The following is a 57,671-nucleotide window of genomic DNA, read 5'->3' on the forward strand; positions in this document are numbered from 1 at the left end:
AATGAGCTTTCCCTTTCCTTCTTCTCTTACTTTTTTCTTTCTTTCTCTCTTTCATCCATCAGCGTTGTATATATTACCACATCTCTCTCCACTTTGTCAATTTCTTTTTTATGAACTTATTTGAAAATTATTGTGAATTCATCAAAGAAAAAGAATAGTATACATTGAATATCGAATATCCTAAATAGGCTATGGAAGGTAAATAAAACCATTTGTTTTGGCCTATTTCAGTTTGTCCGAACAATTGTATTCCTACCCAGTTTAAAGAATATTTTATTATTATATAAGTTATAGCAATAGTCATAAAGATTGAAAAGAAAAAAGAGATAGCGCCTATTAACGAGTATCTGTGAAGTCTAGCTTTTTCTATGGCATATATTTCAAACAGTATTCCTAAGACCAACATTAATATAGATAGAAAAAATATTTGTCTGGTTTCTAACGGAAAATTGGGGTTAAGAAGATCATTAATAATAGGTTTTACAGTGTTCATTATTACTACGAGTAATATAAATATTACAGAAATAACTATATTAAATGTACCATATAGCATTTCAGCGAGTGTAAAAGGAGATTTTTTTTCTTTTTTTTATATTTTTTTGGCGTTAGATTTTGATTAGTCCTTTTATAATAATCTTCAATGTTTACTTTCATTGTTCTCTCCTTTTGTAGAAATATTACATTCCTATTATCTAGGGTGCGCCCCAAACTTTTATAGTTCAATTTTTATTTCATTAATTTGGTCAACTATTTTAGCAGTCTTTTTTATAAATTGATCATAAATAGATTTGAAGTCTATATCAAGGATACGATCTGCAGGTGTTTTGAATACGGCTAATGCTGGTGCTTTAACTTTCATTTCTGGAAGTTTGTATGAATTTTCCAAAAAATTGTATCCTCGAAGCACTTTTTCTTTTAATATTCGACCTATTTCAATATATATAGATACTTCTGAACTACTTATATGATCGGGAACTTTAAATAAAACATGAATGTCCTTCAAATATGGAAAATAAAATATGTCATCATCCCATTGCTTGTAATGTTCTATTATGAATTTCAATTTTTCATCTGTTATGCTCTGATAGAGAGAAATGTATTCTTCGCCTTTTAATTTTTCAGAGAATATGAGCTTTTTTATAAGCCTTTCATTTCCCCATACCCTGTATGATGTAATTTTAAAAGGTGATTGTACTATTCCAAATGCCGTGTCGGGTTGTATTATTTTATTGTATTGCTTAGATAGTTCTGTGTATTTTTTTAGTAATATATCAGGATCATTGTAATACGTAGGATATAAAACACTCATAACTTTTCCTGGTTTATCAGGTCCCAGAGTTTCAAAAACTCTTCCTTCTTCATCTATAAAAATACAGTAGACTGGAAATTTGTCTTCACCATCGTAAACAGCGCCAAAGAAAAAATGTTGAAATTCATCGGCTAAAAAGCTTTTGTATTTATTTAAGTAACTTATGGCAAATTCAATTAATTTTTCCAAATTATTTCTCTCCCAAACTTTCTTTTATTCTTTTAGCGATTTTTTCACTTTTAACGACTTTCGATATCTCTTCAATTGATGCTTCCAGTAATTTTTGAATCCCTCCAAAATGTTTTATTAATTCTTTTTTCCTTTTTGGACCTATACCGTAAATATCATCCAACTTTGTTTTTTCAAATCGTTTACTTCTGAGACTTCTGTTAAAGCCTATAGCAAACCTATGGGTTTCATCTCTTACGTATATAAGCAGCCTCAACACCGGATGATCTAGTGGTAAGTGAAGATCTGGTATGTCACCTGGAAAAACTATCCTTTCATCTTCTTTGGCGATACCTACAACATCGACATCTTTCAAAGAATAACCAATTTCTTTTAGTGCTTCTACAGCTGAATTTACCTGTCCTTTTCCTCCATCAATAAATAAAAGATCAGGTAATTCATGCTTTTGATATCTTCTTTTTATAACTGTTCTGATGCTTTCAAAGTCATCTGGCGCTTTTATATCATCTAATCGATACTTTCTGTATCCTTCTTTTTTGGGCTTGCCGTTTTCAAAACGTACTAAAGAGGCAACGGTATATAACCCTTGAAGATGAGATATATCTATACCTTCAATAATTTTTGGTTCTTTTTTCAAAGAAAGTATCTCTTTTGCTTGTTTTAAAGCAAAGCTTAAGTCTTTTTGCCTTTTTATTTCTTCTTGCAAATTTGTATAAGCCATTTCATATATTTTAGAACTTTTACCTATCTTTTCGATTCTTTTTAAGCCTTTTTCTTTCAGAAAATCCAAAATTTCTGGAGAAATTTCTTCATTGTATAATGTCGATATCAAAGAAGGCGGTTCATTCTTTCTAACAATATAGTATTGATACAAGAAATCTTCCAACGTCCCTTCCATCGTGAAGGAAAGTTTTGAAATCAAGTATCCCTTTCTTACTATTAAAACTAAATAAACTGGAGGTTCATACATTATTATATCTAAATTTTTTCCGTTTTTGTATTCAACCGCTACTTCTTCAAATAAATTTTCTAATTTGAACAATGTGTCACGCATTTGAGCGGCTTTTTCATAATTTTTTATTTTGGCATAATCTTTCATGACTTTTTGAAGATAGTTTTTCACTTCTTCAATATCTCCTGATAAAACTTTTTTAACCTTTTCCACTGATTCTTGATATACCGTTTCGTCTACATCCTTGTAACATGGACCATAGCATCTTCCTAAATGGTAAAGGAAACATGGTTTGCTTTTCCTGCTTAAATCTCTGTCACAACTTCTGATTTTATATACGCTTTGGAGTACTTCGATAACGTCTTTTACAAATTTAACATCAGAGTATGGACCATAGAATTTACCTTTTTCTTCTTTTTTTGTACGAATGTATTTTATCTTGGGGAATTGTTCATCCGTTACTAAAATATATGGATACACTCGTGTATCTTTTAACATTATATTGTATTTTGGCTTATGAATATAGATGAGGTTGGCTTCTAAGATAAATGCTTGATTTTCATTTGAAGTTATTATGTAGTCTAAATTTGTGGCTTTTTCTAGCATTTCATAAGTTTTTTCATTTCCTATGTAGTTTTTCTTGTTAAAATAGGAAGAAACTCTGTTTTTTAAGTTTTTTTGCCTTGCCTATATATATAGGATCACCTTTATTGTTTTTAAAAATATATACTCCTGGTTTTTTAGGGATGTTGTTTAAAATTGATCTGTCAATCATAGGTTGTCTCGCCTCCATTCGTTAAGGGGTAAACCCCTTAAGATCCCCAAGATCTTTGTTTGTTTTTAAAAAGTCTTTTTGCACAAAGCTGCAAAAGGGCTTCGCCCCTTAAAAACCCCATGAATCTTTGTTTCATTATCTTGTTTTAGCGCCCCTTCACCCCGCTCCCCACCCTTCTAAGGAAGAGAAATCATCGCTCAGCCCCGCATCCCACCCATTTTTCACATCTTTTGTCGTCACAATATTTCTTGCCAATATAGCGATCCACTATTTTCCCCACGGGATTATTCTCCCCGACTAAATACGATGCATAGTGTAAATGTAAACATTTTATTTTAGAGAAATCCTCAATTCCACCTATTCCCGTTTCTTTTAGTTTCTTGATCATATTTTCAGGTAGGGAATTGATTTTTTCTCCTAATAGCTTCATTCTTTTTTCAATTTCTACTTCGTGGGCGCGGATCATTTGTTGTTTTAATCCTGGATCATTTTGTATCATCTTTTCAATTTCCGCTATTTTTTGCTGTGCTTCCAATTTTGAAACTTCTTCCACTAAATAAGGACAGGTTAACCAGTAAAGAGTGGGAAAAGGCTTTCCATCTTTTAAAGGAAAGCTCTTTATTACTTGAGGATAGCCATATATGCATCTTTTTCCTATAGTTAATACATTACTAACGCACCGTCCCAATTGTTTTTCAATTATTTCTAAATCTTCTTTTGAAACAGCAAAGCTATCCAAGAACCATCCTCCATTCTTTCTTTCAATACTAAATTTACATCCTTTGCTTGTTCAATAACCAATTTCTCCTTACTTTCAATTATACCAGAAAGGATGACAAATCCTTTATTTTTAAGTATTTTATCAAATTTAGGATCTTTCATTAACTGTATCAGTACTTCAGCCACAATATTAGAAACTAATATATCGAATCTTTCATGTTCTCCAACAGCGCTTAACAAATCGGATTCTTTTATCTCAATATCGACATTGTTTAAAATAGCAGTTTCTTTTGCTTTTTCTGTAGCCAAATCATCGTTATCTAAAGCCAAAACGCGATTAGCCCCAATCTTTTTAGCCAAAGCGGACAATATTCCGCTACCTGTTCCAACATCAACAACATCTTTGCCTGCGCAACCAACCTTTCTTAAAAGTTCGGCTGCCAGTTTAGTGGTTGAATGTAAACCTGTTCCAAATGCACTTCCTGGTATTATATTCAATACTATTCCCGGTTTTTCTATTTTTTTATTGGAAAAAGGATTGATCCAAACTCCATCTATAAGTTCAAAAACATCTATTGTTTTTTTCCATTCTTCTAACCATTTTGATTCTTCGGTGATTTGTTTAGAAAGCAATCTTAAACCATACATAGAAAGCAAATCCAAAATATCTTTGATTTGCTCTTCCTTCTTGACATACAACTTCAGAAAAGTCTTTGAACTTTCTACATCTTCTTCAAAGTAAAAGGAATTAAACCCATATTTTATGAACTGATCTATTATCTTTTCTTCCTCGCTGGCTTTCAATTCATAAACAAACTCATAATATTTATCCATCTTATTTTTTCTCCATCATTTTATTAATTTGAGGAATTCTCGTGAGTAATAAAAGCATTATAAAGGCGTTCAAAAAGAATGAGACCACATAGCCACCGATTCGTGGAGGCATAAGAACCGCATATGAAACATCAAAAGCTTGATGAATAAAGAATGGTGTTAAGGTTATTCCTACCGCTTCACCTAAACCACAGGAAATGGCTAGTGACCAATAATTGATTCTTCTTTTAAAAAAATACCTAAAAACTATACCTGGAATCAAACCGTGTAAGGCCGAGGTCAACGTGAATTGGGGAAGGAACGCCCCCATTGGATTTATCCAAAAACCAATCAAATCAGATAAACCTCCAACGATAAAACCATCCAGGGGCCCAAAAATAAAGGCGGAAAGAAACATAGGAATCGTTCCAAACCCAAATCTAATAACTTCCACATTGCCTATGGGAATTCTAATCGCTAATAACCTTGACAAAAGTATGGATAGAACTATAAACAAAGAATTCATGACTAACCTATAGGTGGCATTCTTTTGGTCCATAAATTCACTCCTTACTTTAATGGATAATTAGCATATTTTTTGCAAAGAACCTTAATACATCTTTTATTTCTTGGCTCCAAAGAAACCAATTATGGTCGCCTGGTTTTATGAAAAGAGTTGAAGATATGCCATTGATTCTTAATTCATGGTGCAGTTCAGAAGCACCTAAATATAGGTAAAAGTAATCTTCACTTCCACAAGAAAGATAAACTGGAAGCTCTAAGCCGCTTTGTTTTACGTGTTCTATATAATTAAAAATATTCTCTTTCTCCCAAAACTTTGGGTCAAAAGGCCAGCCAAATGCGTCATGATAGTAATCTTCTCTTACATGAATTTCATTGCCATATAAATCGACTTCTTTCTCTGGGGGAACTTCTCTGGTTATTCCCCCACTTAAACTAGCAACAGACAAAAATAACTCTGGATACTTAAATGCCAACCTTAAGGCACCGTATCCTCCCATAGATAAACCGGCTATGAATCTTGAAGAACGTTCGTTATAAACCTTGTACTGCGTTTCTATATGTTGAAGAAGGTCCTCTATCAAAGCGGTTTCATAGTTAACACCAGTTGGAGAATTAACGTACCAACTGTTCTTAGCATCAGGCATCACGGCAACAAAAGGTGGAATTTCATTGTTAGTTATCATTAAATCCAAACTTTGATCTACTCGACCTTTTCTTAGCCAACTCGTTTCGTTCCCTCCATGTCCATGCAGAAGATAAATAGTCGGATATTTCCTGGTTTCAATGTCGTATTTAGGTGGAAGATAAATAGAATATTTCACATCACTTTTCAGTGCTCGGCTATAAAACGATAAAGATTCATATACTTTTCCATGTATCAAATGTGAACACCCCTTTTTTCTATCTATTAGGCCGTCAGTAAAGATTGTTTACAACCTCACCATACAATGGACCTGGTGTAATTTTATTGACCTTTACTTTCAAAAATTCACCGTTCAACTCTTCATTGCTTTCGAAGATTATTAATTTATTGTTCATTGTTCTTCCCATATAAGTACCATTTTTCCCAGCCTTTCCTTCTTGAATTATAACAACTTCTTGTTCGAGATACTTTTCATTCTCTTCAAGGTTTATTCTTTTTTGTAACTCCATGAGATACTGCAATCTTTTATTTTTGATATGTTTAGGGACATCGTCATTTTGATATTTATAAGCTATGGTCCCTTCTCTTGGGGAATATTCTGCAATATTTATCCTTTCAAATCTACATCTCTTAATTAGATCTACCGTTTCTTCGAAGTCCTCGTCTGTCTCTGAGGGGAAGCCTGTTATAAAATCACTGGAAATTGTAACATTAACTACTTCTTTTTTGATCTTATTCACAAGTTCAATGAACTCTTCTTTTGTATATTTCCTATTCATTGCCTTGAGAATCTTGTTGCTTCCTGATTGAGCTGGAAGATGAAAATAATTTGCCGCTTTTTCTTCGTTGGCAACAGTTTGTATCAAAGAATCGGTTATATCCGATGGATATGAGGTTAAAAACCAAATTCGTTTTATGGAATCAAATTCAGCTGCCTTTTGTATGAGAAGGTCCAATTTAGATTTTTTATCTCCAAAGTCCTTACCGTAGGAATCAACATTTTGACCTAAAAAGGTTATTTCTTTGTAGCCCTTTTTTGCATAGCTTTCAACTTCTCTTATTATATCTTCCATAGGTCTACTTTTTTCAAAACCTCTGGTATATGGAACTATACAGTACGAGCAATATTTGTTGCATCCGTATATGATAGTAATCCAAGCATGATGTTTACTTATTGGCATCTTTGGAATATCGTAATTGACATCATTCAATTTGTCGCTAAAATCAGCAAATCTTTTTCCATTTAAAGCACGCTTTACCAAATTTCCTATGTCTACCACATTTCTAGTGCCAAAGACAAAATCTATATTTTTAAATCTTTCAAGCAGATTCTCCCTTTCTTTTTCTGCAGAGCAACCACCTACACCTAAGATTAAATTCTTATTTTCATCTTTTAGTTTACCGTAACCGCCTATGGCACCATACATTTTATTTTCTGCTTTTTCTCTAACAGCACAACTATTTATCAATATTATGTCGGCTTCTTTTGGATTTTCAGTCCATTCGAAGCCCTCTTCTTTCAAAAGACCTGCCATTATTTCACTTTCATTAATATTCATTTGACAACCAAATGTCCGTATGTAAAATTTCAAAATTATCACCTCTTATAAAAAAACCGGGAGCTATCCCCCGGTGTATTATGTAGAACCAAAAATTAAAATTTTTCGTCTTCGTCTTCTATTTCTGAAGGTATAAATTCTTCTTCCACTTCTTCTACTTCTTCAGCATAACTGGCGTATTTCTCTTCAGCTTCTAATTTTTCGTCCACTTCATCAATTACTTCGTCTTTTTCTTCTTCTTCTTCTTCTACTTCGCTACTTTCTTCGAGAGTTTCAATTCTACCTTCTTTTCCTTCAATAATCGCATCAGCCATTTTTGAGACAATGAGCATTATAGTTCTGATAGCGTCATCGTTTGCTGGAATAACGTAATCAATAACATCCGGATCACAATTGGTATCCACTGTTGCTATTATAGGTATATTAAGCAAATTAGCTTCTTTCACAGCGATTTCTTCTTTTTTAGGATCAATAATAAAAAGAATATCTGGAATTTTTTTCATTCCACGTAACCCACCCAAGTTTTTTTCTAATTTTTCTAAATTTCTGCGTATGGTTGCTTGCTCTTTTTTGGGTAGTTTCGAAAACTCTTCGCTTTCAACATATTCTGTTAGTTGTTCCAACTTATCAATTCTAGATTTTATCGTTTTGAAGTTTGTTAACAAACCACCAAGCCATCTGTTGTTTACAAAAAACTCTCCACATCTGCGGGCTTCATCGGCAACAATCTGCTGTGCCTGTTTCTTAGTCCCAACGAACAATACTCTTTTCTTCTCCATGACCGAATTTTTTAGGAAGTCATAGGCTTCGTCAATACTTTTCAAAGTTTTTTGTAAATCAATAATGTGAATACCTTTTCTTGCAGTAAAAATATAAGGCTGCATCTTGGGATTCCATCTTCTCGTCCTATGACCAAAGTGAGCTCCTGCTTCAAGTAACTGTTTCATACTTACCACTGACACAAAAATACACCTCCGTAGTTGTTTGATTTGGTTTTCTAACCTCCACCTTCCTTTTTTTCACCGACCCTTTTATGGGCACCGGGGTGAAAAACGAAAGATGTGAGTATTATTTTATAGTACCATTCTATTTTGCTCTCCCCAAAGCCCTTCTAAATCGTAAAATTCTCTACTCTCTTCGGAGAATATATGAACTATAAAAATACCCGCGTCGATTATCATCCAATCGGTACTTTTACCTTTATCGTAAAAAGTTATGGGTATATCTTCATCTTTTAAATACCTAACTACTTGGTCTCTTAAAGCTACTCTATGTGGTTCTGAATTTCCCGTAACAATAACAAAGTAATCAACCATCAATTCAGAATTTTCCATGTCAAGTACAACAATATTTTCTCCATCTTTTTCTTCTAACAATTCCACTATTTCCTTAACGGAATTCAAAACATCAGTTTTTAACAAAAATTTACCACCTCCACTAAAATTTTTTTACTTTTAGCATTTCTAAATTTATTAGCGCCCTTCCCCCGCTCCCCACCCATAAGGAAGAAAAATCAATGTTTTGCCCCGCTGCCCGCCCCACAATTGGCCAAATTATTCTACGGTGACACTTTTTGCTAAATTTCTTGGTTTATCTGGGTCTAAGCCTTTTTGTACCGCTGTGTAATAAGCAAAAAGTTGAGTAATAGGTGCAACTACCAACGGTATTAAAGGTTCCGAAACAGTAGGCACATCGATGTAATCATCACATATTTTTTTTGTTTGCTCATCATCTTTCGGGGTTAAAGCTATAACCTTTGCGCCCCGAGCTTTTACTTCCATAATGTTGGAAATCATCTTCTCTCTCAGCTTCCCAGACGGAACTATTGCAAATACTGGAAAATTCCCATCCAACAGTGCTATTGGACCATGTTTTAATTCTCCCGCTTGATAGGCAATGGCATTGATATAACTGATCTCTTTTAATTTCAAAGCGCCTTCCAAAGCTGCAGGAAAACCAAAAACCCTACCTATGTACATCATATCTTTGAAGTTTTTATACTTCTTTACCAATTCCATCATGTGACCGTTTGTTTCATTCAAGATCATTTTAAATATTTCTGGCATTTTTTCGATGGTTCTCATAATTTCATCCAACTCTTCGTTTTTGTAACCTTTCCAAAGGATGAGTTGGGCAGTTAAGGTGTAAAGCAAAGCTATTTGTGCGGTATAAGTTTTCGTTGCGGCAACCCCTATCTCTGGACCAGTGTTGAGATAAAGGACTGCGTCGGATTCTCTCGGAATAGTTGAACCAACTACGTTACTTATAGCTAATACATATGCACCCTTTTTCTTTGCTAATCTGACACCTTCTAACGTATCTATAGTCTCCCCAGATTGAGAGATAGCCAACACCAAAGTATTACCATCTATTGCCGGATTCATGTATCTGAACTCTGATGCAACCTCAATGTCAAAATCAATATCTGAATATCTATTCATGAAGTATTTTGCAGCTAAACCAGCATGATAACTCGTACCGCATGCAACCACATATACTTTTTTCATTTGGTTCTTAACAAAACCTTCTAAAGATCGTACTTCTTTTATCTGTGGTTTCCCATCTTTTAATCGACCAACTAGAACGGATTCTAAAGCTATCGGTTGCTCAAAGATTTCTTTCAACATGAAATGCGGATATCCTGATTTTTCTGCCAGCGACTCATCCCAGGTTATAAGTATTGGTTTTCTCTCAAGTGGGACACCATCTAAGTTAAATAAAGAATACCCTTTAGGAGTTAAAATAGCTACCTCTCCATCATTCAAAAAATTCATCTCTTTTGAATACTTCAGTAAAGGAGTAACATCTGAAGCTAACATGCTAATACTATTATTACTTGCAATCACTAGAGGACTGCCTTTTCTTGCCGCAACTATTTGATCGGGTTTGTCTTTATGAACAACAGCAATGGCATACGCACCTTCGAGTTCTTCTAAAGCTTTTAAAACAGATTCAAAAAGATCTCCATTGTACTTATCTTCTATCAAATGAGCGATAACTTCTGAATCCGTTTCTGATTTAAAGATATGGCCCTTAACTTCAAGCTCTGTTCTCAACTCTTGAAAGTTCTCTATGATACCGTTATGTACAACAGCTATTTCTTCTTTACAATCCAAATGTGGATGAGAATTTTGCTCTGAAACAACACCATGTGTCGCCCATCTTGTGTGGGCGATTCCAGAATAAAAACTTTCTTCCAATAAACCTTCATTTAATAGTAATTTTTCAATCTCGCTAATCCTTCCTGGCATTTTCAGGTATTTTATAGAATGATTCATATTGTAAGCCAAACCTGCTGAATCGTAGCCTCGATACTCAAGCTTTTTCAACCCAGAAATAAGATCTTCAACTTTAACTTTTCTATCGGAAACAAACCCTACTATCCCACACAATTCTTAAACCCCCTTTTAAATCTCAATCTTTTCGATCAAGTCAAATTTAGCTGCACGGTAAGCCACGTACAATGCATTAGCTATGGCTTCAGCGTCTGAAGCCCCATGCGCCTTAACTAAAACACCGTTAACCCCCAAAAAGAATGTTCCTCCATAACTTCTATAATCAATTTTATTGACTAAAGACTTCAACGAACCTCGTAGAAACAAGGCTCCTAATTTTGTGAATAACCCACCTTTTTTAATCGTTTCTTTCAATTCATGAAGGATGAAATAAGCTGTACCTTCCATAGTTTTTAAAACGTTGTTACCGGTGAATCCGTCTGTAACTATTATATCACACGTATCGTCGAACAGTTCGCGTGCTTCTACATAGCCAACATAATTAAACTTCTTTTCTTCCTTTAACAAATTAGAGGCGTCCCTAACTATTGAATTTCCTTTTTCGTCTTCAGAACCGATATTTAAAATCCCTACTCTCGGATTTTCAAGATTCAAAAATTTAGCATAAGCTATTCCTTCCCTTGCAAAATCATAAAAATGTTCAGCCTTTACTTCAGCGTTTGCTCCTGCATCCACCAAAATTTTTGGTTTATTGGACTTAGAAGGCAGGGCTAAAACTAAGGCAGGCCTTTTTATGCCAGGAAGTCTACCGGCAACAAAAGTACCGCTTGAAAGCAATGCACCGGTGTTGCCCGCACTCACAAAAGCATTCAATTCGTTATTTTTCAACATTTCGCAACCTACGTACATGGAAGATTCCTTCAATTTCAAAACTTCTGTTGGTTTTGTTTCGTTACTAACCAAGTTTTTAGCAGGTATAATTTTTAAATTCGATATTTTATCTAAATCTTCCTTTGAAATTTCATTTCCCACTATAACCAATTCTTCAGGAGAAAGGAACTTATTCTTTATAGCAAAAAGTGCGCCCTCAACAACAGAACTGGGCGCATTATCACCGCCGTATAGATCGATACCTATTTTTACACTATCCATCGGCTCATTCACCTATTTCTAAGATTTGTTTGTCACCATAGTATCCACAATTTAAACAAACACGGTGTGGCAATTTTGGCTCTCCGCACTTCGGACATTTTACAACATTGATCTTGTATGCAGAGTAAAATTTCGCTCTTCTAGAATGTGTTTGACCTCTTGAAGCTTTTTGTTTTGGCGTTGCCATCTATGTTTCCCCCTTTGGTATTTTGTATTAATTTAATTTTTCATTATCCAACAACTTTTTTAGCATTACAAAACGTGGGTCAATATCTTCTGTTTCACAAGAATGCTCTGGATTTTCGTTCAAATCAATTCCACAGATAGGACATAGCCCTTTGCAATCTTCTTTACACAGTGGAACTTCTGGTACTGATAATATTATAGTCTCTATTACTCGATTTGTCAAATCTATTGATTGCCCATCATAGTAAACAAGATTGTCTAAAGTTTTTAAACGTTCAGTTTTCGATAAATATTTCTCAAAACTTCGACTTAAATATACAGCTTCAAAAGTTTCATCGATCCAATACTCGATGGGTTTCAAACATCTCGAACAATGAAGCTGGACCATAGTTTCTATTTTACCGTTTACTATTACCCGACTTTCTCCTTTCTCTAAAGAAACATTTACACCTATTGGGGCAAGTATCTTCGCCTTTTCAGAAGGTAGTTCAATTTCTTTCCAGTTTCTAATGATGATCTCTCTTTCTAGTAACTTTTCAAAAGATTCTAATTCAATTATAAGGTTTTTATTTTTCAATTCTTCGTTAAACATTATTCTCACCTCAGCCGTTTTATTTTACTTCAAAAACGTTTATCAAATACAAAATAATTGTTAATTTTTCAATAATAAAAAGAGAGGCAGGAATTAACCTACCTCTCGAGCATTTGCTGCACTATGCAAATAAGGGGCGCATAATTGTCTTTAAACTGCGGGGGAAACTGTGAAAACAAAATTACCAACCTTATCATTATATTCTCCATTTTTTAAAAGCAATTCTCTCATCTCAGGATTGCTAGCGAGCACCTGTTGAAAATTGAATCCTACTTGAACGGTTTTTTCAATAACTCCATACGATGAATCGTTACTATCAACAGAATAATTAAAGCTACTATTCAACAATTCAAACAATGCTTGGTTCTGTTCGTTAAAACTACTTCCTTCTGCATCAAATTCAACCATGAGTTCAAAAGTGGTATTTGCTACGATTTTTACCTTTATTTCTTCACTTTTGTTTTCAGGAGATGACAAATCCAATTCATAATCTAAACTTTCTTTATCAACAGAGTCAATTGCAGCATAACTAGAAACACTAATATAGACAGGGATATTAACACCATCAGAAGTTTGAGAAAAAGAAATAACACTGATATTTAAAACCAACAACATTATTATTGTTATAAAAATAATCTTTTTCATTACATTCACCACCTCTAATAAAAGTCTAATAAAATTATACTAAATAAAAATAAAAATGTCAAGTCTTTTATTATTTTTTTATGTACGATTAAAAGCGAATTATAATCATTTTTATTGAATTTTTATTGAAATAGTTAAAATTATTTATAAAAAATAATGTATAATTTAAAAAGAAAACTATTAGGAAGTGATTAAAATGAAGAAAATGATTGTCTTTATAACTTTCTTATTCTTAACTGTGAGCATATTTTCAGCAAATAATTATTTCGAATTTAAATTGGATTTAGACAATTACAACTATCAGCAAACTCAAATTTTTCTTAACCTGTCCAACGTTTATCGGGTAGAATTACAACTAGATAGTAATTACCAATTCTTTCATAGTTATTTTAACCTTTCAAGTTGGGGAAGCGGAAGTACTTATACATTACAACTAGGGTTTAATATCCAACCATTATGGCAAAACAATAACCAAAAAATTCTGGCTATGTTTCAGAATGGACTTTTATCTTCTTCAGGGACAAAAATAGGAGAAGTTTTGCTTTTAGACTCTACTGGGGAACAGTTAGATTTTATTGATGTTTATTTCGTAGTTGACAACTTTTTTGTCGACTATAACGTTTCAAACGATATAGTCTTTGAATTCACCCCACCTTATCCAGGTAGTGGGAAGTGGTATGATCAAAAATCCTCTAATGTATCCCTCAAGTCTAACTTGCCTCCCCTTCATGTTTACGTTGGTGTAGAGTTATTAGATGGGTTTGATTTTCTATCTGAAGGTAGCTATTTGCAATTTTTAGGTTCTCCAAATACGTATTTAAATAATCCTAATGTAGAGTTCGACATAACAGTTGGCTCTAATTTAGGTAACCTATTCAAAAATTATGGAAGTTTATTACAAGAAAAATTTGTCCAGGCTGGCTTCCCTGAAGAGGGACTTCACGTGGGGGATGTTGTAGTTTCTATCCCTATGGAGGGTGGGTATTTTAGTTATTTGGCTGTTCCTATTTACTTTAAGGTGCCTGAACCTGTTATAAACTTCATCGTCGGAGGAGAAGGCACAATTCAACTAACTTTTGACCTTGCCAATCCTCAGAATAATGTTATTTCTTCAGTTCCTGTACACATTGAATCAACTTTGCCAAATTACGATATTTATCTTTCAATGGATATTTTTGACAGTTACAGCTTTTTAGAGGATTATATTATATTACAAAATGACGAATTAATATCCGTAGATAGCAGTAATACCGATTTTGATATTGAAATAAAGGCAGATTTTGCTGATTTGTGGAATGACAAACGTGAGCAAATACTATCCCTTTTTGAAAATGAGGTGCTCACGGTCAATGAAATTATCCATATAGGTGATGTTTACATTACTCTTTCGTCCTCTTGATACCTTCCTGAATCTTTTTCTTATTTTTTATTTTCTTCTTACTGTTTTTCTTCAAAATTCTTATTGAAATTTTATTGAAATTAATTGCTATCTTATTAGCCCGAGTATAATTAAAACAGAATTAGTTTTATAAAAAATGAAGTCAGGGCGTGAGGGTAAATGATTCAAAAATTAAAATATACATTAATTTTTTCTTTCATAATTATCATTTCATCAACCTCATTTGCTATAAGCAAAGAGACCACTGTCCCTATATATTTAGCCGTACCTGAATACTTGAAAATTACCAACCTTAGCGATTCACGTTTAGACTTGTATGCTACAGTTGCCAATTGGGGCGACATAGTAGAAGACAGTTTAACTTTTAATGTTGAATCTAACATAAATTATAATTTAACAGCTAATTTTACGGTACTTAGCTCGCTACCTGGGTGGCAGCAATATTTGATACTAGGTTCTTATGATTTGCTACTGTCAGGCACTGGAGGAACTCCTGGAATCCACAATTATATTTTAACTTTTCAGCTGGATGTAGGCCTGTTGGAAGGACTTATATACACCTTTATGGAAGGTCAAATTGGGAATATTCAAATAACAGTTTCTAGCAACTGAAGTTGTAACATAAATTTTGATTGGATTTTTATTAAAAATTATTGTTGTTTTATTATAGTAAGTATAATTAAATTAGAAAAGTAAAATAAAGATAATTCAAATAAAACGAAAATTTTAAAAGGGGTGGAAAATTATGAAAAAAGTTTTAAGTTTGGCAGTTTTGATGATGGTGATGTTGATTTCAGTTTCAGGTTTGGCACAAGTTTCTGATACTGTTAACGTTCCAGTTTTTTTGAATGTTCCAGCATTTGTGAGATTGTCAGTAGATACTACAAGTCCTGATTCCCAGTTCGATTTAGTATTTGATCCAGCAAATCCTGCAAATCCTACAGATACTGTAAAGCTCTTAGCAGAGGCAAATGTTAATTATAGTGTTTCTTCTAGTATAGCTGAAGTGACTGGTTATGCTTCATGGGCTAGTTTATTACAAATTTCCATAGACACCAACGCAGCTGGTTTTGGAGGAGCAGGAAATGTGGTCTTCGATGTTACTGCAACACTTGACGTTCTAGGTAACTTAAATCTAGGTGCACTTCCTACAAATACAAAAATCGCTGATGTAACCTTTACCATAGCCTCAATTTAAGAGTTTTTAAAGAACATTTATTAATAATATCCCATATTTTTCAATTACCCCTTTTTGCAATTAGAGCACTTAAAAAGGGGTAATTTTATTAATATACACGTGCACTTTATTTTAGTGAATATAATTATTAAAGATTTTATAAATTTTAATTGTGCTATAATAGACACAAAAAAGGGGATAGGTAATAATCATGAAGAAATTTTATATTCTATCTATTGTTTTTTTACTTTTTACAACTTTTTCTTTCACTCAGATAACAGTTTCGCCTTTGTCCGTTGAAAAAGACGTCAGGGCAGGGGAAGAATTCATTGCCACTATAAACGTCATTGGAGGCAACACTACACAAAACGTCAATATAGAGCTTTACCTACTGAGTCAGGACTTTGATGGAAATTTTGATTATGTAGAAGCAACTCCAGATAACTTTCTCTATTCAAATTGGATCGAATTTCCAAACTCCATTACCGTTTCCCCTCGATCGACGACACCAGTTGAAGTCGGCGTCAATATCCCCTCAAACGCTCCTTTTGGAACTTACAATTTTATCCTTATGATTACCCCCGAAGTTGAAACTACTGGAACGATAGGAATAATTATTAGATACGCTATAAGAATCACAGTTCATGTACAAGGAACTGTCATAACAAGGGTGGAAGTTGAAGATGTGAAGGTCGTTCCAGATGAAGAAGGCAAACCAGTAATCGAAGCTACCATCTCTAATGGCTCAAGTTATGACCTAGTAATTTCTGCTGAAGCCATTTTGAGAGATAAAACTGGTATGATGATAGAAAGATTGCCCTTAAAATCTTCTTACATGGAAAAAAACAATATAACCACCCAAAGAGTATTAAAAGGGAACAAAGTTGTATTTTCAGGTAAACCCACCTACCTGTTAGCTCCTGGAGATTACAAGGTAAACCTCTTTGTTAACTACTCCAACAGGCAAAGAGTGTTTACATACGATATAAACGTTCCTGAAGAAGGTTTTAATTTCACTCCTCCAACGGAACTTGCGCTTATATTAGACAATACAGAGTTCAGTCATGAGCTTTACGCTGGTGCTGTTAAAACCTTTGTTATAAATCTACAAAATATGTCTAATCAAAACGTCACGGTACAAGTTGGTGGAGAAGAATATTCGAGTTTACATAAAGATAGATCCTTGCTATCATGGATCACTTTGAGGTCTCCGTCATCTTTTACAGTTAATGCTCAACGAACTTCAAGAGTTATACTTTCAATAAACGTACCAAAAGAAGTCGAAAATGGTGCTTACTACGGCAAAATCGTTCTAAATGCCTACGATGAATCGGGAGAATTTTTATCTCAGAAAAAAGTCAACGTTGAAACGATTATAGGCGAAGTAAATTATGATGTTGAGTTAGTGAGCTCAAACTATGAAAAAATAGAAGGTAGCAGAATTTTTAGTGCCTTGATCAAAAATACTGGGGAGAGATACATAATCCCTAAAGGAAGTTTGAGTATTTTAGACAATGATGGTGTGAGCATAGGTGTTTACGATCTTCTTCCATCTAATCAAGAGTGGTTAGTTCCTAGCCAAGAAACGATGTTGATTGGCGAAGTACCCATTTTAGAAGGGGAAGGTTATAAATACATCCTCACTATTTATGACAACGAACAGAGGTTAAAAGTCTTCGAGGGGGAGTTAATGTGATAAAAAAAATATTAAAAAGATCAATTTCTTTTGTTATTTTATCACTTATGTGTTTATTAGCCTTTTCTCAAGAAGTTACTGCACCAAAAGTGACTGCAACTTTCTATAACACCGATTTGATAGAAGCTCTGAATGAAATATCTCTTCAAACAGGGGTTACAATTTTAACCGATCAATACGTGAGTGGCTTGGTCACAGCAGACTTTGTAGAAGTGGATTTAGAAAAGGCGTTGAATATACTTCTACTTCCCGGTGGCTACTCTTACAAAAAAATTGATGAAAATGTTTACTTTGTGGGATTAGCTGATCCTCAAAGTCATAATTTTTTGAACTTAGCTGAAATGCAAGTGTTTTCTTTGAATTATATTTCGGTGGACAAATTTTTAAATTTGATTCCCGAAAATCTACACCAATACATAAAAACTAACGAAGAAACTAACCAAATAGTCGTGTATGCTCCACAAAATACAATAGATTATATAAAAGATCTGGTTGACAAGTTGGATAAGAGTGAACCATATATTGAATTAACCGTTTATATCGTTGAAACAAATGAAAGGTACTCTGATTTGATAAAGGGCAACGTGTTCAACATAAACCAAGAAGGTATAATTAACAGTTTTTCTTTTACGAGTCCCTCAATTGGATTTTCTGTACAAGATCTTTTTGAAGCTGAAATAGAGATGTACGAAAAGAACGAAACCGCAAATTTAGTTACTAAACAGGTTGTCAAAGTTTTACCAGGTGAGCCAGCGTTATTAAGTTTGAAGAATCTAGAGAGTATCGTTTTTACTACCTACAGAAACGAATTCAGAAATATTGAAAGTGGAATAGAAATAGAAATGACCCCAACTATGATGAATCAAATACTTCAAATTTCTTTTAAGACAAAAACAACAAACTTAATGGAAGTTACAAAAGATAGCTATTTACTTTCAGAATCGGAGTTGGAGACTAAAGTGAATTTAAACCCCAACGAAATTTTGCTAATTGCTGATTTAGATTTGAGTCAACTTTATTCAAAAAATGGGGGAACAACGTTGTTGAAAGATCTTCCTTTTCTTAGATTTTTATTCGGTGATAACCAAAACACTGATGAGAGCAAACGGATGATGATTTTTTTAACTGCTACCCCAACCTTAGAAGGGGTTGATCAAAAATGAAAAAGTATATCTATCTTTTAATGCTCTTCGTTTTGATGTTTCAAATTTTTGCGTTTTCACAAAGCTCTCAAATGTATAATTACTCAATTTACTCTGTTTTGAAGAATGATAGCAGAAGTGAAACTCTTTTGGGTAATGTGGCTGTTATTCAAGGTTACACTTTTAATTTTGTTTCGAAAGGCAATATTGATGCTACTTTCGGAATCACTCCTCTCAATGACTTGGGAGATAAGGTTAGAACAAAAATTATTATAGACAGTGTAAATATGCACTTTGAAAATACTATCGACCTCTCAAAAAACAAGAAAAACTATGTTACCTCGATTTATTATTTAGAAGGGGAAGAGGAAAAGACTTTGGATATCTATCTCCAAGTTAACAACGTTGAAAAGTTAGAGATCACAGATCAAGAAGAAACTTCAAAAAATAATAAAATTATCTTTAAAACTTATTACAACCAATTTTCTTATTATGAAGATGAGTTCATTACCGAAACAGAAGTGGAATTAAATGATTTAGTTTTCTTTGGCATGAGTAACTTACTTGATTACAAAAATGGGGGATATTACTTAGGAGTTATTTTTAATGGAATGAAAGTTGGTGCTAACTATCAAAACGATACCTTTTATCTGTTTTTGAACGACAAAACCTATATTGACTCGTTTGAATTCGATGGAATTTTTGTACCTTACACATTTTCCAATAACAGCCTTGATTTCAAAGGTGATTTTGCATTCACAGTTACCGAAAACTTCCCTACGTTTAAAATCGTCGATTTAAAGGATACACTTACTAATGAAGAACAAGGTTTTTATTTAGGAGAGAAAATAGGACGGGCTTTGAATTTTGAAGATCTTGGATTTTATCTTGGAAGAGAGCTCAAAAAATTGACTGAAAATATGAACAACAACTTTTTTGTTGGCTTAGATTTGAGTTATTTAGAAAATCAGTATGACTTCTCCTTAACAGGAGGCATTTCGAATCAGATATCAAATTTTAAATTTGAGACCTTAGGTGGTTATAACTTTGTTTCTAACACATTTTCTTTTTCTTTAACCTCCTTCTATGAATTTTAGTAGATATTGATCGCTTTAAAAACATTAATATTTTTTGGTTTATTATCGAAAGTGCTAAAATATTAATGGATTGATTATTAAAGGAGCATACCTTATGTTAAATATTTATATGTTAGGGGATTTTCAAATTTTTCTTGATGACAATCCAATAGAAAATTTAAAGTCAAGAAAAGCTAGAGAAATTCTAAAATATCTTATTCTCAACAGAGGCCAAAAGGTTTCCGTTTTTGATTTGTACGATCTCTTTTGGCCCGGTTTCGACGATGAAAGTGCCAGACAAAATTTAAATACCACACTCTATTATATTAGAAAAAATTTAGGACTTAGTAGCGATGAATTAACTCTACAAGAGGATTTTTGCACGTTTTCAAAATCAAAAGACATATATATAGATTTTGAAGAATTTTTAGCCTTAAGCGATGAAGGGTTTAAAGAGAAAGAAATCAATAGACGTTTGTTTTTATTCTCAAAGGCGGTTAGTTTATACAAAGGTGAGTTATTACAAGAAAACGTTCACGAAGAATGGGTAAGAGAAAAAAGGGAATATTTAAAACGTATATACGTTGATATGTTAATTGAAATGGGCAATATTCACCAAAAAATGAATAACCCAATAGATGCGCATTATTATTTTCAAAAAGCTTTTTATTATTCACAAAGAGAAGATAGTTGGTTAAGATTGATTAAATTCTACACAGAAAACAATGAACTTGAAAAAGCTAGAGGTTTATTCAACGAATACAAAGATATTTTTGGTCATGCAAAAGAATTTCCATTCTCTCCACCCAGCGCGAATAATGGAGAATTAACAGCATTTTACGAAAAAAATGGTAACCTTTTGTCGTCAGAATTATTTGATATAGTTCTTGAACTTGAGAAAATTAAAAGAGATAAAGATCACCTATTAGTGGAGATTAAAATGCATTCTTCTTTTGACGACAAATTAATTAATGAAATAAAAAAGATCGTCAGGCAAGAAGATTTAATAAGTTATAATTCTCAAGATATATATATTTTATTTCGAGGAATTAAAAACCTTTCTGATAGTAGAGAGATTGTTGTTAAAAAGATCAATAATCTTTTAAATGAAAAAGGTTTCACATATTCTATAGTTAAAGTAGAATAAGGATGATAAGGGGTGAATGAAATTAACGAGAACTACGAAAAACTTACAGGGGTAGAGAAAGACTTCATACTGTCTCAACTTCAAAAAAAGTTAGAAGAATCAAAAAACGAAACCTTCGAATTTAACGAAGAGAACTTTCCTTCTTACATTCTAGATGACTTGAACGACCTCATACTTATTATGGATTGTTTTAGAAAAATTGTTTTTGTCAACAAAAAGATAAATAATTTCGGTTTTTCAAAAAAAGATTTTATCGGTAAAGATGTCATAACTTTTTTTGAGGTTCACGTTAAGAAACAGATCGAATATTTCTTTAGAAGGCAAAATCAGAACAAGTTGTTGATTTTTAAATCATACTTTCCCAACGGAAATGGAGAAAAAATACCTATTGAATTCAAATTAGAAACCTTTCATATAAACGATGAAAACCTTTACATATTAATTGGAAAGGATTTAAGCGAAAGTGAAAAATACAAAAAAGAGATTGAAATCATTCAAAAAAACCAAGAAATTATTCTAAAAGCTTTAGAAGTTTCTCAAATAGGAATTTGGGAATGGGATGTAAACTGTGGTAAATTCAGTTATGACGAAAGATACAAAGAAATCTTAGGAACCAATACAGACCCTTTTGAAGGCAAATGGAGCAAATTTGAAGAGTCGATCAATAAGGAAGATACTGAAACATTAATAAAAAATATAAGAGAACATTTTTTAACCAAAGCAAGTAAATTTGAAGGAACGTACCGCATAAAAGATGTGAACAATAATGATAAATGGTTTCTTTCAAGGGGTAAAGTTTTAGAACGAAACAAGTTTGGGCTGCCTTTGAATATGGTTGGAGCTTATTTAGAAATAACTGAAAACAAGAAGAAAGTCGACGAAATGAAGAAAGAGAAAGATTTTATTGAAAAAGTCGTTGAAAACATGGGACAAGGTCTGGTTTTATTAGATTTTGATTTAGAGGTTAAATATGCTAATAAATCATTCTACAAAATGGTTGAGTTTGATGACGGAATTTTAGATTTGAAAAAAGTTTTAGATCAAAGGGATTGGGAAAGTTTTAATGAAAATATGAAAAATTTAAAAAGAAGCACCAATAATGCAATTTCTTTCGAATCTAACTTAGTTACGAAAAGCGGTGACAAAGTCCCAGTTTTAATAACGGGTGTAACGTATGAAGAAGTTGATGTGAGTAGAATTATCTTGGTCATAACAGACATTACTGAAAAGAAAAAACTTGAAGAAATACTTAAAAAATACGCAACTTTCGATGATTTAACTGGTTCTTACAACAGAAGAGCGGGTTTTTATGCTTTAGAAAAATATTTTCAACTTGCCAAAAGAAGACAAGAGCCTTTGTCTGTTGTTTTTATTGATATTGACAATCTTAAATACATAAACGACAATTACGGCCACGATGCAGGAGATTACATTCTAAGAAAGGTAACTGATGTTTTAAAAAATACCTTAAGAGAATCAGATTTGATAATACGAGTAGGTGGGGACGAATTCGTTTTAGGCCTTCCAAATGCGGAAGAAATCGATGTTCACAAAATTTTTCAAAGAATTTTAAGGCAACTCAAAGAGGTAAAAGTGGATGGTAATGTGAGGATTAATTTAAGTTACGGTGTTTCGGAATATAAAGATTTTCAAAAGGATATAAACCTTGAATCATTAATAAAAGAAGCTGATAATAAGATGTATGAGATGAAAAAAGCTAAGAAATGAAATGTTTCCTTGACAGGTGAGAATATCAATGCTATAATATTTCAGGGTTGAATAAGAAACAAAAATCACGGAGAGGTGGCCGAGTGGCCGAAGGCGCTTGCCTGCTAAGCAAGTGTAGAGGTGACTCTACCGAGGGTTCGAATCCCTCCCTCTCCGCCATTTTTTATCAATTATTGTTATAAAGTGCCTGTAGCTCAATTGGATAGAGCGTTGGACTGCGGATCCGGAGGTTGCCGGTTCAAATCCGGCCAGGCACGCCAAATTATGCAAAATAAAATCGGTCTTCTTTTAGACCGATTTTTTACTTAAGCTTTTTGAACTTTTCCTGATTTTAAACATTTCGTACAAACATACATTCTTCTTACTGTACCTTCGTCTGTTACTACTCTTATCTTTTGAAGATTGGGCTTCCATACCCTTCTTGTTGTTACTTTTGATTTAGCAACGGTGTTTCCTGTTGCAGGACTTTTTCCGCAAATTTCACATTTTCTAGCCATCTATATTCCTCCTTAGCCTATACTCTTTTTTCATCTTCAGGAATTTTGAAACTTAATAAGTTACACTTTTTAAAGCTCACAACAAAGATTACCCTTCAACTATAACTTTTTTGTGAAAGTGGGCGAATTTTTCCTCTGAAAAATTTTAGTTCGTTTCTCTGTAAATAAAGTACAAATCCATCTCGTTGTCGCCAGAAACGTAAACTGGAAATTCTATTATGACACCTTTAGAATTCACTTTTACAATCTTACCAGTAAATACGGACGGAGGTGTTACAATTATATTATAACCATATTTTTCAAGATTAGTACCAATGGATCCAGAAACCATGTTACCTAGTTCCCCTATTGCACTAATCGCCATATCATTAATTTCATCTATTTTCATAATACCATCCATCATGTTGTTGACTATATCCTTCGCGACATTCTCGGAAAAAGAATAAAGAATGTTCCCTTCAAGTTCACCGGTAAAACCAATATTAGTAATCACATCATAGTGTTTTTCAATTTCTTTAACGACATATGGCTTTTGCAATTGTATATCCATCTTTGTGATTATCTTAAAGGTGTTTTTGAGGGAGGCGAGTACTGAGTTTATAATATTAACGTCTATTTGAGAACACCTCCAGTTCTAAGACCATTTTGTTCCTTCAGGGGTATCTTTTATTTCTATGCCAATTTTGCTTAAGTTATCCCGTATATAGTCTGAAAGATTGTATAACTTTTCTTCTCTAAGAGCAGATCTTACGTTTAGAATGATTTCCATTAGTTGATTTAATTCTACATTGTTCTTCTGTATTTGTTCGTTAGTTTCAAAAACCCCCAGGACACTCCCGTAAATATTTCTTATTATATAATAATTATTTTTTATTGTTTCTTCATCACGTGAATTTAACGCTTTGTTTAAATCTCTTGATAATTCGAAAATTCTTGCCACAACTGATGGTGTATCAAAATCATTCGAAAGGCTACTAATGAGATACTCCTCTTGCTCTTTAAAATAATTCATTTTCTGAGGATAAGGGACTTTCCCGTTAAAGAAAGTTTCAGCCTCATTCAAAGATTCTTTAACTCTATTAACTGATACCTCTTGGTTACGAAGCAATTCTTCACTTACATCTATAGGTATACGATAGTGCTTGCTGAGTATAAAAATTTTTAAGACATCCGAATCAAACTTTTTCAAAAGGTCTCTTAAATACCAGACGTTCCCCAAAGATTTTGACATCTTATCTTGTGCCATACGAATCATTCCGTTGTGCATCCAGTATTTTGCAAAATCCTTACCACTTTTTGCTATAGCTTGGGCTCTTTCGTTCTCGTGATGAGGAAAGATGAGATCGTTACCTCCCGCATGAATATCGAAGGTTTCGCCTAATATTTCAGACGACATAACAGAACATTCTATGTGCCACCCTGGGCGACCTTTTCCCCATGGACTTTCCCAAAATGGTTCCCCTTCTTTTGAAGCCTTCCATAGGGCAAAGTCCAAAGGATTTTTTTTGTATTCGGAGACTTCTACCCTAACCCCTACTTTCATATCTTCAATCTTTCTGTGGGATAACTCTCCATATCTTGAAAATTTTCCCACTTCAAAGTAAACATCTCCATTTTCAGCCTTATAAGCATAGCCTTTTTCTTCAAGTTCCTTTATGTAAGAAATAATTTCATCAACATAGTTGGTAGTTTTTGGGTGGAAATTAAAAGCCCTAGCTTTAAGAGCCGTCATATCTCTCCAGTATTCAATTATATATCTTTTCCCTACCTCTTCGAAAGGTAAGTTCTCTTTTTTTGCTTGTTCGATGATCTTATCGTCTATATCAGTGAAGTTCTGTACTAATGTAACTTTGTAACCAATATATTCCAAAAAACGTCTAAAGGCATCGAATATTATAATAGGTCTTGCATTGCCAATGTGTAACAAGTTGTAGACTGTTGGTCCACAAAGATAAATCTTTATTTCGCCTTCTTTCACCGGTACTAAATCAACTACTTGTCCACTTAAAGTATCGTATATTTTAATTGTAGGAAATCTTTTCAAATCTCGATCACCCTTTGAAGTCTTTCCAAAACAGTATTCCTACCTAATAAAAATATCGTATTTATCAAATCGGGTCCATGAAATGAATCCGTTAAAATTTTTCTTAAAGACATGTAAAATGGTTTCTTTTGAGGATTGGCTTCGTTCATAGCATTCTTTAAATTCTCTGTTATAGTTTGTGTATCCCATCTGTCATCTTCATTGAAATACTTATAAATCAAGTTGATAGCTTCTTTTACTCCTCTTTTATCAAAGTATTCTTTAAATTCAGGATCGTTTGTATCTGGATAAACATCTTTTAAAAAAACTTCCATTTTTTCAGGTATTTCGCTCAATATTTCAACAGAAGAAAGAATAGTTTCTAAAGCTTTAATAACCCATTTTTTGTTTACTTCATATTGTTCTTTGCTTAGAAGTTTTGATCCAGTCACAAAAGGTTCTGCAAGTTGATAGATTTCTTCCAAAGGCTTATTTCTTAGATACTGCCCATTCATCCATTTTAATTTTTTCTCATCGAATATTGCAGGGCTTGAATTGACTCTATCCAAAGTAAAATTATCAATTATTTCAGAGAGAGGCAATATTTCCTTACCCTCAGGATGAGACCAACCAAGCAGTGCCAGATAATTGTCAACAGCTTCAGGCAAATATCCTTGAACCATAAACTCTTCGACAGAGGTAGCTCCATGTCTTTTGGATAATTTTTTGCCATCTGGTCCCAAGATCATTGAAACATGTGCAAATATTGGGGGTTCCACCTCAAAAGCCTCATAAATCGCCATTTGTCGCAAAGTATTTGGTAAATGATCGTCCCCCCTGATAACATGGGTGATTTTCATTTCGATATCGTCTACAACGACAGCAAAATTATATGTAGGTATACCATTACTTCTTAAAATTATAAAATCACCAATAGAACCTTTCTTAAAGATAACTTTACCCTTTATTTTATCATCGAGTTCATAATCTTTCTGAGGCATCTTCAAAAAAATAACGGGTTTTAACCCTTTGTAATTGTACTCTTCAATTCTTTCCTTTGTGTTGTACTTTGAAATCAAATCATAGGTATAATGTGGCGGTTTACCTTCGCTTATTAACTGGTTTTTTACTTCTTCTATTTCTTCTGGTGAGATATATGCCTCGTATGCTTTACCTTTTTCTATTAGTTCCTTTGCTCTTCGCTGATAGATTTCTAACCTTTCACTTTGGCGATAAGGTTCATAATCTCCGCCAATTATAGGTCCTTCATCCCAATTCAAATTCAACCATTTTAGAGTGTTTATAAGTTGATCTTCAGATTCTTTTGTTGAACGTTCTATGTCTGTATCTTCGATTCTTAAGATAAATTTTCCTTCATTTTTTTTGGAAAAGAGATAATTAAAAAGTGCCGTTCTAGCTCCACCAACGTGGAGATATCCTGTTGGACTTGGTGCAAACCTTGTTCTTACAGTATTTGAGATCATTGTTTAGTCCTCCAAAATTTTTTGATTTTATTAAAGTAGCAAATATTTGTAGAAAGCACAAATACTTTTCGAATCGGTAATTTCGCCTTTTTTTATCATCTCTTTCATTTCATCTGTGGTTACTTTTAAGATTTCAACAAACTCGTCATCGTCAGGATTGACTCCTACTTCAGTTAATTCTTTTGCTAAATATAAATATATTTTTTCGTTTGAAAAACCCGGGGTTGTGTATATGTATCCTAATTCAATCCATTTATTTGCTTGCTTCCCTATTTCTTCTGCTAATTCCCTTTTACCGCATTCCAAAGGGTCCTCATTGGGGGAATCAAACTTTCCTGCAGGTATTTCTATTAATACTTTTCTTATTGGGAATCTGTATTGTTTAACAAGATAGATGTTCCCTTCATCATCTACCGGCAATATCGCTACTGCCCCCGGATGGTTGACAACTTCTCTGGTTGAAGTGTTTTTATTGGGCAATTCAACGTGGTATTTTTCTAGATCTAAGATTTTCCCTCTAAAGATCACTTCTTTTGATAATTCTTTTTCTATTAAATCCATTTTTAGTTAAACTCCTATATTTTGATTTTGGTGTTTTTAGAAACACAAAAACTTTATAATAGCGCCCTTTCACCCCGCTCCCCACCCTTCTAAGGAGGGACCTGCGGTCCCTAACCCCTTTAACATTAAGGGGGTTCCCCCTTAAAAACCCCAAATTCAAGGTCAAAATTATTTAAAAAAATGGTTTGCATACTGCAGCAAGCAGGCTCCGCCCTGGAACCCATTTTAAAATCAAAATCTTATTTTTGAAAGATGCGCCCGCTTCCCAAGCATAAGGAAAAATAGAAGACTTAGTCTCAACTCCTACTAGCCTACTTTATGAAACGGATGTTTAGATCTTTCACAGATCTTTGGGGCTAAAGGCATTTGGTAGTAACTCACTTACCCTTGTTTTTTCTATTTTCCCCTTCGTATTTGCTAGATAAACGTCGAAATCTCCGAACTCAGCCATTACTTGCCTACATGCCCCACATGGTTTTACAGGTGCCTCTCCTTCTGCAACGACTAACATGGCTTTGAATTCACGTTTGCCCTTGGCAACAGCAGAAAATATTGCGTTCCTTTCGGCACATATAGATAACCCATAAGAAGCATTTTCTACGTTACAACCTGAAAATATTTCTCCATCATCTGATAACAAACATGCTCCAACCTTAAAATTAGAATAAGGGGCATATGCATTTTCTCTTGCTTTCATAGCTTCTTCATACAATTTTTCAACAATAGTTTTATCATTCATCTTTCTCTTTACCAGTCCCTTCTTGGTTTTCTGTTTGCATTTTTGGATGTACAGTTATTTTAACTTTATCTATCTTATTGATAGTTACGGAAACAATTTCGAATTCAATATTTTCAATATAATATATTTCTCCAGGTTTAGGAAATCTTTTGAACCTTTCAAGTAAAAATCCACCAATGGTTTCAAACTCAGTTTCTGGAAATTCTATGTCCAACTCTCTTTCAACGTCATTAATTGGTGTTGTGCCATCAACTAGTATAACATTTTCTGCTACTCTTATTATATTAGTTTCATCGCTGTAGTCATCGTACTCATCAAAAATTTCTCCGGTCATTTCTTCTATTATATCTTCTAAAGTAACTAATCCAGCGGTTCCTCCATATTCATCAACAACTATAGCCATATGTGTATGATTATTCAAAAACAGCCTAAAAACATCTCTTATTTTCATCGTTATGGGTACAAAGAATGGTTTATGCATAATTTCTACAACTCTTAATTTTTGCAGTTTGGTAAAATCTTTTACCTCATCGAGTTTTTTGAAAATATCTTTTGCGTAAACTATGCCAATTACATTGTCCAACGTTTCCTTGAAAACAGGAATCCTCGAGTACCCCTCTTCATTTATTATCTTTATCAACTCTTCCATGGTTTTTGTATCTTCAATCGCTAATATATCAACTCTTGGAGTCATAATTTCTTTGACAGATGTATCCTTCATCTCTAGACTTCTTTGCATCAGGTACTTTTCACTTTTCTCAATTACCCCTTCTTCATGCCCTATGTCCAAGTAAGAAATTATTTCGTCCTCTGTGATTAATGGTGGAGCATTGGTAATGGTCTCGCCACCAAACAGCTTAATAAAAACGTTTGTAATGTTTACAAGCAACCACACTACAGGTGTTAATAGTTGATTTAAAAAATAGATTGTAAAAAAGGCAAAATTAAAGTATTTCTCTCTATTTTCTCTTGCATATACCTTGGGTGTTATTTCTCCAAAAATCAATATCAATAGGGTCATTATAGCTGTTACTAAACCAATGGCACCACTATGAGAAGAGGGCATTAAACTAACTGCAAAAGCTGTCGCCGTAGATGTAGCTAAGATATTTACAAGGTTGTTCATTATAAGTATGGTTGTTAAATAATGATTCGGATTCTCAACAAAATGTTGGTATTTTTTCCTTTTTTTCTCATTTTTTTCTTCATCGATCAGTTCCCTTATCCTGTATCTCCCTATTGTAGTCAAAGCAGTTTCAGATCCTGAAAAAAAAGCAGACAAAGATAAAAGAACAACCAGTAATATTAATGAGCCCCACAAACCACCGGGGTCATCCACTTTCCATCATCTCCTTGTTAAGATATTTTTTTGAAACCATATCCTATAGCTTCACTATTTGGCAAAATAACCATGAAAGCACTGCTATCTCTTTCTTTTACAATGTTCTTAAGTAAACCTATCTCTGACCTGGAAATGGTTACCATTACAATATTTTTTTCTTGATTAGTGTAACTACCAACTCCTTTTAAAAAGGTGACTCCTCTATCTAATTTGTTATATATATCTTCTTTAATTTTATCATAATGATCGCTGATAATCAAAACTGTTCTTGTTGATTCAAATCCTTCTATCACCCCATCTATAGTCCTGGCAGTTACAAAAATTGCTATTATTCCATACATTGGTAATAAAGGACTGATTAATATGGAAGATGCGGTTATAACAGTATCAGCAATCATAAGACCCGTACCCACACTTAAAGAGAAATACTTGTTGAAAATCATTGCAATTATATCTGTTCCACCGGTAGTTGCACCTTTCCATATAACTAAACCCATGCCAAATCCAGCTATCAGGCTCCGTAAAATGCAGCCAATAAGCTCATTTCTAGACCAGCGTTTCCTGTTTCTCTCATCAATGAAGGAATGAGTTGATCCCAGCCTAAACCATGTTGAAAAAAATCAGTGGAAAAGGAAAGCAAAGCAGCCGAATAAATGCTCTTTATTCCAAAACCTATTCCTAGTAACCAAAACCCTAAAAAGAACAAAATCAAATTATAAGCGAACATTTGTACCCCTACCCACCAACCAAAAAAATTGTTTAATATTATAGCCAATCCGCTAACCCCACCAGCAATAATATTGTAAGGGATCATGAAAAGAACTAGCCCTATAGCCGTTATCAAAGTACCGACCGTAATAATTATATAATCTTTGATAACTATTTTTTGATCAGAGATATTAAATTTCAATCTTCATACCCCCCAAGATGAATTATTCAACGTTTGTTTCTTCCAAAAGTTGACTAAGGATCTTCCGCTCTTTTCTCGATGGTTTGTTGATTTTTACGTTTATTTTGACATATAAATCTCCTCTTTTACCTCCACCAAATTCTGGAAGTCCCATATTTTTAAACCGTAAAATTGTCCCAGGGTTGGTTCCTTCTGGCAACTCTTCTTCTATATCTCCTTCTAACGTGGGAATTTTTACGGTTCCTCCCAAAACTGCTTTCAAATAATTTATTGTGATCTCTGTTTCTAAATCTGCTCCTTTTCTGATAAACCTTTCATGCGGAAGAACTCTTACTTGAACAATTAAATCACCATTTGGACCTCCGTTCTTACCTGCATTTCCTTTATCTCTTATTCTCATGGTATAGTTATCTGGAACTCCTGCAGGTATCGTAATTTCCATTCGTTCTTTTTTCAAAACTTTTCCGCTACCACCGCAGTAAGGGCATCTACGGTTGACTATTCTGCCTTCTCCGTTACACGTTGGACATGTATAAGTCCTTACAAAACTTCCAAAAAAACTTCTTTGTTCCTCTCTAATAACTCCTCTTCCGTTACACCTTGGACAAGTTTCAAAACTGGTGCCGTTTTCTGCCCCGGTACCATGACAGTGCTGACATACTTCGTACCTGTTGTATTCGACAATTTTCTTAACATCATAAATAATCTCTTCCAATTTTAAACTGATTACTACATTAATATCCTCTCCACGTTCTTTGACTACGTTTCTTCGCCTAGAGGAAGATCTACTACCGCTTCCTTCAGTACCAAAAATCATATCAAAAAAGTCCGAAACGGTGCCTCCACCAAAACCTTCTCCGAATATATCTCCAAAAATATCACCCATGCCACCGCCTGGATTACTTTGCCCTGTATAGGCGGTTCCTTCTTCTGGTACGAAGCCGAATCTATCGTACACTTTCCTTTTTTGTGGATCACTTAAAACTTCGTAAGCCTCCTGAATTTCTTTAAATTTGCGCTCTGCTTCTTCTTTATTTTCAATGTGTCTATCAGGATGCCATTCTTTGACTTTTTGTCTATAGGCTTTTTTTATTTCTTCCTGTGATGCGTTTCTATCTACTCCCAAGATTTTGTAATAATCTTTTCTTTCCGCCATAATTATTTGTCACCTTCTTTTGAGTCGATCCCTTCCGCAGTTTGTTCGTCAGAATCAACATTTTCGTCACAAGGGTTTTTCTTGTCTTCAACTTTTTCCTTGACCCCTTTCGGGGCGTCTTCCTTCGGTTTAACAGCCACTATAACCCTTGCTGGTTTTATTACTTCACCTTCTAATTTGTACCCGATGGTTTGGACATCGTATATACAGTATTCACTCACTTCTTTTGTTTCAAACTTGTCAACAACATCATGTTCGAATGGATCAAATTGATCCCCTTTTTGTGGAACTATAAAATTCATTTTCAAGGAGTCAAAGACTTTCAACATATCTTTGTAAACCATCTCAACAGCAGAAACAAATTCAGGTTCATCTTTGTAATTCAAAGAAAGATTCAACTTTTCAAATGGGACGAGTAATTTTTCTATTATCATTTTTGTTGTGTTCAATTTTATCTGCTTTTTTTCTTTCTCCACTAAATTTTTGTAATCTTCAAATTTAGTTTTAAGATATATAGAATACTCTTTAAATTCATCTCTTTCTTTTTCTAGATTTTTCAACTCGTGTTTTAACTCATTATTTTCTTTTTCTAATTCTTCTAATTTCTCTTTCAACGATTCGATATCTTCCTGACTTAATTCTTTTTCTTTTATTTCTTTTTGTTCCTCTTGTTCTGTTATTTCTTCAGTTTTTTTTCTTTCTTCCATTTCAAAAAAACACCTCCTAAAAACTGATCATTACTATTTTTAAGTTTGCGCCCTTTCACCAACCGTTAAGGGGCAAGCCCCTTAAAAACCCCGAATTCAAAGTCAAAATCATTTAAAAACATCGTTTGTATACTACAACAAACTAAGTCTATAAACAAAATTATATACTAATTTCATAAATTTTTTGATATAATCTCTGAGAGTCTCGAAATATACTCTCTCAAAAATAGTAATTTTTTTCATAATTACAGTATTTTTGAGTTATAAACAGCACCCTACCAAGGGGATCGGCATTTAATTTGTAAGTAGTGTAGAAAAATACCATTTTTTTCAGAGCTTTAGAGTTTAAATCTTCTCCAAACAATATTTCTATATCATCAGTGAAATCTAAAAGTTTAAATATTCCTTCTTTGATTGTATCATTTTCAACCATAGAAGCCAACGCTTCTATAGCTTCCAAGTCTGGGATAGATTGAGAGATGATTTTTTCCAAACCACTTATAATATATTTTTTTCTGTTGAACTCAGATGTTAGATGCCCTAAAATCTCTATGAAATTAGTCACCCTTAGATCTTCTGTTTCAAATTTTGGAGCTGAAAGAAACATGAAAAGTGAATGAAAAGACTTGCCAACAAGACCGTTATTCAAAATATTTTCCAATTCCTTTGAAGGTGGCAAACCATATATTTCAACCGTCCTGGATACAGCTAAGCCTAAATTTGTTAAAATAGTAATGACGTTATTTGTCTCCATTAAGGGAGTAACAGTCACCCTTGTTATATATACATACTTTGGATTAGGATATTCAAAAATCACCAAACCTTCCAAAGTATTGGATATTAGTTCACTCAAGCTTTGAAACATAAGATTTAAATCATAAAATTTGTACTTTTTTGGAATATCAATATGTGTATCCTCTTGGTTGTAGGCGTCTTTTATCATTTGAAAATAGATCTTCAAAGCAGAATCTGTAGGAATTCTTCCACCGCTTGAGTGTTGTTGATAAATGTATCCTAATTTTTGAAGTTTTTGCATATCGTTTCTGATAGTGGCGCTACTGGCTTTTATATTTGAGTTTTCCAAAACTTCGTCTGAGCTAACTGGTTTATCGTTTTTTAGGTATAATTCAACAATAGTTTTTAGAATTTCTTTTTGTCTATCGTGTAGCACCTTAGCCATTTTATCACTCCCGCATATTAAGTGCTAATAATATGATACCAGGTCTTATATACATTGTCAAATATATTAATTTACCACATTGTAACAACTAACATTTAGGAGGCAGTATTAATGAGAATCCCTTCAAACAAACTACTACAATTTTTAAACGGTAATATAAAAAAGAAAGTAATCAAAAATGAGATATTGAATATAGCAGATATCAAAGACAACAGTGAAAATGTTGAAAAAGACGATATTTTCATCGCTTTCAAAGGTTCCCGCTTCGATGGTCATGATTTTATTCTTTCAGCATTTGATAAAGGTGCTTCATTAATAATTGCTCAAGACGAAGAAAAAATTCCAACAAATGATTCTCTGCAATACATAATCGTAGACGATATTAAAAAGGCTGCTGCCGATTTATCTCACAAATTATTCGACATCTCTCCAGATGATTTTAAAATACTTGGAGTAACCGGCACCAATGGCAAATCTACAACGGTATCTCTAGTTCATCACATCTTACAAAAATCAGATAAGGACTCGACGTTAATAAGTACCGTAGAAATTAAAATAAAAGACGAGGTAGTTAAGGAACCATACAACACCACTCCCAGTATTTTAGAGTTGTCCAAAATATTAAAAAACAGCAAAGAAAATAATATTAAATTTATTAACATGGAAGTATCGTCTCATGCGATCCATCAAAGAAGAATTGAAGGCGTTAAATTCGATATCATATCTTTCACAAACATCACAAGGGATCATTTGGACTATCATAAAGATTTTGAAGAATACAAAAGTATCAAGTTATCCCTGATGAACTATTTAAAAGATGAAGGAAAAATAGTAATAAATCTCGACAGATTGAACAAAGACGACTTCGTAAAAAGTGGAAAAGAAGTTATCACCTATGGATTTAAAAAAAACGCAGACTTTGTGATAGAAAATTACGAACAAACGCTTCAACAAATGAAATTCACGATCAAGACAAAGGAACACAAAAATTATGAAATACGATCCCACTTGATTGGAAAGTTCAACGTTTACAATATAACAAATGCCTTTGTAATAGCAACCCTATTCGGGCTGGATCCTGAGAAAATCATCTACCCCATTTCCACATTTAAAGGTGTCTCTGGAAGGTTCCAAATCGTTCCCAACAGTCAATCGTTGGGATTTGTTGCGGTTATCGATTTTGCACACACTCCTGATGCACTTAACGAGGTATTAAAAACCGCTTCTTCAATAACTGAAGGAAGGATAATCACTGTATTTGGAGCCGGTGGAAACGCAGACCAAGGAAAACGAATGTTGATGGGACAGGTAGTAAGTGAGAATTCAGACGTTATAGTTCTCACCAACGATGATCCAAAAGATGAAGACCCCAACCAAATAATAGAAGATGTATCAAAAGGTATAGACAAAAATAAACATTTTATTGTGATACCTGATAGAGAAACCGCCATCGACACAGCCTTACGATTTGCCAACAAAGGGGACATGGTAATCATAGCGGGAAGAGGTCATGAAAAATACCAACTCTTCGCCCACGGAAAAAAGGTTGAGTTTAACGACTATGAAGTAACAAAAAAACTAATCAACAAAATAAAAAGGAGTTCGGGAAGGTAGTGTTGGAACGGTTAAAATATAAAAGCCATAATTTCCAAATTGATTCTCGAAAAGTCAATAAAGGTGATGTGTTTTTATGTTTAAAGGGCGAAAAAACGGATGGGCATCTTTTTATAAACGACGCGTTGAAAAACGGGGCGTCTTACGTAGTTGTTGAAAAAGATGTTGCTGGTTTTCCAACAGAAAAAATAATCAAAGTCAACAGTGTCCTAGAAGAAATGCTTATCTCTGCTTCAACACTAATCAATGAAAACTCTAAATTAAAGATCGGTATAACAGGGTCCACCGGCAAAACCACCACGAAAGAATGCTTGTACTATTTGTTGTTAACTTATTTCAAAACCTTTAGAAACGAGATGAACTTGAATACGGAGATAGGAATACCCTTATCGATTTTAAACAACTATAACAACGAAGAAACCGTCATACTAGAAGAGGGGCTTAGAAAAAAAGGAGATCTTGAATTTTTATCAAAATACTTTAAATTAGACGTTGCTATCATAACAAACGTAGGTGCTTCACATCTGGAATTTTTAGATTCTTTAGAAACGGTAGCTAAAGAAAAGATGAAAATAACAAGTAGCATGGATAAAGGGGTTTTGATAATCAATGGAGACTACTCGATATTAAAAGAATTGGCACCAAAGCATCTGAACCAGCTAACCTTTGGAACCAAAGATGAAAACGATGCTGTTTTACAAAGCTTCGAGTACAATGAGAACCACACCACAACTGTTTACGCCAAAATTTTTAAAGAAGATTTCATGGTAACGCTGAACAATTATTGGAGCGAAGGTCAGATATTAGACTTACTTTCAGGGTTGTTGTTTTTGAGATTCATCGATTTACCAATCGACCCGTACTATTTATCACAAATCAACATCCCTCAAGACCGTTTTCAAACCATAAAACGAGGAAATCTTCTAATAGTGAACGACTCATACAACGCATCGTACGAATCTTTCAAAAGTGCTTTTAACAGCATAAGTAAGTTGAATCTTTCTCCTAAAATTATCATAATGGGAGAAATAAAAGAACTCGGAAAATACACCGAAGAATACCATATTAAAGTTATAAAAGAAGCCTTAAATGTCTTTGACCAAATTTATTTCTATGATCCACAGGAAAATTTTACTTATCTATCAAACGATAAAGTTACCTTCTTTAAAGAGCTAAAAAAAATTGACGAAATAATATCAAACACCACCAAAGGAGTGATCTATATAAAAGGATCGAACGCTACAGGAATAAACAAATACCTCAAGGAAAGTGACTTAATTTGGAAAGACTGATATTTTATATCACTTTAATAACTTTTATTGTTCTACTTTTTCTCTACCCATTATTCATAAAATGGTTAAAAAAAAGGCAATTCGGACAGTATATCAGAAAAGAAGGACCGGATCTTCACAATTACAAGCAAGGAACCCCTACAATGGGTGGAATTTTATTCGTTTTCGCTATTTTTTTTCTGAGTATACTGACTTACTTCATCCAAAAAGAAGATTTATTCCTGATAATTGGAGTAGCTACTTTACTTTTTGGATTCATAGGATTTCTGGATGACTATCTGAGTATAAAAAAGAAAGACTCAACTGGATTAACAGCGATACAAAAATTATTAATGCAATTCTTATTCTCTATACTCATAGTATATCTCATATCAATACTCAATCCCCATTCGATATTGAAAATACCTTTCACAACTAAAAGCTTAGACCTAAAATTCTTTTATCCACTGTGGGGGATAGTATACCTAACAGGTATGTCCAACGCAACAAACTTAACTGACGGAATAGACGGACTGTCAGCAGGAACTTATGCGATATCAGCACTATTCACCGCACTGATTACAGGTATGAATTTTAATCACATCTCCATATTGATTTTGCCTGTAATAGCGTATCTATTTTACAATATAAAACCAGCAAAAATATTTATGGGAGACACCGGATCTTTAGCTTTAGGGGGGATATTAGGTTCTATAGCATTATATTATTCCGTGGAACTTTTCACCATTTTAACTTGTTTTATATTTATTACGGAGATGTTTAGCGTTATAATACAAGTAGGAAGTTTCAAACTACGAAAAAAAAGAGTCTTTTTAATGGCTCCAATTCATCATCATTTTGAATTAAAAAAATGGAGTGAAGAACAAATCGTTCTAACGTTCTGGACTATAAACTTTTTAACTGGAATAGTCGCACTAGGAGGAGTTCTGTGAAGATATGCCTTGTAGGATACGGTAAGAGTAACACAGATTTACTAACGAAGCTTTTAGAAACGAACCATCAAATCTTCGTCAGTCAAGACAAAGATTTTAAAGAAAGCGATGAAATATACTTTAAGAAAAACAACATTCAATATGAAACCAACCACAATGACCTTTTAAAAAACTGTGATTTGGCTATCGTAAGCCTGGTATCCCACCAAAAAGTAAGGCTGCTAAAATAATATTTGAAAACAATATCGATTACACTACAGAATTAGAGTATTCATGGGAAAGTATAAAAAAAGTAAACCAAAAAGCTGTTTTTATTGGAATAACAGGAACCGACGGGAAATCAACCACCACCTCTTTAATAGGCCATATATTAAAATTCGCAGATCCTTTAACCTTTGTAGGGGGTAACATTGGAGTTCCCTTAGCTCAAGCAGCAGAAACTTTAAACTATTACGTAGTTGAAGTTAGTTCTTTTCAAATATTCTGGTCAAAAACGTTTACTCCTGAAATATCTGTATTAACGAACTTAGCACCCGATCATCTAAACTGGCATAAAGACTTGAATGATTACTATCAAACCAAAGCAAACTTATTGTTAAGAACCCTCAAATCAGGAGGAGTAACGGTTATCAACGAAGATGCTGTAAATCTTTTAAACCTAAAAGATTATCAAGCAAGTGAAAGGATTATAACGTTTTCTAAAAACATGATTGAAGGCAATTACATTAAATACAAAGATAAAAAGATACAAGTCAACAACAAAATGTTTGAACTGGACATCTTCAAAGAAGACATCTTGGCATCAGCAGTGACGACGTTAAATCTTGGGATCTCTGAAAAAGTTATCGAAGAAGCAATAAACTCATTTAAACCACTAAAGTATAGGTTGGAACTGATAAAAAGCAAAAACGGAGTCAATTATTACAACGATTCAAAAGCAACCAACGTTCACTCCGCATACAACGCTTATAAAAGTTTCAGAGGAATGCGTTATATAGCAATCCTAAGTGGAATCCCTAAAAATGAAGACTTAACACCATTAATCGAAGAACTTAAAACCTACGCCAAAGCTGTAATGGTATTCGGAGAAATGGAAAAAGAAGTCAAAAAATACCCCTTGAATTCTAAATTTATCTTCAAAAATAATTTAGAAGAAGTATTCTTATACCTAAGTGAAATATGTGAAGTAGGAGACAATGTGGTATTTTCACCAGCGGGAGCAAGCTTTGATAAGTACAAAAATTATGAAGAAAGAGGGGAACATTTCAATTCATTGGTAGAAAAATCATAAATGGTCGTGCTGTAAATTCAAGGGTTAACGGCAAAGCTCTTCCCTTCCTTAAAAGGGCGGGCTGCGGGGCAAGGGGTAAAACCTTTTGCTTTTCCTTATGGGTTACTGCAGGGTCTAAGGGGCCGCAGGCCCCATCCTTACGGGTGAGGCGCGGGGGAAGGGCGCAAATATAAATAGAATAAATAACTTTAAAAAGGTTACAGGGCGAAGCTGAACCTAACTCCTTATGGGTGGGGTGCGGGGGAAGGGCGCAAATATAAATAGAATAAATAACTTTAAAAGGGTCACAGGGCGAAGCCCTCCCACCCAGCCTGGTGAAAGGGCGCTAATAAAGACAATAATTCCACATCTTGGAGGCATTTAGATGGATAATGATAAAGAAGAAGTAAAAATCGTCATTGAAAAGTTAGTCTACGGTGGATACGGCATGGCACGTTATGCCGATAAAATCTACATGGTAAACAACGTTTACCCTGGAGAATTTGTCTCGGTTATTCCAACAAGAACGAATAAAAATTTAGTATTCGCAGATCTGAAAGAAATTCTACAACCATCCCATCAAAGGATATCCTCCAAATGCAAGCACTTCCCCGAGTGTGGGGGTTGCCAATGGCTCGATTATGATTATAAATCCCAACTAAAATCAAAAACAGAGATAGTAAAAGAACAGTTAGAAAGAATCGGAAAGTTAGATAGCTCCCTTGTTAATGACATAATCGAAAGCGATTTGATTTGGGGTTACAGAAACAGAATGGAATATGCCTTTCAGAAAAATAATAAATTAAAATTAGGTTTAAATATCGCCAATTCAAATAATGTTCTTGATATCTACTCATGCCCAATCTCACCAAACTTATTCGATAACATAAGAAATAAATTCAGAGAACTAGTTAACAAATTGAATATCGAAATATACGACAAAAAGACAAAAAAAGGTATCTTGAAACACTTAGTCATTCGAAGATCATTTTCCAAAAATCAAACGATGGTAATTATAGTTACCAACACAGAATATTTACCTTACGAAGAAGAGATAAAACAGTTTTTTCAACAGAATTTCCAGCCCTATTCACTGATACACTTGATGAACAGTTCGGATAGCGTTGTACTAAGAGGTCCTTACAAAACGCTTCTCGGTGAAGGAGTATTAAATGAGGAGTTTGATGATTTTAAATTCCAAATTCCACCAACCTCCTTTTTTCAAAACAACTACAACGTCACACAAAAGCTATTAAGGCACATATTAGAATATTTCAAAAACAACACACAAAAAGATGACACTATGTTAGACTTATACTCTGGTGTTGGCTTATTCTCAATATACTTTTCACCACTCTTTAAACACATAGAATCCGTTGAAACCTCCAAAATTTCAGTAAAGGCTGCAATTTCAAATTCTCATATAAATTTTATTAAAAACGTTAATTTCATCCTAGCAAGCTCGAAACCGTATCTCATGAAAAATTCTGATAAAAGATTTGACTATGTCATCTTAGATCCCCCAAGAAAAGGACTGGAAAAGGAAGAGATCCATTTACTTTCTTCTATGGCAACAAAAGGGATTATCTATATATCCTGTGACCCTTCAACATTTGCCAGAGATCTAAATCTTTTTACAAAAAATGGATTCACTTTAAAATCGGTTCAACCTTTTGATATGTTTCCACACTCATACCATATCGAAAACGTTGGCATTTTAGAAAAAAACTGAGAGGAGGCTTCTATGGAATTTTCTGCTAAAATAGAATCAATTCAACCATCTGCAACTATCGAGTTAAACTCAAAAGCATTAGAACTACAAAGCAAAGGGTACGAAATAGTCAGATTGACAGCTGGAGAACCTGATTTTGATACTCCTCAGCCTATAATTAACGCAGCTTACCAAGCCATGAAAGAAGGGAAAACCAAATACACCGACAACAAAGGAATAAAAGAACTCAGACAAAAGATAGCTCAATATATAAATAAAAAATACTCAACTAATTACAATGAGAACAATGTAATCGTAACTAATGGGGGAAAACAAGCACTATTTAACTCACTCTTTTTGATAACAAACCCAGGCGATGAAATAATCGTTATTGATCCATCTTGGGTCAGTTACGACGCACAAATCAGAATGGTTGGCGGAATCCCCGTTCACGTTAAAACTACGAAAGAAAATAACTACATCCCCGAAGAAACAATGTTGGAAAAAGCTATAACCAAAAAAAACAAAAGCGATTATAATTAATTCTCCCAACAACCCAACAGGTGTGGTTTACGATAAAGAGTTTTTGAGTTTTATCTCAAATCTATCCATCGAACATGACCTTATCATCTTAAGTGATGAGGTATACGATGCCCTTGTCTACGATGGTAGTTACTCTTCTATGGCAACTTTCGAAGAATCAAGAGATAGAACAATATTGATAAACAGTTTTTCAAAAACGTGGTCAATGACAGGATGGAGAGTGGGATATACTATTGCCAGTGAAAAACTCATAACTCAGATGGCTAAGATTCAATCTCACTCCACTTCTAATGTGAACACACCCTCTCAATATGCTGCACTCAAAGCCTTAGAAATAGACAATTCTTACATGATAGAAGAATTCAAAAAAAGAAGGGACTACTTGTACGATGAATTCAAAAAACTCGGTTTAACATTTGACAAACCTAAAGGTGCCTTCTATTATTTTATCGACATATCAAACTATGGATTGAACGATAAAGAATTCTGTGAAAAATTACTCGAATATGGTTTGGCAGTAGTCCCAGGTTCGGCTTTCTTTTCTGATGGGCACATTAGACTTTCTTTTGCAGCCTCTATGAATGATTTACAAAAGGCGGTTGAAATACTTAAAAAGTTCCTAATGGATTTGGAGAAGGAAAAAGTATGAAAATTGATTTATTAGTAGCTGAGATAGGAAGTACAACAACGGTGATTACAGCTTACCAGCTCATCGAAAAAAACGTTGAAATAATAGCTCAAACAGAAAGTTACACGACCATAGACAAAGGTGATGTAACCATTGGAATAGAAAAGGCACTAAAAAATATGGAAGAAAAAGTTAAAGATAAAATAAGTTGGGAAAAATTTTTAGCAACCTCTTCCGCCGCCGGTGGGCTAAGTATGACAGTCCATGGACTGGTATACGATATGACAGTCAGGGCAGCGAAAGAAGCAGCTTTAGGCGCTGGGGCTATTTTAAAATACATCACATCCGGCAAACTTAGAGAAACCCATTTGAAGCAAATTTTAAAGATTAAGCCAAAATTGATTCTCTTATCAGGCGGGGTTGATTACGGAGAAGAAGAAACCGTTCTTTACAATGCTGAATTACTCTCTAACTTGCCTTTAGACATCCCCATAATATACGCAGGAAACACTGCTGTAAAAGAAGAAATAGAAGAAATCTTCAAAGAAAAGAACAAAAATATAATCATAACAGAAAACGTCTATCCTAAAATAGATCACCTCAACGTTGAACCGGCAAGAAAAATAATCCAAGAAGTTTTCTCAAAACACATAATTCATGCCCCAGGTATGGAAAAAATCTATGATGTAGTGGATGAAGAAGTCATTCCTACCCCTGCGGCTGTTATGAACACCACAGAATTATTAAATGAACTGTATGGAGATGTTCTAACAGTTGACATTGGAGGAGCCACCACGGATATAGATTCCGTTACCGACGGCTCACCAGAAATTCAAAAGATTTTGGTATCTCCACAACCCCGTTCCAAAAGAACGGTAGATGGAGACATGGGAATATACGTAAACGCACATAACGTAGTTGAAATGATAGGCAAAGAACAAATAAAAAAGGACTTTGAAAACTACGAAGAGATACTAAAAAATATATCCCCGTATCCACAAAACGACGAACAAGAAAAATTTGCAGCATACCTGGCAAAATTTTGTTTCTTAACGTCCCTAAAAAGACACGCCGGAAGAATTGATTACATCTTTACTCCCACCGGAAGAAAAAAGGTGGCTCAAGGAAAAGATTTAACCGCTGTAAAAACTATCTTTGGCACCGGAGGAATACTATCAAGGTCGAAATACAAAAAGGAGATATTTGAAAGCCTTAAGCAGCTAAAAAACTCAGAAGATTTACTACTACCACCAAAAGACGTAACCTTCGCCTACGACAAAAATTACATATTCGCAAACATTGGTGTTATCGCAAACCTAGACAAAGAAATAGCAAAGAAAATACTGCAAAATGATATAGAATGGAGTGAAAAAAAATGATAAAAATCGGCGCACATATGAAAATCTCAAAAGGCTTCAAAAAAGTCCCTCCTGACACAGCAAACATCGGAGGCAACACCTTTCAAATCTTCACAAGTTCACCACGGGTTTGGAAAGTAAACCCACCAAAAGAAAACGACGTAGAAGGCTTCAAAAACGCAATGAACGAATTCAACATAAACTTTGAAGACGTCTTAGTTCATTCAAGCTACTTAATAAACCTCGCCTCTCCAAAAGACGACATCAGAGAAAAATCCATAAACGCAATGATAGAAGAAATAAAAGCCACAGACCAATTAGGAATACTTCACTACAACTTCCACCCAGGAAGCCATTTAGGTGAAGGAGAAGAATTCGGCATAAACAAAATATTAGAGGGATTAGATATCATCTTCAAAGAAGTTCAGAATACAAAAGTAACTATCTTGCTCGAAAACGTCGCTCAAAAGGGTTCAAACATAGGATACTCCATGGAACAATTGGGAAGAATAATAAATAACTCACCATGGAAAGAAAGATTAGGCATAACCTACGATACCTGCCATGGATTCGACTCAAACTATGACATAAGAAAAAAAGAAGAGGTACAAAGGTTATTAGACGAAATTGACAAATACATTGGCCTAAATAAACTAAAAATGATTCATCTAAACGACTCAAAATATGACGTGGGCGCAGCTAAAGACCGACACGAATTTATAGGCAAAGGATACATAGGAAAAGAAGGATTTAAAACCTTCCTCTCTTTCGATGAAATATCTAAACTACCTCTGATCCTTGAAACCCCTGGAGATGATCCAGAGCATAGTCAAGATATAAAAGTAGTAAAAGAGATCTTCAAGGAATTAGGAAAGCTTTAAAAAATACCCCCATCTGGGGGTATTTTTAAACGATCCCTTGATCCATCATTGCTCTTGCTACCTTTAGAAAAGCCGTCACATTAGCCCCAAAAACAAGGTCCCCGTCTTTCTTGTACTCTTCAGCTGTCGTTTTTATACTACTGTATATATTCTTCATTATCTCACGTAGTTTTTTATCTACCTCTTCAAAACTCCAAGACTCCCACATACTATTTTGAGTCATTTCTAAGGCAGAGGTTGCAACACCGCCAGCGTTGGCAGCTTTAGCTGGGGCAAACATAACGTTATTTTTTTGGAAACATTCAATAGCTTCTGGGGTGCACGGCATATTAGCACCTTCTGCTACCGCTAAAACACCGTTATTCACAAGTGTTTTTGCTTCTTCTATATCAATTTCGTTTTGAGTGGCACATGGGAAGGCAATATCACATTCAATTTTCCAAATATTTTTACTATTATCGTTATACTCTGCTGATGGATGAGTTTTGAGATACTCAACTATTCTTCCTCTTCTTTTTTCTTTTATCTCAATTACAGAATTTAAATCTATTCCTTCTGGATCGTATACCATTCCATCTGAATCACTAAGGGCTATAACCTTTCCACCAAGTTCTATAACTTTTTGAGCAGTGTAAATAGCGACGTTTCCAGATCCAGAAACTACTACCTTCTTGCCTTCAAATGTTTCACCAACATCTTTTAGCATTTCTTCAACAAAATAAACCAATCCATACCCTGTTGCTTCTGTTCTTGCTAAACTTCCACCCCAGTCTACACCTTTTCCTGTTAGGGTGCCAGCTTCAAAACGGTTGGTAATTCTTTTGTATTGACCAAAGAGATACCCAATTTCTCTATTTCCAACACCTATATCTCCTGCTGGAATATCCGTTTGTGCCCCTATATGTCTGTATAGTTCAGTCATAAAACTTTGACAAAATCTCATAACTTCGGAATCTGACTTCCCCTTTGGATCGAAGTCACTGCCACCTTTTGCTCCACCTATAGGCCTTCCAGTTAAAGCATTTTTGAAAGTTTGTTCAAATGCAAGAAACTTCATGATTCCTGGGTATACAGTGGGATGAAAACGCAATCCCCCTTTATAAGGCCCTAACGCAGAGTTAAATTCAATTCTGTATCCCCTATTAACATGAACGTTCCCTTGATCATCTACCCATGGAACGCGAAAGATAATCTGCCTTTCAGGCTCAGTCAACCTTTCTAAAATCCCGTTTTCTTCAAACTCAGGATACAGTTCAACAACTGGTTTTATACTTTCAAGAACTTCACGTACCGCCTGGTGAAACTCGGTTTCTCCAGGATTCCTTACAACTACCCTTTCAATTATGCTGTCAACATAATTTTCTTGGGTTAATTCAATAGAGTTACTCATGGTTACCTCCTCCTTTTAGCTTTTCCCCGGTATACTTAAGAAAGAACAAACAACAAGAAATTATTTTCATAATAAACGATACATTGAAATATATTTCATTATTACTAATAAATGGTAATAAATATATTTACTCAGTTTTTTAGATTATACACAAAACTTGCAAATTCGCAAAATTTTAAATTTTTTTGTTGAAAATGCTTAAAATTAGGTATTTATGGTATTTTTTGATGATGGATTATTACTGAAGAAAGGAATTAAAAAAATATTTATATTTTTTTAATAAAAATTTATCTATCTTAGATTCTTGAGTGAGTACCAGAGGGGTATGCGGAAAGCTGAAAAAACTTAAAGAAGTACAAAAAAGTGGTGGGCGCTGTAGGGTTTGAACCTACGACCTTCTGCGCGTGAAGCAGACGCTCTCCCACTGAGCTAAGCGCCCCAAAACTCTTCTAAACTATTATACAATATATTTTAAAACTTGTCAATGAAAGTAAAAGTTACTCTTTATATGCTTGAATACATCTCAAATTTCCATCGATAGCCTCGACTTTTGAAACCTTAAACCCTTCTTTCTCGAATAACGAAATCAACTGACTCGTTGTTCTAAGCACTCTAAACTTTGGAATAAACCAAACCACATTTTCTCTATCCTTTAAATCAGGAACATACACAAAAGCTAAAACCTTTTTTGCTTTCTTTAATATATCACTCACATCATAATTTTTCTCAAACTCCCCTACAATCAAAACATTGTTAGAATTATCTTTCACAGAAATACCCAAATCATCAAAAACACTTTCATACTTTTCTTTGTCGACTCCAAGAACCTTTACATCTTTAAAATTACTATCAATTAATACTTTTAAAATAACTTCCTTTTTGATCTCCAAAGGAACAGACTTATAAGTCTCTTTCTCACGCTCTTCGTAAATCCTCAAAGCCTCATCAGAAGGATAAGGGGAAGCGTACATGAAAGTATCTGACTTCTTCCAACTTCTAACAGGGTGAATAATTCCAAGCGTGGAAAACTTTTCGGAAATATTCCCCGCCCAAATGATTTCATCGTTGTTTTTCATTAAACTAATCTGAGTATTTGGATAAAGCCCGGAATAACTGTATATACCAAACGATATATCAGCAAGTTTGTTATTCTCTTCTACAGCTTTTACATGCAAATCAAAGGCTTTTTTAATATCTTTTTTTTTCGTATATCTTAGCAAGCCTATAATAATAAAAAGGAAATTCTTCGATATTTTCTACTTTTTTTAACAACGTTTCAGCCTTTTGTGGATCTTTTTCTATTAGTAAAGAAGCAGATGCATAATTAGCAAATGAAGTGTTCGAAATCAAATACAATTTTTCAACTGCGTCTTCCCCAAGGTATTCAACGATATCAAAAATAAATTCATTTTGGGACGTATAAAAACTATACATCTCATCAAAAGCAATGTCAAATTCTGTGGATAACTTCATAGATAAATCTTCTAAAAGGGGCTTTATAAACCTCGATATCTCAGGATAAGTATCCTTGGCTTTTTTGTAGTATTCTATCGCTTCTTTGTACTTTTCTAATTTTAGATAAGCATCTCCAATTAAAACATACAAAACCCCTCTAACCTCTTCACTTTCGACCTTTCTTAACCTTCCTAACTCCTTTAAAATTTCAACGTAGCTTTTCGTCTCTTCAAGAACATAGAAAAGAAACAAAAGACCGTATATTCCCGTTTCATTTACAAACTTCAAATAATCATTCTTAGTAACAAAGTTTAAAAGCTGATCTTCAGACGTTTCAAGCTTTTTAATTACATATTTTGATATTTCATTTTTACATTTAAACTTCTCCAACAAACTCTTTTCAACATTCAGATTTAATTCTCCAAGCTTTTGGATAACTTCGTCGAAGTACATTTGAATCCCTTCGTTTTCACTAACTTCAACGATAATCTGAGTTCCTGCAAGAACCTTTTCCATCTCTTCTTTAGATTCAACCAAATCTACTAAATTTTTCATTAAAATCTGAATATTACTTTTATTCAATGCAAAATTTCCTTTTTCGCTAAAAGCTTTTGAAATATATTTATTAAAGTTATTAAAATCCTTTTTCATCAAAAAGGCTTTCGCTGCAAGCAAATAGGCTGTAGATATTCGCTTAAGAGACATAATCGTCCAATAATACGTTTCAACTTCATTCATAGCTTTATCTAGAGCCTGAAAAAATTTGTTACTCCAATCCAACAACTCATCATATTTTCCCTCTTTCTCACATAAAAGCATCATCCCAAAATAAGGATCAGGATATTTTGGCGATATCTTAATCGCGTTTCTTAATAACTCTTCCCCCAATTTTTTCATATCATTTTCGATGCATTCTACACCAAACAAATATAAAAATTCAAGGGTAATGGTTGGTAAATTATTTACATTTTTTATCTCTTCTATAATTTTCCATGCCAACTCATTTTTTCTAAAATTGTATCTACCTATTGCCTCAATTTTATATAATTGAATTAAATAATAAATCCTATCTAAAGGTTTATCAGAACTTTTCAACTGTTCTCTTATCAAAGTTGAGGTTCTTTCGTGTTTTTTCTTCTGCAAATTTCTAGTCCAAATATACCCGTAGTGATAAATCGGGAAATTCGCATGGACTACCTTTGGTTTATATATAGCTTGATTATGTACAACGTTCTTGTATTCAACGGTGCCTTTTCTAAAAATTCTTGGAGTCGAACCAACTTCAGTTCTTGTATGACTCATATCCAGATAACTGATTGCTGGTATATAGACAGTGTTAACATCTTTAGGTTGTTTCATAAGAAACTCTCTTATATTTTTTTTAAACGATTCTGAAGCCTCCTCATCTGCATCGTATATCAAAACCCACTCACAGGTTGGAAACTTCAAAGAATAATTTCGAGCCTCAGAAAAATCATTCTGCCACTCATGAAAGTACAACTTATCAGTATACTCTTTAACTATTTCAGGCGTTCTATCCGTTGAACCCGTATCAACAACAATTATCTCATCTGCCACATCTTTAATAGCCTCTAATGCGCGTCTAATATTTGCCTCTTCGTCCTTAACGATCATAGCAACAGACAACAATTTTTCATTATCAGCACTCATACACTTACCTCCCATTACAAAGCTTATTCTATTATATCATTCTTCTTCTATTTATTATTTCCTTCCACCATTATCTAGTTTCGATTTAAAAAGATCAAAGAGAATCCAAAAAAGTAAAGAAAATAATTAAAGTTATTAGAATTTTAACCGATAATTATAATGAAATATTCCTGGCCAGGAAATAAATCATCTAAGGAAAGGTAAACACCAAAATCACATGGAGGTGAAGGTAGAATGAGAATTAACCACAACTTAAACGCTCTAAATGCATGGAGGCAGTTGGAATCAGCTAACAACGCTATGGGAAAATCCCTTGAAAAACTTTCTTCAGGTTTAAGGATCAACAGAGCAGGTGACGATGCAGCTGGCTTGTCAATCTCCGAGAAAATGAGGGCACAGATTAAAGGGTTAGACATGGCTGTCAAAAATGCTCAAGATTCTATCTCCTTAATACAAACAGCGGAAGGAGCATTAACTGAAACACACGCTATTTTGCAAAGAATGAGAGAATTAGCAGTACAAGCAGCAAACGATACAAACGTTGATACAGATAGACAAGCGTTACAAGATGAAGTAGACCAATTGACTGAAGAAATTACCAGAATTGCAAGTAACACCGAATTTAACACCCAGAAATTATTAGATGGAACCTTTACTGGCAAAGTTTTCCACATCGGAGCAAACATAGATCAAAACATTGAATTGTCAATCAACACGATGAATGCAGCAGCTTTGGGTGTAGATAATATAGTTCTTACTGTACAATCAAGTGCAAATGCCGCTATTGAAACTATAAACGCTGCAATAGAGGAAGTTTCCACAGAAAGATCTAAACTTGGTGCATATCAGAACAGGTTAGAACACACCATAAACAACTTGCAAGTTTCCTCAGAGAATTTAACCGCGGCAGAATCAAGAATCAGAGATGTAGACATGGCAAGAGAAATGATGAACTATACAAAACAACAAATACTGTTGCAATCATCGAATGCAATGTTGGCTCAAGCAAACATGGTTCCACAAAACGTCTTGCAATTGTTAAGATAATTGTTTTTATACAGAAAAAGGGGCTACCGCCCCTTTTTCTTTAACTATATATATCTAAAACTAACCAAGCATCGTTTTTCCTATATTTTTCTTAATAACTTTCGACACCATAATTCCTCTTATAAAACTCCAAATACTCCGCTGTTACAACCTTCTTTCATGCGTATTTTTTCCAGAAAATTCTTCAAAAAATTTTAACTACTTTTAAATTTTTTGAAGAATTATTTCAATTTTCAAAAAGCATTTTGGGGAATTATCCAATATTTTAGTTCTTTTTCTTCTTGCCTTAACTTACTTACCTTTAGTTAATAGTTGCTTTTACCTATTTCTGAATTTGGTATTCTTTCTTAGCTTCTTTTAATATTATTATCTCTTCATCCATCAAAATTCTATCCATGTCTATCATCTGCTCCTTAATATATGCTATCTCCTCCTTTATCTCTTCTATCTCCTTAAGTATCAAAGCAACATTAGCATCTTCCATGCCTATCTTCTATACCTTATGATTATATAAAACATTCGTTTTTGGTTAAATAATAAAGTTACAACATTCTCTGCTTCTTTCAGGCGCAGGCTCAATTTTAGACAACGTCCGCGGACATATGAAGTGCGAGTCGAACGGTTTGTCCGATGTTAGTGGAAGTGCCTACTTTTTTCATGGTAAGGAGATAGTCAAACCTGAATTTGGTCCAGGTGGTATACCTAAAGCTGGTTCTACCCCTTGGGATTTTCTGAGGTCTTCCAACAAAGCTTGCGGATCAATACTCTTTCCAATCATTGCTTGGGACTCTTGGCGCGGTTGTTGAACTTGTTTCCCTCTATACACTATAACTTCACTGATCCCCTCAGCAATTGCTCTTGCACATATTCCCCGTGCGTAAAAGCGATTGAATTCACCTTCAGCAAGCGTTTCAGGAGCATTCACAGGAACTTTTGCTTTCGTTATTTCTCCACTTCGCAATCTCCTTTCCTCATCTGATTTCATACATTGTTGCTCATTTAACTGGGTAGCTAACCAATCATCGTTGTGACCAACGATAGCATCTTCAAGAAGTTTAGCCCATTTAGATCGTCCAATGGAATTCAAACGGGGGCTTATATATAGGGTTCCCTCCTTAACATCCTTTTCCAATTCCTTCAGCATAAATTTGCGTGTTTGCTCATCAAGATTTTTATACTGTATAGCCATGTTATTTCCTCCTCGAATAATATTTTATAGTCTCTTTACAAATTCAAAAACACTCGTTAAATCATGGTTATAACAACTGGTTTTTTCCCAAAATACTTCCTTTCTCCTTATACGCTTTTATTAAGTATTTGAAACCTTTCTTCTAATAATTCCTTTAAAAGCAATTCGTTTTATTGTATTCTCTAACCCTCATAAAAACCACCTCCCATTTTAAAAATTTTTGGTTTCCTTCCAAAAAAATATGGGGTGAAAAAATGAAATTTGAACAAATTATTGTATTATCTGGTAGCATTTAAAAAAAATAAAAAAGTGGATCTCTCCCCTTTTCCAAAAGCTACTTTTGTTCCTGGAGAATCTTTCTCAAAATAAATTTCACCCATAATACCTTTTCAACCGCTGTTTTTGATAAAAACACATGTTATTAATTTCATTTTCTAAAGTAGATATCTTTTTCAAAATTTTGAATCGCATTATATACATTATACATTACAACTTTTTGTTCTTTGGTTATATTAGATATTCTCAAAAACATGTGCTATGGCTATTTTCTACCCTTTTTTTTAAAATTTATATTCGATTCTATACTTCTTTATGCTATTCCCCAATTATACCTATAATAATTTAAATTTGCTATCTTGCTATGGCTAACCAAATAATACTAGTTCATTTCACTGATTGTTGAGCCTTCTCCCTACCTCTCAAGAAAGAAACTCTCTGATTTTATTAGATAATTCTTTTTCTTGTCTTCAACATTACAGCGATATAATACACCGTTCATTGAGTGAATCATTAATACTCTCTATTCATTTAAGAATTCTTAATTCATAATTATACTTTGTTAATTGTTTTTCTGCGATCTTTTCAAATATTTCAATTTCTTCTGAAGTTAATTCTTTTTCCCATCTTTTTATTCTTTTAGTTGTTATGTCTTGTTTCACTAAACTTTTCCAACTACTATAATCCTCTGGTTCTTTATCCAAATTAATTTTATTATAATTCAACATATTTTCATCATATTCTTCATTTAGGAAATCGCATAATTCTTTTACTGTACTTTTGGCATCTTGAGCTAAATCTTCATATTTTATTTCTATATATCTATTTTTATTTATTTTGTTAAAGGAAGCATTTATAGTTTCTATATTATTTTTCCAATTCTCTGCTATTTCTATTATTTGATTGGGTAAATTAGGTGCATATTTTTGATTTTTTATTTTTGACATGTCTTTATATGAACATGCAACATCTCTTCCATCCCTTATTATATGTATAAACTTTGATTCTGGATATATTTCATTTATAGTATCAATGTAATTTAAATAATAATTGTTTTTATCTCCCCATCTTTTTTTCCCGGGATATTTTTTTTCACCATAATATTTATATACCATCGCTCCTAATTCAGAATAATTCTTAGGTTGATTTTTTATTATGTAATTTACTATTTCTTCTTTAACTATACCCCAATATTCTATTTTTTTCGTTTGCGTTAAATCTTCTACAAAATTTACTATCTTGTCTTTTTCTCCAGCAAAATTTTTATACTTCTCATAAAGGAACAGTAAAAAGCCTCCCTCTTGAGCTATATATATATTAGGATGAGCCGATAATATTAATCTTAATAAGGTGGTACCCGATCTTGGGTTCCCTATTATAAATATTGGAGCATTTTCCATTTTTTCATCACCTCGTATAATATGTATGGATCTAAAACTTAAAAAATGGTACTAAAAATCTGTCTCTCGACCTTTTTTATTATTTTTGAATCTCTTACGAAAATAGTAGGTAATTAAGTTGGAGTTAAGCTTATAAATGGCAGCAGTAAAGAAAAAGATCGTGTTATATGCTTAAAACTCTAAGTTGGTAGAATTAATTAGATATTATTTTGGCATGAACATTTTGTGGCCTTCTAAAAGATAGTAGATTATTTAATCATTTGTTCATACTACATTTTTTCTTCCGCACTTTTAGAAAAAAATCATGTTTTTTCATATAACTTTCATCCCCCATAATTCCTCCTATAAAACTCCAAATACTCCCCTGTTATAACCTTTTCCATCCATTCTTTGTTTTCAAGGTACCAGTCTATCGTTCTTTTTATCCCTTCTTCGAACTTAGTCTCTGGTTCCCAACCTAACTCTTCTTTTATCTTCGTTGGGTCTATCGCGTATCTTCTGTCATGTCCTAACCTGTCTTTCACATGTTTAATCAAACCTTCGTTTATCTTTTCGTCTTTTGTTTTTTCTTGTAAGTATTCTATTATTATTTTTACTATCTCTATGTTTTCTTTTTCGTTGTGTCCACCTATGTTGTATACTTCTCCACTTCTTCCTCTTTCAAATACAAGTTCTATCGCTTTGCAATGATCTTCCACGTACAACCAATCCCTTATCTGTTTCCCATCACCATACACTGGTAACTCTTTGTGGTTTAACGCGTTGTTTATCATCAGCGGTATGAGCTTTTCTGGGAATTGGTATGGTCCATAGTTGTTTGAGCATCTTGTTATGTTCGTATTTAGTCCATATGTATCGTGGTAAGCCTTTACTATCAAATCTGCACTCGCTTTACTTGCAGAGTATGGACTGTGTGGATCAAGGGGGGTTTTTTCTGTGAAGTATCCCGTTGGTCCCAACGCTCCATACACTTCATCGGTTGACACTTGTAAGAATTTTTGGTTTTTTCTTTCATCGTAGTATTTTTTGAATACATGCAACAACGTTTGTGTTCCCAATATGTTTGTTTTTAAAAATATCTGTGGGTCGTGTATTGATCTGTCAACATGACTTTCTGCTGCGAAGTTTATTATCCTTTCTATTTCGTTTTCTTGGTATATCTTTTCTAACAGTTCTATATCGTTTATGTCACCTTTTATGAAGGTGAACCTATTTTTTTCTTCTTCATTTAATTTGGATAGGTTATCCAAATTCCCTGCATAGGTTAGTTTGTCTAACCCTATTATCTTTTTGTTTTTGTGTTTTCTTAGGTAATAGTACACGAAATTACTTCCTATGAATCCAGCTACACCTGTTACTAGGATACTCAATTCATATCACTCGCAAATCTTAGAATGTATTGCCCGTATTCAGTCTTTTCATATTCTTTACCTAATTTAATCAATTCTTCTTTTGTGATCCATTTGTTCCTGTAGGCTATTTCTTCCAAACAAGCGATGTATAAACCAGTTCTTTTTTGAATGGTTCTAACAAAGTCAGCGGCGTTTGCAAGTCCGTCGTAAGTACCTGTGTCTAACCATGCAAATCCTCTTCCCAGAAGTTCGATTCTCAATTGTTGCTCTTTTAGATACTCTCTGTTTAAATCAGTAATTTCTAATTCTCCTCTTGCAGAAGGTTTCAAATTCTTAGCCTTTTCAATCACAGAGTTATCATAAAAGTACAATCCGGGAATAGCGTAATTTGACTTAGGTTTTGAAGGCTTTTCCTCCAAACTTAAAACATTTCCCTGTTCGTCAAACTCTACAACTCCAAACTCACTGGGATTAGTTACATAATAACCAAATATAACAGCACCTCTTTCCACCTCAGAGGCCTTTTGAAGCTTTGGACCAAAACCTTGACCATAAAACACGTTATCCCCAAGGATTAAACAAACACTGTCTTTACCGATAAAATCTTCGCCAACATTCAAAGCGTCTGCAAGTCCTCTTGGTTTCTCTTGAATCTCGTAATCTATCTTTAGTCCTAAATGACTTCCGTCGTTTAATAGTCTTTTGTACATATCAATATATTCGGGATTAGAAATTATTAGAATTTCTCTTATTCCTGCCAACATGATGGTTGAAAGAGGATAGTAAATCATAGGCTTATCGTAAATAGGTAATAATTGTTTACTTAGGCTTTTAGTAATAGGGTATAATCTTGTGCCATTTCCCCCTGCAAGGATTATGCCTTTCATGGTTTAAACCTCTTATCATTAAAATCATTTTTAAAATAAGAAAACCAAATTAAGTCAACATAATCACCATTTCTATAAACATGTTTTTTAAAAATGGCTTCTTGATTAAATCCATATTTTTTATAAAATCTAATTGCTCTTAAATTCGAACTTAAAACATTTAAATATATCTTATTCAAATTGAGGGTGTAAAAACCATAATTTAGAATTTTATCTGTTGCTAATGAAGCAACATTTAGACCCCAATACTTTTTTCTTGTTACTATTGCATATTCGGCATTTTTGTCTATATAGCTAATATTTTTTAAACTAATGGTTCCGATATATTCATCACTTTCATTTGCAATAGCATAATGTATATTTCTCTTATCTTCCCAAGAAGTCTTGATAAATGAAATCATATTTTCTGTTGGAAAAGGATATCTTGTAAAGAGTAAGTTTCTAGAAATATCTTCATCTGCAGTGAATTCTTTCATATAATCAGCATCTGTTAACTTTAAAGGTCGTAATTTAATATCCATCCTTCAGCGTCACTTCCTTTTGTAAAGAAGTCAATTGATAAAAAATGAATACTGAGAGTAATTAGACTTTATTAAAATAGGTTTTACAACAAAAATAGTAAGTAAATATCTGGAGTAAAATTAAGCTTACCGTTTATTTACCCACACTTTTTGGGAGAGAACCAAAATTTTATTTTTTCTCTTAAGTTAAATATATTGGTATTTTTTTAATTTATCAATACTTACACCAAAGTCTTCAGAAAGTCTAATGTTACTTTCTCTAAATTTGTTTACAATAATCTTTTTGTGTTCTTCTGTAAATTTTGGAATGAAAACATAATTTCTTTTATATAACAATTTACTAAGAATTTTAAAAAAGGAAATTTCGTTATCCCAAGTATTTTTATAGGTAGAAAGTAATACATCAATAACTCTGTTGTTAGGTAATTTTTTTAAAACATTTGTTATTTTCCTTGCTTCAACAATTTCAGCATAATAACCTTCTTTAGTTTTTCTTTTATTTCTAAGATTATTCATTGCTAAAAGATTTTCTAAAATACTACTTTGCACATCGATTATTCGACTTAATTCTTTACAAAAAAAATGTTGATCGTATTTTAAATCTTCGTAAAGCAAAATGTGAATATTTTTCCTACCGAAGATATTAGAATATTCTGTCAAAATATCTGAAAAACGAAAAACTCTGTAAATATCTGCTAGATTATCTATTTCTTTTAATAGAAACTTATTAAAAGAATTTCTTTTTTCATCGTCTTTGAACAAATGATATCTTTCTACGTAGCTTGAATATATTAATTCTGTTTGATTCCTTAAAGTTACAAATATTATAATTTCATCTGCAAAGTTTTCAAAATATGTTTTTAATTTTCTAGGATATAGAAAAGGATCTACTACCTTTTTTTTTTGTTTGAATTTCTTTAAAATATGGAATCAAGCATAAGTCTTCATTTGAGATTATATTTAATTTTGTTTCAGAGATATTGACTCTTTCTTGAAACGGAATATCAAAAACAACAGAATTTATTAGAGAGTTTGATAAAATAAATTGTTTCCCTTTTGAATAACGGATAAAATTGGTTTTTCCTAAGTAATTTATTTTCTTTTTTTGATGTAATTTTACAAATACTGCTTCTTGAAGAGTTGTCGTAGCTGTTTTTGGATAACCAATATGTATAACGATTCTTTTCATTTTTTCTCCCTTTCCTTTTCTAAATTATTTAGAAAATAAATCCTTATAATTGTTAATTACTCTTATTACATAATCTACCTCTTCATCTGTCATCCCATCATATATTGGTAAACTTAAGACTTTGTTTGCCATTTCTTCGGTGATGGGGAAATCACCTTTTTTGTACCCAAAATGTTTGTAGGCATTAGAAAGATGCGGTGGTATAGGATAATGAATTTGGGTCCCTATTCCATTTTCTTGTAGATAATTTTGCAATTTATCTCTTTCTTCAGTTTGAACAACAAATAAGTGCCAGACATGATCTGATCCTTTTCTAATTCTTGGTAATATAATTTTTGGGTTGTTTATTTCATTTAAATATTTTAAAGCTATTTTTTCTCTTTCTTTCCTCAATTCGCCATAATGAGATAGTTTGACATTTAGCAAAGTTGCTTGAATCTCATCCAAACGAGAATTTACTCCTTCTATCTCATTGTAGTACTTTTTTTGACTTCCATAATTTCTCAACATTTTAACTTTCTCAGCAATTTCTTTATTATCTGTTACTATCGCTCCACCGTCACCGAAAGCACCCAAGTTTTTAGTAGGATAAAAGCTAAAACAACCTATATCACCGAATGTTCCCGTTGTTTGATTTTCAAATTTTGCTCCATGACTTTGAGCACAATCTTCTAATAAGTATAAACTGTATTTTGTGGCTATACTTTTTATTTTATTCATATTAGCCGCTTGACCGTATAAATGGACTGCCATTATAGCCTTTGTCTTGTCCGTTATCTTTGCTTCTATCTTATCCGTATCTATGTTGTAATATTCATCCGGTTCAATAAAGACGGGGGTTGCATCATTTTCAGTAATCCCCAATACTGTAGCTATGTAAGTATTCGCAGGTACTATTATTTCATCCCCTTCTCCTAAATTTAGTGCTCTAACTGCTAATATTAAGGCATCTAATCCCGAATTAACCCCTACACAATACGAAGAACCTATAAAATTTGCAAAATTATTTTCAAACCTTTTTACATTTTCTCCCAAAATGTACCAACCAGATTCCAACACATCAATAGCTGCTTTGTCGTATTCACTCTTATATTTTTCGTATCCTCTTTTCAGTTCATTAAAGTTTATTTTCATCTTTCCAATAACCTTCTTTCACTAATTTTAAAAAATTGTTGTAATCTCTGATGTAATCACTTTCATTATAATAATCAGATGCTGCAACACATAACACTGAATTTTCCTTTATCCAATACATATCATGCCAAATCCCTTTTCCTACCAATAAACCCTTTTCAGGAGAGTCCAATAAAAACTCCTTTTTCCCCTTGCCATCGTCTAAAATGACGTTTATTTTCCCATAAGGACACCAAAGAAGTTGATTTAATTCTCTATGAGCATGCCCACCTCGTTTTGTTCCAACAGGAACATAGTAGGTATAGTATATCCTTTTTATTTCAAAAGGTATGTTTTGGTTTGATTCAAAAAAAGAAAGGAAACCTATTTCTATTCTGCCTATTTGTTTAAAAGTAATTAGTTTATACATATTGATTGCCTCTACGCTCTTAATTTTTTAAGAAAGCCAGTTTTTTAACATAAAGAAGATGCCGATATTTAATTCAAAAATTTTTAAGTGCCATTTCGGTTAGCAAAAAATTAATACTAATTTCAAACTAGCGAATATGTAATAAATTAATTTAATCTTAAAAAGAGCACACTCTAACCATTTCAATGAAAGTTTAACAAAATTCATAACAATTTTATAAGTTCGTTTTCTTGTTCTTTCGATAAATATTTACTACAATTCT

58 protein-coding genes, 3 tRNA genes and 1 pseudogene (1 of these 62 running past the window's edge) are annotated in these 57,671 nt (G+C 33.4%); 20 read left to right on the top strand and 42 right to left on the bottom strand.

The window, feature by feature from the left end; genetic code table 11:
• Nucleotides 1–127 precede the first annotated feature (127 nt).
• The 15 genes from NAAC61_RS03535 to NAAC61_RS03605 form a co-directional block, all read right to left on the bottom strand.
• Nucleotides 128–553, bottom strand: coding sequence for a hypothetical protein (locus NAAC61_RS03535; RefSeq protein WP_202695294.1), 426 nt, complete (start codon nt 551–553; stop codon nt 128–130).
• A 159-nt stretch (nt 554–712) separates the two neighbouring features.
• The gene (locus tag NAAC61_RS03540; RefSeq protein WP_103065823.1) at nt 713–1,498 is read right to left on the bottom strand and encodes a DUF4895 domain-containing protein; all 786 of its coding nucleotides are present in this window, start codon (nt 1,496–1,498) and stop codon (nt 713–715) included.
• Between the two features lies 1 nt (nt 1,499).
• Nucleotides 1,500–3,080 carry an excinuclease ABC subunit UvrC gene (gene uvrC, locus NAAC61_RS03545; protein ID WP_337919692.1) on the bottom strand — a complete coding sequence of 527 codons (1,581 nt, stop codon included), beginning with the start codon at nt 3,078–3,080 and terminating at the stop codon, nt 1,500–1,502.
• 335 nt (nt 3,081–3,415) lie between these two features.
• Nucleotides 3,416–3,964 carry a DUF501 domain-containing protein gene (locus NAAC61_RS03550; RefSeq protein ID WP_202695295.1) on the bottom strand — a complete coding sequence of 183 codons (549 nt, stop codon included), beginning with the start codon at nt 3,962–3,964 and terminating at the stop codon, nt 3,416–3,418.
• Nucleotides 3,931–4,779 carry a 50S ribosomal protein L11 methyltransferase gene (locus NAAC61_RS03555; RefSeq protein ID WP_202695296.1) on the bottom strand — a complete coding sequence of 283 codons (849 nt, stop codon included), beginning with the start codon at nt 4,777–4,779 and terminating at the stop codon, nt 3,931–3,933. The genes NAAC61_RS03550 and NAAC61_RS03555 overlap by 34 nt, the downstream gene beginning before the upstream one ends.
• Before the next feature lies 1 nt (nt 4,780).
• On the bottom strand, nt 4,781–5,317 hold the full coding sequence (locus tag NAAC61_RS03560; RefSeq protein ID WP_012209637.1) for a folate family ECF transporter S component: 537 nt from the start codon (nt 5,315–5,317) through the stop codon (nt 4,781–4,783).
• Nucleotides 5,318–5,333: 16 nt separating this feature from the next.
• Entirely contained in the window at nt 5,334–6,164 is an 831-nt protein-coding gene (locus NAAC61_RS03565) for an alpha/beta hydrolase (RefSeq protein ID WP_158245464.1), read from the bottom strand.
• Between the two features lie 34 nt (nt 6,165–6,198).
• Nucleotides 6,199–7,518: a tRNA (N6-isopentenyl adenosine(37)-C2)-methylthiotransferase MiaB gene (miaB, locus tag NAAC61_RS03570; protein ID WP_202695297.1), complete on the bottom strand. Its 1,320-nt coding sequence runs from the start codon at nt 7,516–7,518 to the stop codon at nt 6,199–6,201.
• A 62-nt stretch (nt 7,519–7,580) separates the two neighbouring features.
• Complete coding sequence (gene rpsB, locus NAAC61_RS03575) at nt 7,581–8,447, bottom strand: 30S ribosomal protein S2 (protein WP_103065817.1); 867 nt, start codon at nt 8,445–8,447, stop codon at nt 7,581–7,583.
• A gap of 111 nt (nt 8,448–8,558) precedes the next feature.
• Nucleotides 8,559–8,906 carry a ribosome silencing factor gene (rsfS, locus tag NAAC61_RS03580; protein ID WP_012209633.1) on the bottom strand — a complete coding sequence of 116 codons (348 nt, stop codon included), beginning with the start codon at nt 8,904–8,906 and terminating at the stop codon, nt 8,559–8,561.
• A 132-nt stretch (nt 8,907–9,038) separates the two neighbouring features.
• The gene (gene glmS / locus NAAC61_RS03585; protein WP_202695298.1) at nt 9,039–10,877 is read right to left on the bottom strand and encodes a glutamine--fructose-6-phosphate transaminase (isomerizing); all 1,839 of its coding nucleotides are present in this window, start codon (nt 10,875–10,877) and stop codon (nt 9,039–9,041) included.
• 15 nt (nt 10,878–10,892) lie between these two features.
• Entirely contained in the window at nt 10,893–11,873 is a 981-nt protein-coding gene (plsX, locus tag NAAC61_RS03590; RefSeq protein WP_202695299.1) for a phosphate acyltransferase PlsX, read from the bottom strand.
• 4 nt (nt 11,874–11,877) lie between these two features.
• Nucleotides 11,878–12,060 (bottom strand): 50S ribosomal protein L32, encoded by a 183-nt coding sequence (rpmF, locus tag NAAC61_RS03595; RefSeq protein WP_012209630.1) that lies wholly within the window; start codon nt 12,058–12,060, stop codon nt 11,878–11,880.
• Nucleotides 12,061–12,087: 27 nt separating this feature from the next.
• On the bottom strand, nt 12,088–12,651 hold the full coding sequence (locus NAAC61_RS03600) for a YceD family protein (RefSeq protein ID WP_202695300.1): 564 nt from the start codon (nt 12,649–12,651) through the stop codon (nt 12,088–12,090).
• A 150-nt stretch (nt 12,652–12,801) separates the two neighbouring features.
• A complete protein-coding gene (locus tag NAAC61_RS03605) occupies nt 12,802–13,296 on the bottom strand; it encodes a hypothetical protein (RefSeq protein WP_012209628.1) in 495 nt (164 codons plus the stop codon).
• Nucleotides 13,297–13,492: 196 nt separating this feature from the next.
• Between NAAC61_RS03605 and NAAC61_RS03610 the strand changes: the two genes are divergently transcribed.
• From NAAC61_RS03610 to NAAC61_RS03655, 10 genes are all read left to right on the top strand, one after another.
• Nucleotides 13,493–14,695 carry a hypothetical protein gene (locus tag NAAC61_RS03610; RefSeq protein WP_012209627.1) on the top strand — a complete coding sequence of 401 codons (1,203 nt, stop codon included), beginning with the start codon at nt 13,493–13,495 and terminating at the stop codon, nt 14,693–14,695.
• A 159-nt stretch (nt 14,696–14,854) separates the two neighbouring features.
• Nucleotides 14,855–15,307, top strand: a complete 453-nt coding sequence (locus NAAC61_RS03615) for a hypothetical protein (RefSeq protein ID WP_012209626.1) — start codon at nt 14,855–14,857, stop codon at nt 15,305–15,307.
• 133 nt (nt 15,308–15,440) lie between these two features.
• Complete coding sequence (locus NAAC61_RS03620) at nt 15,441–15,893, top strand: hypothetical protein (RefSeq protein ID WP_012209625.1); 453 nt, start codon at nt 15,441–15,443, stop codon at nt 15,891–15,893.
• A 190-nt stretch (nt 15,894–16,083) separates the two neighbouring features.
• Complete coding sequence (locus tag NAAC61_RS03625; protein ID WP_202695301.1) at nt 16,084–17,568, top strand: COG1470 family protein; 1,485 nt, start codon at nt 16,084–16,086, stop codon at nt 17,566–17,568.
• The gene (locus NAAC61_RS11185) at nt 17,565–18,731 is read left to right on the top strand and encodes a secretin N-terminal domain-containing protein (protein WP_202695302.1); all 1,167 of its coding nucleotides are present in this window, start codon (nt 17,565–17,567) and stop codon (nt 18,729–18,731) included. Before NAAC61_RS03625 ends, NAAC61_RS11185 begins: the two co-directional genes overlap by 4 nt.
• Complete coding sequence (locus tag NAAC61_RS03635; protein ID WP_202695303.1) at nt 18,728–19,807, top strand: hypothetical protein; 1,080 nt, start codon at nt 18,728–18,730, stop codon at nt 19,805–19,807. The genes NAAC61_RS11185 and NAAC61_RS03635 overlap by 4 nt, the downstream gene beginning before the upstream one ends.
• A gap of 94 nt (nt 19,808–19,901) precedes the next feature.
• A complete protein-coding gene (locus tag NAAC61_RS03640; RefSeq protein WP_121515542.1) occupies nt 19,902–20,933 on the top strand; it encodes an AfsR/SARP family transcriptional regulator in 1,032 nt (343 codons plus the stop codon).
• Nucleotides 20,934–20,945: 12 nt separating this feature from the next.
• A complete protein-coding gene (locus NAAC61_RS03645; protein ID WP_103065807.1) occupies nt 20,946–22,661 on the top strand; it encodes a diguanylate cyclase in 1,716 nt (571 codons plus the stop codon).
• Nucleotides 22,662–22,730: 69 nt separating this feature from the next.
• A tRNA-Ser gene (locus tag NAAC61_RS03650) sits at nt 22,731–22,820 on the top strand.
• 24 nt (nt 22,821–22,844) lie between these two features.
• Nucleotides 22,845–22,921 (top strand) — tRNA-Arg (locus NAAC61_RS03655).
• A gap of 45 nt (nt 22,922–22,966) precedes the next feature.
• Here NAAC61_RS03655 and rpmB read toward each other — a convergent pair.
• The 12 genes from rpmB to NAAC61_RS03710 form a co-directional block, all read right to left on the bottom strand.
• Nucleotides 22,967–23,158, bottom strand: coding sequence for a 50S ribosomal protein L28 (rpmB, locus tag NAAC61_RS03660; RefSeq protein WP_012209619.1), 192 nt, complete (start codon nt 23,156–23,158; stop codon nt 22,967–22,969).
• Nucleotides 23,159–23,303: 145 nt separating this feature from the next.
• A complete protein-coding gene (locus tag NAAC61_RS03665; protein ID WP_237729740.1) occupies nt 23,304–23,696 on the bottom strand; it encodes a chemotaxis protein CheX in 393 nt (130 codons plus the stop codon).
• 96 nt (nt 23,697–23,792) lie between these two features.
• On the bottom strand, nt 23,793–25,184 hold the full coding sequence (cysS, locus tag NAAC61_RS03670) for a cysteine--tRNA ligase (protein ID WP_369973694.1): 1,392 nt from the start codon (nt 25,182–25,184) through the stop codon (nt 23,793–23,795).
• Nucleotides 25,185–25,198: 14 nt separating this feature from the next.
• Nucleotides 25,199–26,665: a glutamate--tRNA ligase gene (gene gltX / locus NAAC61_RS03675; protein ID WP_012209616.1), complete on the bottom strand. Its 1,467-nt coding sequence runs from the start codon at nt 26,663–26,665 to the stop codon at nt 25,199–25,201.
• Nucleotides 26,666–26,695: 30 nt separating this feature from the next.
• Nucleotides 26,696–27,226 (bottom strand): NUDIX domain-containing protein, encoded by a 531-nt coding sequence (locus NAAC61_RS03680; protein WP_012209615.1) that lies wholly within the window; start codon nt 27,224–27,226, stop codon nt 26,696–26,698.
• A gap of 340 nt (nt 27,227–27,566) precedes the next feature.
• Nucleotides 27,567–27,965 (bottom strand): cytidine deaminase, encoded by a 399-nt coding sequence (cdd, locus tag NAAC61_RS03685; protein ID WP_012209614.1) that lies wholly within the window; start codon nt 27,963–27,965, stop codon nt 27,567–27,569.
• A complete protein-coding gene (locus NAAC61_RS03690; protein WP_012209613.1) occupies nt 27,958–29,304 on the bottom strand; it encodes a hemolysin family protein in 1,347 nt (448 codons plus the stop codon). Before NAAC61_RS03690 ends, cdd begins: the two co-directional genes overlap by 8 nt.
• A 17-nt stretch (nt 29,305–29,321) precedes the next feature.
• Nucleotides 29,322–29,906 carry a YitT family protein gene (locus tag NAAC61_RS10995; RefSeq protein WP_337919693.1) on the bottom strand — a complete coding sequence of 195 codons (585 nt, stop codon included), beginning with the start codon at nt 29,904–29,906 and terminating at the stop codon, nt 29,322–29,324.
• Nucleotides 29,819–30,217 (bottom strand): YitT family protein, encoded by a 399-nt coding sequence (locus NAAC61_RS11000; RefSeq protein ID WP_273542569.1) that lies wholly within the window; start codon nt 30,215–30,217, stop codon nt 29,819–29,821. Before NAAC61_RS11000 ends, NAAC61_RS10995 begins: the two co-directional genes overlap by 88 nt.
• 22 nt (nt 30,218–30,239) lie before the next feature.
• Nucleotides 30,240–31,376: a molecular chaperone DnaJ gene (gene dnaJ / locus NAAC61_RS03700; RefSeq protein ID WP_121515548.1), complete on the bottom strand. Its 1,137-nt coding sequence runs from the start codon at nt 31,374–31,376 to the stop codon at nt 30,240–30,242.
• On the bottom strand, nt 31,376–32,080 hold the full coding sequence (locus tag NAAC61_RS03705) for a nucleotide exchange factor GrpE (protein WP_202695305.1): 705 nt from the start codon (nt 32,078–32,080) through the stop codon (nt 31,376–31,378). The genes dnaJ and NAAC61_RS03705 overlap by 1 nt, the downstream gene beginning before the upstream one ends.
• Nucleotides 32,081–32,300: 220 nt before the next feature.
• A complete protein-coding gene (locus NAAC61_RS03710) occupies nt 32,301–33,260 on the bottom strand; it encodes an HTH domain-containing protein (protein ID WP_202695306.1) in 960 nt (319 codons plus the stop codon).
• 111 nt (nt 33,261–33,371) lie between these two features.
• Here NAAC61_RS03710 and NAAC61_RS03715 point away from each other — a divergent pair, with 111 nt between their 5' ends.
• The 9 genes and pseudogenes from NAAC61_RS03715 to NAAC61_RS03755 all read left to right on the top strand — a co-directional run bounded on the left by NAAC61_RS03715 (nt 33,372) and on the right by NAAC61_RS03755 (nt 43,489).
• Nucleotides 33,372–34,874: a UDP-N-acetylmuramoyl-L-alanyl-D-glutamate--2,6-diaminopimelate ligase gene (locus NAAC61_RS03715; protein WP_202695307.1), complete on the top strand. Its 1,503-nt coding sequence runs from the start codon at nt 33,372–33,374 to the stop codon at nt 34,872–34,874.
• 2 nt (nt 34,875–34,876) lie between these two features.
• Entirely contained in the window at nt 34,877–36,166 is a 1,290-nt protein-coding gene (gene murF, locus NAAC61_RS03720; RefSeq protein ID WP_202695308.1) for a UDP-N-acetylmuramoyl-tripeptide--D-alanyl-D-alanine ligase, read from the top strand.
• Complete coding sequence (gene mraY, locus NAAC61_RS03725) at nt 36,154–37,098, top strand: phospho-N-acetylmuramoyl-pentapeptide-transferase (RefSeq protein WP_202695309.1); 945 nt, start codon at nt 36,154–36,156, stop codon at nt 37,096–37,098. Before murF ends, mraY begins: the two co-directional genes overlap by 13 nt.
• Nucleotides 37,095–37,328: a hypothetical protein gene (locus tag NAAC61_RS03730; protein WP_202695310.1), complete on the top strand. Its 234-nt coding sequence runs from the start codon at nt 37,095–37,097 to the stop codon at nt 37,326–37,328. Before mraY ends, NAAC61_RS03730 begins: the two co-directional genes overlap by 4 nt.
• Nucleotides 37,329–37,342: 14 nt before the next feature.
• Entirely contained in the window at nt 37,343–38,389 is a 1,047-nt protein-coding gene (gene murD, locus NAAC61_RS03735) for a UDP-N-acetylmuramoyl-L-alanine--D-glutamate ligase (RefSeq protein ID WP_337919694.1), read from the top strand.
• Nucleotides 38,390–38,753: 364 nt separating this feature from the next.
• Entirely contained in the window at nt 38,754–40,100 is a 1,347-nt protein-coding gene (gene rlmD, locus NAAC61_RS03740) for a 23S rRNA (uracil(1939)-C(5))-methyltransferase RlmD (protein ID WP_202695311.1), read from the top strand.
• Between the two features lie 12 nt (nt 40,101–40,112).
• Nucleotides 40,113–41,271 (top strand): annotated as a pseudogene (gene aspC / locus NAAC61_RS03745) (aspartate aminotransferase).
• Nucleotides 41,268–42,629, top strand: coding sequence for a GlmL-related ornithine degradation protein (locus NAAC61_RS03750; RefSeq protein WP_202695312.1), 1,362 nt, complete (start codon nt 41,268–41,270; stop codon nt 42,627–42,629). Before aspC ends, NAAC61_RS03750 begins: the two are co-directional and overlap by 4 nt.
• Entirely contained in the window at nt 42,626–43,489 is an 864-nt protein-coding gene (locus tag NAAC61_RS03755; RefSeq protein ID WP_202695313.1) for a deoxyribonuclease IV, read from the top strand. Before NAAC61_RS03750 ends, NAAC61_RS03755 begins: the two co-directional genes overlap by 4 nt.
• Nucleotides 43,490–43,514: 25 nt before the next feature.
• Here the strand turns inward: NAAC61_RS03755 and gdhA are convergent, their stop codons facing one another.
• The 4 genes from gdhA to NAAC61_RS03775 all read right to left on the bottom strand — a co-directional run bounded on the left by gdhA (nt 43,515) and on the right by NAAC61_RS03775 (nt 48,005).
• Entirely contained in the window at nt 43,515–44,879 is a 1,365-nt protein-coding gene (gene gdhA, locus NAAC61_RS03760; RefSeq protein WP_202695314.1) for an NADP-specific glutamate dehydrogenase, read from the bottom strand.
• Between the two features lie 364 nt (nt 44,880–45,243).
• A tRNA-Val gene (locus NAAC61_RS03765) sits at nt 45,244–45,318 on the bottom strand.
• Nucleotides 45,319–45,376: 58 nt separating this feature from the next.
• Nucleotides 45,377–46,099: a hypothetical protein gene (locus NAAC61_RS03770; RefSeq protein ID WP_202695315.1), complete on the bottom strand. Its 723-nt coding sequence runs from the start codon at nt 46,097–46,099 to the stop codon at nt 45,377–45,379.
• A complete protein-coding gene (locus NAAC61_RS03775) occupies nt 46,068–48,005 on the bottom strand; it encodes a glycosyltransferase (RefSeq protein ID WP_202695316.1) in 1,938 nt (645 codons plus the stop codon). The genes NAAC61_RS03770 and NAAC61_RS03775 overlap by 32 nt, the downstream gene beginning before the upstream one ends.
• Before the next feature lie 234 nt (nt 48,006–48,239).
• On the opposite strand from NAAC61_RS03775, the gene NAAC61_RS03780 reads away from it, so the two are divergent.
• A complete protein-coding gene (locus NAAC61_RS03780; RefSeq protein WP_202695317.1) occupies nt 48,240–49,052 on the top strand; it encodes a flagellin N-terminal helical domain-containing protein in 813 nt (270 codons plus the stop codon).
• 322 nt (nt 49,053–49,374) lie between these two features.
• Here the strand turns inward: NAAC61_RS03780 and NAAC61_RS03785 are convergent, their stop codons facing one another.
• The 11 genes from NAAC61_RS03785 to NAAC61_RS03835 all read right to left on the bottom strand — a co-directional run.
• Nucleotides 49,375–49,536, bottom strand: a complete 162-nt coding sequence (locus tag NAAC61_RS03785; RefSeq protein ID WP_202695318.1) for a hypothetical protein — start codon at nt 49,534–49,536, stop codon at nt 49,375–49,377.
• Nucleotides 49,537–49,707: 171 nt separating this feature from the next.
• Complete coding sequence (locus NAAC61_RS03790) at nt 49,708–50,241, bottom strand: hypothetical protein (protein WP_202695319.1); 534 nt, start codon at nt 50,239–50,241, stop codon at nt 49,708–49,710.
• An 803-nt stretch (nt 50,242–51,044) separates the two neighbouring features.
• Entirely contained in the window at nt 51,045–51,917 is an 873-nt protein-coding gene (locus NAAC61_RS03795; protein ID WP_202695320.1) for a sulfotransferase family protein, read from the bottom strand.
• Between the two features lie 323 nt (nt 51,918–52,240).
• Nucleotides 52,241–53,287, bottom strand: coding sequence for a dTDP-glucose 4,6-dehydratase (gene rfbB, locus NAAC61_RS03800; RefSeq protein ID WP_202695321.1), 1,047 nt, complete (start codon nt 53,285–53,287; stop codon nt 52,241–52,243).
• Entirely contained in the window at nt 53,284–54,156 is an 873-nt protein-coding gene (gene rfbA, locus NAAC61_RS03805; protein ID WP_202695322.1) for a glucose-1-phosphate thymidylyltransferase RfbA, read from the bottom strand. The genes rfbB and rfbA overlap by 4 nt, the downstream gene beginning before the upstream one ends.
• Nucleotides 54,153–54,677, bottom strand: a complete 525-nt coding sequence (locus tag NAAC61_RS03810) for a GNAT family N-acetyltransferase (RefSeq protein ID WP_202695323.1) — start codon at nt 54,675–54,677, stop codon at nt 54,153–54,155. The genes rfbA and NAAC61_RS03810 overlap by 4 nt, the downstream gene beginning before the upstream one ends.
• Before the next feature lie 186 nt (nt 54,678–54,863).
• The gene (locus NAAC61_RS03815; RefSeq protein WP_202695324.1) at nt 54,864–55,439 is read right to left on the bottom strand and encodes a hypothetical protein; all 576 of its coding nucleotides are present in this window, start codon (nt 55,437–55,439) and stop codon (nt 54,864–54,866) included.
• A gap of 106 nt (nt 55,440–55,545) precedes the next feature.
• The gene (locus tag NAAC61_RS03820; RefSeq protein WP_202695325.1) at nt 55,546–55,866 is read right to left on the bottom strand and encodes a hypothetical protein; all 321 of its coding nucleotides are present in this window, start codon (nt 55,864–55,866) and stop codon (nt 55,546–55,548) included.
• Nucleotides 55,867–55,890: 24 nt separating this feature from the next.
• On the bottom strand, nt 55,891–57,000 hold the full coding sequence (locus NAAC61_RS03825; protein WP_202695326.1) for a DegT/DnrJ/EryC1/StrS family aminotransferase: 1,110 nt from the start codon (nt 56,998–57,000) through the stop codon (nt 55,891–55,893).
• The gene (locus NAAC61_RS03830) at nt 56,984–57,409 is read right to left on the bottom strand and encodes a sugar 3,4-ketoisomerase (protein ID WP_202695327.1); all 426 of its coding nucleotides are present in this window, start codon (nt 57,407–57,409) and stop codon (nt 56,984–56,986) included. Before NAAC61_RS03830 ends, NAAC61_RS03825 begins: the two co-directional genes overlap by 17 nt.
• A 203-nt stretch (nt 57,410–57,612) precedes the next feature.
• Nucleotides 57,613–57,671, bottom strand: the 3' end of a protein-coding gene (locus tag NAAC61_RS03835) for a glycosyltransferase (RefSeq protein ID WP_202695328.1). It continues 1,546 nt past the right edge of the window; only the last 59 of its 1,605 coding nucleotides appear in the window; its start codon lies beyond the right edge, outside the window — the gene reads right to left on this strand; it ends in the stop codon at nt 57,613–57,615.

This window comes from Petrotoga sp. 8T1HF07.NaAc.6.1, from assembly GCF_016772115.1.
Lineage (GTDB): Bacteria > Thermotogota > Thermotogae > Petrotogales > Petrotogaceae > Petrotoga > Petrotoga mobilis.

Excerpts from the sequence above, each read along its gene's own strand:
- NAAC61_RS03775 (WP_202695316.1), bottom strand. The coding sequence starts at position 48,005 with ATGAGTGCTGATAATGAAAAATTGTTGTCTGTTGCTATGATCGTTAAG.
- NAAC61_RS03785 (WP_202695318.1), bottom strand. The coding sequence starts at position 49,536 with ATGGAAGATGCTAATGTTGCTTTGATACTTAAGGAGATAGAAGAGATA.
- NAAC61_RS03640 (WP_121515542.1), top strand. The coding sequence starts at position 19,902 with ATGTTAAATATTTATATGTTAGGGGATTTTCAAATTTTTCTTGATGAC.
- NAAC61_RS03705 (WP_202695305.1), bottom strand. The coding sequence starts at position 32,080 with ATGGAAGAAAGAAAAAAAACTGAAGAAATAACAGAACAAGAGGAACAA.
- NAAC61_RS03620 (WP_012209625.1), top strand. The coding sequence starts at position 15,441 with ATGAAAAAAGTTTTAAGTTTGGCAGTTTTGATGATGGTGATGTTGATT.
- NAAC61_RS03535 (WP_202695294.1), bottom strand. The coding sequence starts at position 553 with ATGCTATATGGTACATTTAATATAGTTATTTCTGTAATATTTATATTA.
- rpmB (WP_012209619.1), bottom strand. The coding sequence starts at position 23,158 with ATGGCTAGAAAATGTGAAATTTGCGGAAAAAGTCCTGCAACAGGAAAC.
- NAAC61_RS03680 (WP_012209615.1), bottom strand. The coding sequence starts at position 27,226 with ATGGATTTAATAGAAAAAGAATTATCAAAAGAAGTGATCTTTAGAGGG.
- plsX (WP_202695299.1), bottom strand. The coding sequence starts at position 11,873 with ATGGATAGTGTAAAAATAGGTATCGATCTATACGGCGGTGATAATGCG.
- NAAC61_RS03715 (WP_202695307.1), top strand. The coding sequence starts at position 33,372 with ATGAGAATCCCTTCAAACAAACTACTACAATTTTTAAACGGTAATATA.
- NAAC61_RS03810 (WP_202695323.1), bottom strand. The coding sequence starts at position 54,677 with ATGGATATTAAATTACGACCTTTAAAGTTAACAGATGCTGATTATATG.
- NAAC61_RS03610 (WP_012209627.1), top strand. The coding sequence starts at position 13,493 with ATGAAGAAAATGATTGTCTTTATAACTTTCTTATTCTTAACTGTGAGC.
- rpmF (WP_012209630.1), bottom strand. The coding sequence starts at position 12,060 with ATGGCAACGCCAAAACAAAAAGCTTCAAGAGGTCAAACACATTCTAGA.
- NAAC61_RS03755 (WP_202695313.1), top strand. The coding sequence starts at position 42,626 with ATGATAAAAATCGGCGCACATATGAAAATCTCAAAAGGCTTCAAAAAA.
- rlmD (WP_202695311.1), top strand. The coding sequence starts at position 38,754 with ATGGATAATGATAAAGAAGAAGTAAAAATCGTCATTGAAAAGTTAGTC.
- gltX (WP_012209616.1), bottom strand. The coding sequence starts at position 26,665 with ATGATCTCAAATACTGTAAGAACAAGGTTTGCACCAAGTCCAACAGGA.
- NAAC61_RS03555 (WP_202695296.1), bottom strand. The coding sequence starts at position 4,779 with ATGGATAAATATTATGAGTTTGTTTATGAATTGAAAGCCAGCGAGGAA.
- NAAC61_RS03795 (WP_202695320.1), bottom strand. The coding sequence starts at position 51,917 with ATGGAAAATGCTCCAATATTTATAATAGGGAACCCAAGATCGGGTACC.
- NAAC61_RS03825 (WP_202695326.1), bottom strand. The coding sequence starts at position 57,000 with ATGAAAATAAACTTTAATGAACTGAAAAGAGGATACGAAAAATATAAG.
- NAAC61_RS03615 (WP_012209626.1), top strand. The coding sequence starts at position 14,855 with ATGATTCAAAAATTAAAATATACATTAATTTTTTCTTTCATAATTATC.
- NAAC61_RS03605 (WP_012209628.1), bottom strand. The coding sequence starts at position 13,296 with ATGAAAAAGATTATTTTTATAACAATAATAATGTTGTTGGTTTTAAAT.
- NAAC61_RS03780 (WP_202695317.1), top strand. The coding sequence starts at position 48,240 with ATGAGAATTAACCACAACTTAAACGCTCTAAATGCATGGAGGCAGTTG.
- gdhA (WP_202695314.1), bottom strand. The coding sequence starts at position 44,879 with ATGAGTAACTCTATTGAATTAACCCAAGAAAATTATGTTGACAGCATA.
- NAAC61_RS03635 (WP_202695303.1), top strand. The coding sequence starts at position 18,728 with ATGAAAAAGTATATCTATCTTTTAATGCTCTTCGTTTTGATGTTTCAA.
- NAAC61_RS03600 (WP_202695300.1), bottom strand. The coding sequence starts at position 12,651 with ATGTTTAACGAAGAATTGAAAAATAAAAACCTTATAATTGAATTAGAA.
- NAAC61_RS03560 (WP_012209637.1), bottom strand. The coding sequence starts at position 5,317 with ATGGACCAAAAGAATGCCACCTATAGGTTAGTCATGAATTCTTTGTTT.
- NAAC61_RS03790 (WP_202695319.1), bottom strand. The coding sequence starts at position 50,241 with ATGGCTATACAGTATAAAAATCTTGATGAGCAAACACGCAAATTTATG.
- NAAC61_RS03830 (WP_202695327.1), bottom strand. The coding sequence starts at position 57,409 with ATGTATAAACTAATTACTTTTAAACAAATAGGCAGAATAGAAATAGGT.
- NAAC61_RS03625 (WP_202695301.1), top strand. The coding sequence starts at position 16,084 with ATGAAGAAATTTTATATTCTATCTATTGTTTTTTTACTTTTTACAACT.
- NAAC61_RS03710 (WP_202695306.1), bottom strand. The coding sequence starts at position 33,260 with ATGGCTAAGGTGCTACACGATAGACAAAAAGAAATTCTAAAAACTATT.
- NAAC61_RS03750 (WP_202695312.1), top strand. The coding sequence starts at position 41,268 with ATGAAAATTGATTTATTAGTAGCTGAGATAGGAAGTACAACAACGGTG.
- NAAC61_RS03820 (WP_202695325.1), bottom strand. The coding sequence starts at position 55,866 with ATGAAAAGAATCGTTATACATATTGGTTATCCAAAAACAGCTACGACA.
- rfbA (WP_202695322.1), bottom strand. The coding sequence starts at position 54,156 with ATGAAAGGCATAATCCTTGCAGGGGGAAATGGCACAAGATTATACCCT.
- cdd (WP_012209614.1), bottom strand. The coding sequence starts at position 27,965 with ATGAATGATAAAACTATTGTTGAAAAATTGTATGAAGAAGCTATGAAA.